General features: G+C 67.3%; 49 protein-coding genes and 2 tRNA genes. 30 read left to right on the forward strand and 21 right to left on the reverse strand.

Features of this window, described 5'->3' with window-relative positions:
* Positions 1-94: 94 nt before the first annotated feature.
* From motA to MTBUT4_RS18200, 6 genes are all read left to right on the forward strand, one after another.
* A complete protein-coding gene (gene motA, locus MTBUT4_RS18175) occupies positions 95-955 on the forward strand; it encodes a flagellar motor stator protein MotA (RefSeq protein WP_173981128.1) in 861 nt (286 codons plus the stop codon).
* Positions 956-972: 17 nt separating this feature from the next.
* A complete protein-coding gene (locus MTBUT4_RS18180; protein WP_173981129.1) occupies positions 973-1,914 on the forward strand; it encodes a flagellar motor protein MotB in 942 nt (313 codons plus the stop codon).
* 57 nt (positions 1,915-1,971) lie between these two features.
* Positions 1,972-2,496: an RDD family protein gene (locus MTBUT4_RS18185; protein ID WP_173981130.1), complete on the forward strand. Its 525-nt coding sequence runs from the start codon at positions 1,972-1,974 to the stop codon at positions 2,494-2,496.
* 100 nt (positions 2,497-2,596) lie between these two features.
* The gene (locus MTBUT4_RS18190; RefSeq protein WP_173981131.1) at positions 2,597-3,349 is read left to right on the forward strand and encodes an arginyltransferase; all 753 of its coding nucleotides are present in this window, start codon (positions 2,597-2,599) and stop codon (positions 3,347-3,349) included.
* Positions 3,350-3,444: 95 nt separating this feature from the next.
* The gene (locus MTBUT4_RS18195; protein WP_173981132.1) at positions 3,445-4,008 is read left to right on the forward strand and encodes a TRAP transporter small permease subunit; all 564 of its coding nucleotides are present in this window, start codon (positions 3,445-3,447) and stop codon (positions 4,006-4,008) included.
* Positions 4,005-5,525: a TRAP transporter large permease subunit gene (locus MTBUT4_RS18200; protein WP_173981133.1), complete on the forward strand. Its 1,521-nt coding sequence runs from the start codon at positions 4,005-4,007 to the stop codon at positions 5,523-5,525. Before MTBUT4_RS18195 ends, MTBUT4_RS18200 begins: the two co-directional genes overlap by 4 nt.
* A 57-nt stretch (positions 5,526-5,582) precedes the next feature.
* On the opposite strand, the gene MTBUT4_RS18205 is transcribed toward MTBUT4_RS18200, so the two are convergent.
* From MTBUT4_RS18205 to rpoZ, 11 genes are all read right to left on the reverse strand, one after another.
* On the reverse strand, positions 5,583-6,671 hold the full coding sequence (locus MTBUT4_RS18205) for a TRAP transporter substrate-binding protein (RefSeq protein ID WP_173981134.1): 1,089 nt from the start codon (positions 6,669-6,671) through the stop codon (positions 5,583-5,585).
* Positions 6,672-6,752: 81 nt separating this feature from the next.
* A complete protein-coding gene (gene parC, locus MTBUT4_RS18210) occupies positions 6,753-8,975 on the reverse strand; it encodes a DNA topoisomerase IV subunit A (RefSeq protein WP_173981135.1) in 2,223 nt (740 codons plus the stop codon).
* A 32-nt stretch (positions 8,976-9,007) separates the two neighbouring features.
* Entirely contained in the window at positions 9,008-9,721 is a 714-nt protein-coding gene (gene recO, locus MTBUT4_RS18215) for a DNA repair protein RecO (RefSeq protein ID WP_173981136.1), read from the reverse strand.
* On the reverse strand, positions 9,721-9,930 hold the full coding sequence (locus tag MTBUT4_RS18220) for a hypothetical protein (RefSeq protein WP_173981137.1): 210 nt from the start codon (positions 9,928-9,930) through the stop codon (positions 9,721-9,723). Before MTBUT4_RS18220 ends, recO begins: the two co-directional genes overlap by 1 nt.
* A 10-nt stretch (positions 9,931-9,940) precedes the next feature.
* Entirely contained in the window at positions 9,941-10,852 is a 912-nt protein-coding gene (era, locus tag MTBUT4_RS18225) for a GTPase Era (RefSeq protein ID WP_173981138.1), read from the reverse strand.
* Positions 10,849-11,532 (reverse strand): ribonuclease III, encoded by a 684-nt coding sequence (rnc, locus tag MTBUT4_RS18230; protein WP_173981139.1) that lies wholly within the window; start codon positions 11,530-11,532, stop codon positions 10,849-10,851. Before rnc ends, era begins: the two co-directional genes overlap by 4 nt.
* A gap of 3 nt (positions 11,533-11,535) precedes the next feature.
* Positions 11,536-12,279: a signal peptidase I gene (gene lepB / locus MTBUT4_RS18235; protein WP_173981140.1), complete on the reverse strand. Its 744-nt coding sequence runs from the start codon at positions 12,277-12,279 to the stop codon at positions 11,536-11,538.
* 94 nt (positions 12,280-12,373) lie between these two features.
* Entirely contained in the window at positions 12,374-12,790 is a 417-nt protein-coding gene (acpS, locus tag MTBUT4_RS18240) for a holo-ACP synthase (protein ID WP_173981141.1), read from the reverse strand.
* The gene (locus MTBUT4_RS18245) at positions 12,787-13,560 is read right to left on the reverse strand and encodes a pyridoxine 5'-phosphate synthase (RefSeq protein ID WP_173981142.1); all 774 of its coding nucleotides are present in this window, start codon (positions 13,558-13,560) and stop codon (positions 12,787-12,789) included. The genes acpS and MTBUT4_RS18245 overlap by 4 nt, the downstream gene beginning before the upstream one ends.
* Positions 13,561-13,577: 17 nt before the next feature.
* The gene (locus tag MTBUT4_RS18250; RefSeq protein WP_173981143.1) at positions 13,578-15,722 is read right to left on the reverse strand and encodes a bifunctional (p)ppGpp synthetase/guanosine-3',5'-bis(diphosphate) 3'-pyrophosphohydrolase; all 2,145 of its coding nucleotides are present in this window, start codon (positions 15,720-15,722) and stop codon (positions 13,578-13,580) included.
* A 106-nt stretch (positions 15,723-15,828) separates the two neighbouring features.
* A complete protein-coding gene (gene rpoZ / locus MTBUT4_RS18255) occupies positions 15,829-16,233 on the reverse strand; it encodes a DNA-directed RNA polymerase subunit omega (RefSeq protein WP_173981144.1) in 405 nt (134 codons plus the stop codon).
* A 190-nt stretch (positions 16,234-16,423) separates the two neighbouring features.
* Here rpoZ and MTBUT4_RS18260 point away from each other — a divergent pair, with 190 nt between their 5' ends.
* From MTBUT4_RS18260 to MTBUT4_RS18275, 4 genes are all read left to right on the forward strand, one after another.
* Complete coding sequence (locus MTBUT4_RS18260) at positions 16,424-16,987, forward strand: NYN domain-containing protein (RefSeq protein ID WP_173981145.1); 564 nt, start codon at positions 16,424-16,426, stop codon at positions 16,985-16,987.
* A gap of 50 nt (positions 16,988-17,037) precedes the next feature.
* Entirely contained in the window at positions 17,038-17,640 is a 603-nt protein-coding gene (locus tag MTBUT4_RS18265; RefSeq protein WP_173981185.1) for a uracil-DNA glycosylase, read from the forward strand.
* Between the two features lie 172 nt (positions 17,641-17,812).
* Positions 17,813-18,229: a bacteriohemerythrin gene (locus MTBUT4_RS18270; protein WP_173981146.1), complete on the forward strand. Its 417-nt coding sequence runs from the start codon at positions 17,813-17,815 to the stop codon at positions 18,227-18,229.
* Positions 18,230-18,302: 73 nt separating this feature from the next.
* On the forward strand, positions 18,303-18,653 hold the full coding sequence (locus MTBUT4_RS18275) for a TIGR02300 family protein (protein WP_173981147.1): 351 nt from the start codon (positions 18,303-18,305) through the stop codon (positions 18,651-18,653).
* A gap of 2 nt (positions 18,654-18,655) precedes the next feature.
* Here the strand turns inward: MTBUT4_RS18275 and MTBUT4_RS18280 are convergent, their stop codons facing one another.
* From MTBUT4_RS18280 to MTBUT4_RS18295, 4 genes are all read right to left on the reverse strand, one after another.
* The gene (locus tag MTBUT4_RS18280; protein ID WP_173981148.1) at positions 18,656-21,319 is read right to left on the reverse strand and encodes a valine--tRNA ligase; all 2,664 of its coding nucleotides are present in this window, start codon (positions 21,317-21,319) and stop codon (positions 18,656-18,658) included.
* Between the two features lie 96 nt (positions 21,320-21,415).
* Complete coding sequence (locus tag MTBUT4_RS18285; RefSeq protein ID WP_254434928.1) at positions 21,416-22,123, reverse strand: DUF2497 domain-containing protein; 708 nt, start codon at positions 22,121-22,123, stop codon at positions 21,416-21,418.
* 136 nt (positions 22,124-22,259) lie between these two features.
* Positions 22,260-23,606: a TolC family outer membrane protein gene (locus MTBUT4_RS18290; protein WP_254434929.1), complete on the reverse strand. Its 1,347-nt coding sequence runs from the start codon at positions 23,604-23,606 to the stop codon at positions 22,260-22,262.
* A 330-nt stretch (positions 23,607-23,936) separates the two neighbouring features.
* Positions 23,937-24,590 (reverse strand): protein-L-isoaspartate O-methyltransferase, encoded by a 654-nt coding sequence (locus MTBUT4_RS18295; protein ID WP_173981150.1) that lies wholly within the window; start codon positions 24,588-24,590, stop codon positions 23,937-23,939.
* Between the two features lie 202 nt (positions 24,591-24,792).
* Here MTBUT4_RS18295 and MTBUT4_RS18300 point away from each other — a divergent pair.
* The 8 genes from MTBUT4_RS18300 (at position 24,793) to MTBUT4_RS18335 (ending at position 33,004) form a co-directional block, all read left to right on the forward strand.
* A tRNA-Cys gene (locus tag MTBUT4_RS18300) sits at positions 24,793-24,866 on the forward strand.
* A gap of 74 nt (positions 24,867-24,940) precedes the next feature.
* Positions 24,941-25,015, forward strand: a tRNA-Asn gene (locus MTBUT4_RS18305).
* 153 nt (positions 25,016-25,168) lie between these two features.
* Positions 25,169-26,812: a PAS domain S-box protein gene (locus MTBUT4_RS18310; RefSeq protein WP_173981151.1), complete on the forward strand. Its 1,644-nt coding sequence runs from the start codon at positions 25,169-25,171 to the stop codon at positions 26,810-26,812.
* Between the two features lie 146 nt (positions 26,813-26,958).
* A complete protein-coding gene (locus MTBUT4_RS18315; protein ID WP_173981152.1) occupies positions 26,959-27,525 on the forward strand; it encodes a 2-oxoacid:acceptor oxidoreductase family protein in 567 nt (188 codons plus the stop codon).
* Positions 27,518-28,684 carry a pyruvate ferredoxin oxidoreductase gene (locus MTBUT4_RS18320; protein ID WP_173981153.1) on the forward strand — a complete coding sequence of 389 codons (1,167 nt, stop codon included), beginning with the start codon at positions 27,518-27,520 and terminating at the stop codon, positions 28,682-28,684. Before MTBUT4_RS18315 ends, MTBUT4_RS18320 begins: the two co-directional genes overlap by 8 nt.
* Positions 28,685-28,696: 12 nt before the next feature.
* Positions 28,697-29,677 carry a thiamine pyrophosphate-dependent enzyme gene (locus MTBUT4_RS18325; RefSeq protein WP_173981154.1) on the forward strand — a complete coding sequence of 327 codons (981 nt, stop codon included), beginning with the start codon at positions 28,697-28,699 and terminating at the stop codon, positions 29,675-29,677.
* 16 nt (positions 29,678-29,693) lie between these two features.
* On the forward strand, positions 29,694-31,397 hold the full coding sequence (locus MTBUT4_RS18330) for an FAD-dependent oxidoreductase (RefSeq protein WP_173981155.1): 1,704 nt from the start codon (positions 29,694-29,696) through the stop codon (positions 31,395-31,397).
* On the forward strand, positions 31,364-33,004 hold the full coding sequence (locus MTBUT4_RS18335) for a tetratricopeptide repeat-containing serine protease family protein (protein WP_173981156.1): 1,641 nt from the start codon (positions 31,364-31,366) through the stop codon (positions 33,002-33,004). The genes MTBUT4_RS18330 and MTBUT4_RS18335 overlap by 34 nt, the downstream gene beginning before the upstream one ends.
* Positions 33,005-33,171: 167 nt before the next feature.
* Here the strand turns inward: MTBUT4_RS18335 and MTBUT4_RS18340 are convergent, their stop codons facing one another.
* The 3 genes from MTBUT4_RS18340 to MTBUT4_RS18350 all read right to left on the reverse strand — a co-directional run bounded on the left by MTBUT4_RS18340 (position 33,172) and on the right by MTBUT4_RS18350 (position 35,254).
* Positions 33,172-33,621 carry a hypothetical protein gene (locus tag MTBUT4_RS18340; protein WP_173981157.1) on the reverse strand — a complete coding sequence of 150 codons (450 nt, stop codon included), beginning with the start codon at positions 33,619-33,621 and terminating at the stop codon, positions 33,172-33,174.
* A gap of 92 nt (positions 33,622-33,713) precedes the next feature.
* A complete protein-coding gene (locus MTBUT4_RS18345) occupies positions 33,714-33,965 on the reverse strand; it encodes a hypothetical protein (RefSeq protein WP_173981158.1) in 252 nt (83 codons plus the stop codon).
* A 74-nt stretch (positions 33,966-34,039) separates the two neighbouring features.
* On the reverse strand, positions 34,040-35,254 hold the full coding sequence (locus MTBUT4_RS18350) for an NnrS family protein (protein WP_173981159.1): 1,215 nt from the start codon (positions 35,252-35,254) through the stop codon (positions 34,040-34,042).
* Between the two features lie 218 nt (positions 35,255-35,472).
* Between MTBUT4_RS18350 and nifB the strand changes: the two genes are divergently transcribed.
* The 7 genes from nifB to MTBUT4_RS18385 all read left to right on the forward strand — a co-directional run bounded on the left by nifB (position 35,473) and on the right by MTBUT4_RS18385 (position 39,399).
* Positions 35,473-36,951 carry a nitrogenase cofactor biosynthesis protein NifB gene (nifB, locus tag MTBUT4_RS18355; protein ID WP_173981160.1) on the forward strand — a complete coding sequence of 493 codons (1,479 nt, stop codon included), beginning with the start codon at positions 35,473-35,475 and terminating at the stop codon, positions 36,949-36,951.
* The gene (locus MTBUT4_RS18360) at positions 36,906-37,157 is read left to right on the forward strand and encodes a 4Fe-4S dicluster domain-containing protein (protein ID WP_173981161.1); all 252 of its coding nucleotides are present in this window, start codon (positions 36,906-36,908) and stop codon (positions 37,155-37,157) included. Before nifB ends, MTBUT4_RS18360 begins: the two co-directional genes overlap by 46 nt.
* A gap of 5 nt (positions 37,158-37,162) precedes the next feature.
* The gene (locus MTBUT4_RS18365) at positions 37,163-37,432 is read left to right on the forward strand and encodes a nitrogen fixation protein NifZ (protein WP_173981162.1); all 270 of its coding nucleotides are present in this window, start codon (positions 37,163-37,165) and stop codon (positions 37,430-37,432) included.
* Positions 37,429-37,641: a putative nitrogen fixation protein NifT gene (gene nifT, locus MTBUT4_RS18370; protein WP_173981163.1), complete on the forward strand. Its 213-nt coding sequence runs from the start codon at positions 37,429-37,431 to the stop codon at positions 37,639-37,641. Before MTBUT4_RS18365 ends, nifT begins: the two co-directional genes overlap by 4 nt.
* Positions 37,642-37,645: 4 nt before the next feature.
* Positions 37,646-38,494: an SIR2 family protein gene (locus tag MTBUT4_RS18375; protein WP_173981164.1), complete on the forward strand. Its 849-nt coding sequence runs from the start codon at positions 37,646-37,648 to the stop codon at positions 38,492-38,494.
* Between the two features lie 38 nt (positions 38,495-38,532).
* Entirely contained in the window at positions 38,533-38,913 is a 381-nt protein-coding gene (locus tag MTBUT4_RS18380) for a 2Fe-2S iron-sulfur cluster-binding protein (protein WP_173981165.1), read from the forward strand.
* 81 nt (positions 38,914-38,994) lie between these two features.
* On the forward strand, positions 38,995-39,399 hold the full coding sequence (locus tag MTBUT4_RS18385; RefSeq protein WP_173981166.1) for an ArsC/Spx/MgsR family protein: 405 nt from the start codon (positions 38,995-38,997) through the stop codon (positions 39,397-39,399).
* Positions 39,400-39,470: 71 nt separating this feature from the next.
* On the opposite strand, the gene draG is transcribed toward MTBUT4_RS18385, so the two are convergent.
* Positions 39,471-40,364 (reverse strand): ADP-ribosyl-[dinitrogen reductase] hydrolase, encoded by an 894-nt coding sequence (draG, locus tag MTBUT4_RS18390; protein ID WP_173981167.1) that lies wholly within the window; start codon positions 40,362-40,364, stop codon positions 39,471-39,473.
* A gap of 11 nt (positions 40,365-40,375) precedes the next feature.
* Positions 40,376-41,209 carry an NAD(+)--dinitrogen-reductase ADP-D-ribosyltransferase gene (locus tag MTBUT4_RS18395; protein WP_173981168.1) on the reverse strand — a complete coding sequence of 278 codons (834 nt, stop codon included), beginning with the start codon at positions 41,207-41,209 and terminating at the stop codon, positions 40,376-40,378.
* Between the two features lie 288 nt (positions 41,210-41,497).
* Between MTBUT4_RS18395 and nifH the strand changes: the two genes are divergently transcribed.
* The 3 genes from nifH (at position 41,498) to nifK (ending at position 45,552) form a co-directional block, all read left to right on the forward strand.
* Positions 41,498-42,385, forward strand: coding sequence for a nitrogenase iron protein (gene nifH, locus MTBUT4_RS18400; RefSeq protein WP_173981169.1), 888 nt, complete (start codon positions 41,498-41,500; stop codon positions 42,383-42,385).
* Between the two features lie 101 nt (positions 42,386-42,486).
* Positions 42,487-43,941, forward strand: a complete 1,455-nt coding sequence (gene nifD, locus MTBUT4_RS18405) for a nitrogenase molybdenum-iron protein alpha chain (RefSeq protein ID WP_173981170.1) — start codon at positions 42,487-42,489, stop codon at positions 43,939-43,941.
* A 78-nt stretch (positions 43,942-44,019) separates the two neighbouring features.
* Entirely contained in the window at positions 44,020-45,552 is a 1,533-nt protein-coding gene (gene nifK, locus MTBUT4_RS18410; protein ID WP_173981171.1) for a nitrogenase molybdenum-iron protein subunit beta, read from the forward strand.
* Positions 45,553-45,711: 159 nt separating this feature from the next.
* Here nifK and MTBUT4_RS18415 read toward each other — a convergent pair whose 3' ends face one another.
* A complete protein-coding gene (locus tag MTBUT4_RS18415; RefSeq protein ID WP_173981172.1) occupies positions 45,712-46,083 on the reverse strand; it encodes a hypothetical protein in 372 nt (123 codons plus the stop codon).
* Between the two features lie 406 nt (positions 46,084-46,489).
* Here MTBUT4_RS18415 and MTBUT4_RS18420 point away from each other — a divergent pair, with 406 nt between their 5' ends.
* Entirely contained in the window at positions 46,490-48,253 is a 1,764-nt protein-coding gene (locus tag MTBUT4_RS18420; RefSeq protein ID WP_371738132.1) for a PHA/PHB synthase family protein, read from the forward strand.
* Positions 48,254-48,319: 66 nt separating this feature from the next.
* Positions 48,320-48,589: a flagellar motor switch protein FliN gene (gene fliN / locus MTBUT4_RS18425; protein WP_173981174.1), complete on the forward strand. Its 270-nt coding sequence runs from the start codon at positions 48,320-48,322 to the stop codon at positions 48,587-48,589.
* Positions 48,590-49,337 lie beyond the last annotated feature (748 nt).

The following is a 49,337-nucleotide window of genomic DNA, read 5'->3' on the forward strand; positions in this document are numbered from 1 at the left end:
GAGTTGACTCGCGACAGCCGCGGCAAATTATAGCATTCTCCGGAACGATCTGCTGGTCATGCCGTCCGAAGCGGGACCGCAACAGGGGAAGTGAATGTTCGCGATCATCGGTATCGTGGTGACCATCGCCAGCGTTATCGGCGGCTATGCCGCGGCGGGCGGCCACCTCGACGTTCTCTGGCAGCCATTCGAGTTCATCATCATTTTCGGTGCCGCCATCGGATCGCTCCTGCTGGGCAACCCGAAATCCACCATCACCGGCATCGGCAAGAATTTCGCCGTCATCTTCAAGGGGCCGCACCACAAGAAGGACAGCTACATCGAGATGCTGTCCATGCTCTACTCGGTGTTCAAGCTGGCCAAGACCAAGGGCGACCTGGCCCTGGAAAGCCACGTGGAAAAGCCCGATGAGAGCCCGCTATTCGCCAAGTTCCCCGGTTTCAGCCACGACCACCATTCGCGCACCTTCCTGTGCGACTATCTGAGGCTGCTGACCCTGGGCACCTCGAACGCCCACGAGCTGGAATCCATCATCGACGGCGAAATGGAAGCCCACCACAAGGTGTATCACGAGATCAGCCACGCGGTCAGCCTGATGGCCGACGCCATGCCCGCCCTGGGCATCGTTGCCGCGGTGCTGGGTGTGATCCACACCATGGGCTCGATCACCGAGCCGCCGGAGGTGCTGGGCCACCTGATCGGCGCGGCGCTGGTCGGCACCTTCTCGGGCGTGCTGTTCTCGTACGCATTCTTCGCGCCGTTCGCGCGCAACATGCAGATGGTGTTCGACTCGGACCACTATTACTTCATGGCCATGAAGGCCGGCCTGCTGGCCCACATGCAGGGCTACGCGCCGCAGGTCTCGGTGGAGTTCGCCCGCAAGATCCTGCCCGACGAGTTGCGGCCGACCTTCCAGGAACTGGAAGAGACGGTCACCAACCTGCCGCCGGATTGATGAAGGCCCCCTAGGCCATGGCCGGCGAAGGTCAGCAGATCATCATCAAACGAGTGAAGAAGATTTCGGGCGGCGCTCACGGCGGCGCCTGGAAGGTGGCCTACGCCGACTTCGTCACCGCCATGATGGCCTTCTTCCTGCTGCTGTGGCTGCTGAACGCGGTGACCGAGGAGCAGCTGACCGGCATCTCCAACTACTTCGCCCCCTCCATGGCCTCCAAGAGCCAATCCGGCGCCGGCGCCATTCTCGGCGGCCAGGTCATCGGCGAGGGCGCCCAGCAATCCAACACCAGCTCGCCCAGCCTGGTGCAGCACCTGCCGCCGGCTTCCATCGGCCCCGGCGGCGAGGACCTCACCTCGGCCAATACCGAACCGATGGAGGGCATGGGCGAGCAGGAGTTCAAGGAAAAGCTGGCCGAGCGCGAGCAGGAGAAGTTCGACAAGGCCCAGACTATGCTTGAACAGGCCATGAAGGGCATTCCGGAACTCAAGCAGTTCCAGGGCTCCATGCTGGTGGACAACACCCCCGAGGGGCTGCGCATCCAGATCACCGACCAGGAAGGCCTGGCCATGTTTCCGTCGGGCAGTTCCGCCATGTTCGGGCATACCCGCTCCCTGCTGGACCTGGTCAGCCGCATCGTCAACCAGATGCCCAACAAGATCTCCATTTCCGGCCACACCGACGGCATTCCGTTCCGCGATCCCTCGGGCTACACCAACTGGGAGCTGTCGGCGGACCGGGCGCTGGCCTCGCGCCGGGCCCTTGTCGCCTCGGGCGTGCCCGAGGAGCGCATCGACCGCATCGTCGGGCGCGCCGCCACCGATCCGCTGGTGGTCGATGACCCCAAGGCGCCGCGCAACCGCCGCCTCAGCATCATCCTGCTGCGCGAGAACGACCTGTCGCCGCCGCCCGAGGCCTCGGCGGGACAACTGGCCCCGGCCGGCGGGAAGAAGAACTGACCGTTCCATCTTCCGGCGGCGCACCTATATGGGTTTGAGCCGCAAAGGACTGATGCCATGACCGATTCCCGCGCCGTCGTGACCGTAGCCGCGCCCGCCCCCGACTGGACAGATGCCTGGGGCCACCCGGAATACTACCGAGGCGTCACGCTGCGGCGCATCTTCGCCTATCTGGTCGACATCGTCGTGGTCAGCGTCCTGGCCGCCTTGGTCTGGACCGCCTTCCTGATTCTCGGGCTGCTCAGCCTGGGATTGCTGTTTCCGCTGCAGGCGCTGGCGGTGGCGCTGGTGCCGCTGGCCTACCATTCCCTGCTCATCGCCTCGCCCGCCGCGGCGACTATTGGCATGCGTCTGTTCAGGCTCCGGGTCCGCAGCCTGGCACCCGAGGTTGACGGCGGCAGTGGACGGCCGACCATTTTCCAGGCAATCATTCAGACGGTGGCCTTTTACGGATCGATCGCGCTGACCGCTTCGGCCATCCTGGTGGTGGCCTTGTTCAACGCCCGCCGGCGGACGCTGCATGATTGGCTGGCGGGCACGGTGGTGGTGAACGATCCGGAGGACGGCCCCCGGACGGCCTGAACCGAAGGGGCACGGGTCCCTCTCCCGTTCGGGACCGGTGGTCCCGCCGTTGGACGGCCACCATATCAGGGGACTGTGCGGGACAGCAAAGACGGACGCGATGGATCACATTCCCCTCAAACGGCCGCATTTCTTCTTCACCACGGCCCCCCTGCCCTGTCCGTACATCGCCGGCCGGCTCGAGCGCAAGATCGTCACCGAGCTGAACGGCCCCGACGCCGACGTCCTGCACGAGGCGCTGTCGCGCGCCGGATTCCGCCGCAGCCATTCCATCGCCTACACCCCGGCCTGCCCGGGCTGCAGCGCCTGCATCCCGGTGCGCATCGTGGTCGGCGAGTTCGGCCCCGACCGCACCATGCGCCGGGTATCGCGCGCCAATGCCGACCTGACGGCGAAGAAGGTCCCTGCCCGCGCCACCGCCGAGCAGTACCGCCTGTTCTCGCGCTATCAGGAGGCCCGCCATACCGGCGGCGACATGGCGCTGATGGGGTTCTACGACTACCGGTCCATGGTCGAGGACAGCCCCATCGACACCTATCTGGTCGAATACCGCCGCCCCGACAACGCCCTGGCCGCCGTCTGCCTGGCCGACCGCATGTCGGACGGATTTTCCGCCGTCTACAGTTTCTTCGATCCCGACCTGTCCGACCGCTCGCTCGGCACCTACGTGGTGCTGTGGCTGATCGGCGACGCGCTCGCCGCCAATCTGCCCTACGTCTATCTGGGCTATTGGATTCGCGAAAGCCGCAAGATGTCCTACAAGGCCCGGTTCAAACCGCTCGAGGCCTTCGGCCCCAACGGCTGGCGGGTGCTCGAGGACGATGGTTCCGCCCCCCCGGCTCCGTTGCGTTGACAATTCCCCCCACCGCTGGCCTCGCGTTCGCTGCCGTGGCATAGTCGCCTGTCCGGTTGGTGAAACAAGAACGCCGGCAACGGGAGGAACGGGTGATGACGCTGCTCTTGGGCGTGAGCGGCATGATCGACCGTATGAATGCGGCGATCGGCCGGCTGGTCTATTGGCTGGTGCTGATCATGGTGGTGGTCAGCTCGGCCAACGCCATGATGCGCTATCTGTTCAACATCAGCTCCAACGCCTGGCTCGAGATCCAGTGGTACCTGTTTTCCGCCGTGTTCCTGCTGTGCGCGGGCTACACCCATCTCCGGAACGAGCATATCCGGATCGACGTCGTCACCGGGCGCTTCTCGCGCCGGGTCCAGACCTGGATCGACATCATCGGCGGCGTCTTCTTCCTGCTGCCGATGGCGCTGATCCTGACCGTGCTGTCCTGGCCTCTGGCGGTCGAGGCCTTCCATAACGGCGAGATGTCGTCCGATCCCGGCGGATTGATCCGCTGGCCGGTCAAGGTGTTGATTCCCTTAGGCTTCACGCTGCTGGCCCTGCAGGGCCTGTCCGAGACCATCAAGCGGGCCGCCTTCCTGCTGGGCCGAGGCCCGGACCCGGGGGTGAAGCACGGCGGCGCCCATGCTCCGGCGGTCGGGGGCCAGACATGACCGCCTTCCTGATCGCCAACATGGCACCGCTGATGTTCGGCGCCCTGGTCGTGTTCCTCCTGTTCGGCTATCCGGTCGCCTTCGCCCTGGCCGCCAACGGGCTGGCCTTCGGCCTGCTCGGCATCGAACTGGGGCTGTTCACCCCCGATCTGCTGCAGGCGCTGCCCGAGCGGGTGTTCGGCATCATGCGCAACGACACCCTGCTGGCCATTCCGTTCTTCACCTTCATGGGCCTGATCCTCGAACGCAGCGGCATGGCCGAGGACCTGCTCGACACCATCGGTCAATTGTTCGGGCCCTTGCGCGGCGGCCTGGCCTATGCCGTGGTCTTCGTCGGCGCGCTGCTGGCGGCGACCACCGGCGTGGTGGCCGCCAGCGTGATCTCCATGGGTCTGATCTCGCTGCCCATCATGCTGCGCTACGGCTATGACCGCCGGCTCGCCACCGGCGTGATCGCCGCCTCGGGCACCCTGGCCCAGATCATCCCGCCCTCGCTGGTGCTGATCATCATGGCCGACCAGCTCGGCCGCTCGGTGGGCGACATGTACGAGGGGGCGATGATTCCCGGCCTGGTGCTGACCTCCCTCTATGCCCTTTACGTCGTCGCCACCACCATCTTCAATCCCAAGGCCGCCCCCGCTTTGCCGCCCGAGGCGCGGACCCTGCACGGCTCGGCCCTGCTGCTCCGTGTCCTGGTCTCGCTGGTGCCGCCGCTGGTGCTGATCTTCCTGGTGCTGGGAACCATCTTCCTCGGCGTCGCCACCCCGACCGAGGGCGGCGCCATGGGGGCGACCGGCGCGTTGATCCTGGCGTTGGCCAAGCGCAAGCTGAGCTTCCCCCTGCTGCGCCAGGCCATGGACGTGACCGCCAAGTTGTCGTCGTTCGTGCTGTTCATCCTGATCGGATCGACGGTGTTCGGCCTGGTGTTCCGCGGCGTCGACGGCGATTTGTGGGTCGAGCACCTGCTGACCGGGCTGCCGGGCGGTCAGCTGGGCTTCCTGATCGTCGTCAACATCATGGTGTTCCTGCTCGCCTTCTTCCTCGACTTCTTCGAGCTGGCGTTCATCGTCGTGCCGCTGCTGGCGCCGGTGGCCGAAAAGCTGGGCATCGACCTGGTCTGGTTCGGCATCCTGCTGGGCGTCAACATGCAGACCTCGTTCATGCATCCGCCGTTCGGCTTCGCGCTGTTCTATCTGCGCAGCGTCGCCGCCACCGAGGATTACGACGACAAGGTCACCGGCCAGCGCATCAAGGGGATCACCACCGGGCAGATCTACTGGGGCGCGGTCCCGTTCGTGGTGATCCAGGTGATCATGGTGGCGCTGGTCATCACCTTCCCCGGCATGGTCGGCAGCGGCACCGCCAAGCTTGAGGCCAACGGGATCGAGATGGAGGTCGAGATGCCGGACTACGGCAACGCGGCTGATGACGAGGATGTCACTCCGCCATCCGACGATCCGCCCGAAGCACCCGAATCCGGCCCGTCCTTGCAGGACCAGCTCAAGGGCGGCCGCTGAACACGACAAGGCCCGCATCCGGTGCTGCCGGATGCGGGCCGTCGCCGAAGCTTGCCGCTATTTCTTGAGCGGGTTGTTGAGGCTGAAGGCGTCGAAATTGAATTCGGCGACCTTCCACCACAGCTGGATATCCTCGCGGAACGCCTTCCACGGCCGGTAGACCTTGGAGAACTTCGGGTTCTCGGCCGCGGTGTCCTCGTACAGCTTGAAGGCGGCGGTCTGGGCCGCCAGCATCACGTCCTTGGGGAAAGGCCGGAGCTGGGTGCCGGCGCCGACCAGACGCTTGATGGCGCCGATGTTCAGCACGTCGTACTTGGCCTGCATGTCCAGGTTGGCCTCGGCACAGGCGGTCTCGAAGGCGCTCTGGTAGAGCTTCGGCAGCTTGTTCCAGTGGTCGAGGTTGACGTAGGAGGTGATGGTGGTGCCACCCTCCCAGAACGCCGGATAGTAGTAGTTCTTGGCCACCTTGTAGAAGCCCAGCTTCTCGTCGTCATAGGGGCCGACCCACTCGGTGGCGTCGATGGTGCCCTTCTCCAGCGCCGGATAGATATCGCCGCCGGCCAATTGCTGCGGCACCGCGCCCAGGGCCCGCATGACCTCGCCGCCGATGCCGGCGATGCGCATCTTGAGCCCCTGCAGGTCCTTGATGGACTTGATCTCCTTGCGGAACCAGCCGCCCATCTGCGCGCCGGTGTTGCCCGACGGGAAATTGATGATGTTGTAGCCGGCGAAGAACTCCCGCATCAGCGCCATGCCGCCGCCGTGATACAGCCAGGCGTTCTGCTGGCGCGAGGTCAGGCCGAACGGCACGCCGGTCTCGAAGGCGAAGGTGCGGTCCTTGCCGACGTAGTAGTAGCTGGCGCTGGCACCGCATTCGACGGTGCCGGCCTGAACCGCGTCCAGCACCTGCAGGCCGGGAACGATCTCGCCGGCGGCGAACACCCGGATCTGGAACTTGTTGTCGGTGAGCTCGGCGACCCGCCGCGCCACCAGCTCACCCGAGCCGTAGATGGTGTCGAGGCTCTTGGGAAAGCTCGACGCCATGCGCCACTTGATTTCGGGGCTGGTCTGGGCGATGGCCGGGGCGGCCACCGCGCTGGAAGCAAGGCCGACACCGGCGGCCTTCAGGAACGAACGCCTTTCCATGCACTTCCTCCATCACGGTTCATTGTTGACCAAACCATTTGGGGTTGATGGTGCACCAAAGCGAGTGGTCCGACCAGGGGTTTATGTAAACTTGTTGCTGCGCGGGAAACCGGTGGGCGGCAGTCGCCCGAACGAGGCCCGCTTGCCCAGCCAGGGGGTGAGGTCCGGCTCGGTGCGGGTGCGCTCGCCCATCTTCCACGACAGGCCCTCGGCCAGGGTGAACAGCTTGATGTCGGCCATGCCGCCGTCGCGGTACTTCTGCAGCATCACCCCCCGACCGCGGGTCATGACCGGTATCTCCTCGGTCATGAACACCAGCAGCTTGCGGTTGGCGCCGATGACCGCCGCCGCGTCGCCCTCCACCGGCACGCAGAACCGCGCCGCCTCGCCGTCGCCCAGGTTGAGCACCATCTTGCCGGCCTTGGTCTGGGCCAGCACCTCGGTCTCCTCGACGATGAAGCCGCGGCCGCCATCCGAGGCCACCAGCAGCCGCCGGCCGGGCTTGTGGACCAGGACGGTGGCGATGTCGGCGTCGTTGGCGAGGTCGATCATCAGGCGCAGCGGCTCGCCGAAGCCGCGCCCCGACGGCAGCTTGTCGCCGCCGATGGTGTAGAACCGGCCGTCGGTGGCGAAGAACAGCAGCTTGTCGGTGGTCTCGGCCTTCAGGGCCAGCTTCAGGCCGTCGCCCTCCTTGAACTTGATGGCGTCGAACTGGTCGACATGGCCCTTCATCGCCCGCACCCAGCCCTTTTCCGACAGGATCAGGGTGATGGGCTCGCGCTCGACGAAGGCCTCGATGGGGACCACCACCGCCGACGGCGCCTCGCCCAGCTCGGTGCGGCGGTCGCCCAGCGCGGTGCCGGGGCCGAAGGCCTTGCGGATGTCGGCGACCTGGCCGGCGATGGCGGCCCAGCACTTACCCTCGTCGGCCAGCAGGGCGCGCAAATCCCCCTGCTCCGCCGACAGCTTGCCGTGCTCGGTGCGGATTTCCAGCTCCTCCAGCCGGTGCAGCGAGCGCAGGCGCATGTTGAGGATGGCGTCGGCCTGAATCTCGGTCAGCGAGAAAGCGGCGATCAACTCGGCCTTGGGCTGGTCGCCGAAGCGGATGATGCGGATGACGGTATCGAGGTCGGCATAGACCTTGAGGTAGCCGTCCAGCACCTCCAGCCGCCTGGCGATCTTGTCGAGCCGGTGGTTGGTGCGGCGCTGCAGCACCTCCAGGCGATGGTCGAGGAAGGCGCGCAGCACCTCCTTCAGGTTCATCACCCGGGGCACCGCGTCCCGGTCCAGCACGTTCATGTTGAGACCGAACCGGGTCTCCAGGTCGGTCTGGCGGAACAGTTGCTCCATCAGGTGCTCGGCCTCGACGCTGCGGTTCCTCGGCTCCAGCACGATGCGCACGTCCTCGGCCGATTCGTCGCGGATGTCGGCCAGCAGCGGCAGCTTCTTCTCGCCCAGCAGCTCGGCGATCTTCTCGATCACCTTGGATTTCTGCACCTGATAGGGAATTTCGGTGACCACGATCTGGTAGAGGCCGTGCGACAGCTTCTCCACGCTCCACCGGGCCCGCAGGCGGAACGAGCCGCGCCCGGTGCGGTAGGCCTCGGCCACCGCCGCGCGGGTCTCGACCAGCACGCCGCCGGTGGGGAAGTCGGGGCCGGGCATGCGGGCGATGAGGTCGTCGATGGCGCAGTCGGGTTGCCGGATGAGGTGGGCCAGCGCGTCGCAGATCTCGCCCACATTGTGGGGCGGAATGCTGGTGGCCATGCCCACCGCGATGCCGGCGGAACCGTTGGCGAGCAGGTTGGGAAAGGCCGCCGGCATCACCACCGGCTCGTCCTCGGAGCCGTCATAGGTGGGGCGGAAATCGGCCGCGTCCTCGTCCAGGCCGTCCATCAGGGCGGCGGCGACGGCGGTCAGCTTGGCCTCGGTGTATCGCATGGCGGCGGCGTTGTCGCCGTCGATATTGCCGAAATTGCCCTGGCCCTCGACCAGCGGATAGCGCACCGCGAATTCCTGGGCCAGGCGCACCAGCGCGTCGTAGACCGACTGGTCGCCGTGGGGATGGTACTTGCCGATGACGTCGCCGACCACGCGGGCGCACTTCTTGAAGCCGCCCTCGGGGTCCAGCTTCAGCTGCCGCATGGCGAACAGCAGGCGGCGATGCACCGGCTTCAGCCCGTCGCGCACGTCGGGCAGCGAGCGCGACACGATGGTCGACATGGCATAGGCGAGGTAGCGTTCGCCCAGCGCCTCGGTCAGCGAGGTTTCGCGGATATCGCCCGCATTGGCAGGTTCGGTCATGGGACTCCCCGAGTGGTCCTAGATATAGTAGCTCACCCGCGCAACCGGTCAATCAGTCGCGAACGTGCCGCCGGCATCGCCACCCGGTGCGGCGCCAGCACATGACGGTCGAGGAAGTACCCGGTGAGCGCCAGGCCGTCCAGGATGTCGCCGCCGCTGCCCTCGCCACCCTCGACCAGGAAGGCTGGCAGCGGCAGCAGCCGGTCGCGGTAGGGTTCCGCCGCCGCCCGCGACACCGCGCGGCCGGTCTTGGGGCTGACATAACCGAGGTCGATGGTGGCGCCGGTGGCGGCGCAGGCGGTCAGGTCCAGGCCATAGCCGAGGTCGCGCAGCAGCGCCAGCTCCCAATGCACGTAGACGCTGGGCCAGGCCTCGCTCTTCATCGCCTCCAGCAGGGCGACCAGGGCGGCGAAGGCGGCCGGATGCGGCTCGCGCTCGGGCAGCACCGCCTCGCACAGGGCGCAGGCCGAGGCCACCGCCGCCAGCCGCCCGGCATGGTCGAGGATGCCGGCGGCGTGGGCCTGGGCCATCTCGACCCGGTAGCTGCCCAGCTGCTCGGCCAGGCGGCCCCGCCACCACGCCTTGACGTGGTTGCCGGGCTGCAGCACGCCGCGATTGGCCTTGCCGGATCCGCCGTGGACCAGGCCGGGATGGCGGCCGTGCGCGCGGGTCAGCAGGCTGGCCACCGCCCCGTTCTCGCCGTGGCGGCGGACGGCCAGGACGATTCCTTCGTCCGCCCATTCCACTAGAGGAAGCTCCAGAACACCAGGATGATGCCCAGCGCCGCCAGGGCGATGCCGGTGCCGGCGATGCCCACCGCCCAGCGTTCGATGGGTGGCGTCACGTCGAAGGCCTGCTCGCCCAGCGCCCCCTTGCGCAGCCGGTGCTGCAGCACGGCGACCATCAGGATGGCGCCGACCCAGATCAGGACCACTCCGATGTCGCGATGGTCCATGGCGGCTGTCCTAGGCGTCGAAGTTCAAGCCCATGTCGCTGAAATGCTGGCGCCGTTCGGCCCAGTCCTCCTTCACCTTGACGTGCAGGAACAGATGGACGCGGCGCTCCAGCAGCGCTTCCAGCTCTTCGCGGGCGGCGGCGCCGATGGCCTTGATGCGGCTGCCGCCCTTGCCCACCACGATGGCCTTCTGGCTGTCGCGCTGGATGTAGATGATCTGGTCGATGCGGGCGGAACCGTCCTCGCGTTCCTGCCATTGCTCGGTCTCGACGGCAAGGGAATAGGGCAGTTCGTCATGCAACTGGATGAACGCCTTCTCGCGGGTGATCTCGGCCGCCAGCAGGCGCTGCGGCAGATCGGAGACCTCGTCCTCGGGAAACATCCAGGGGCCGGCCGGGACCCGCTGCGCGAACACCTGCGCCAGGTCGGCCAATCCGTCTCCGCTCAGGGCCGAGACCATGAAGACGTCGGTGAAGATGCCCTCGGCGGTGAGGTCGGCGGCCAGCTTGAGCAGCTTGTCCTTGCGCACCGCATCGACCTTGTTCAGCACCAGGATGGCTTCGCGTCCGGCCTGCTTCAGGCGGTCGAGAATGGCCTGGACGTCGTCGTCGCGGCCCTTCAGGGCATCGACCACCAGGCAGACCATCTCGGCATCGGCGGCGCCGTCCCAGGCCGCCGCCACCATGGCGCGGTCGAGCCGGCGCCTGGGCTGGAAGATGCCGGGGGTATCGACCAGGATGATCTGGGCCGGGCCGGCCATGACGATGCCGAGCACGCGGAAGCGCGTGGTCTGGACCTTGGGCGAGACGATGGACACCTTGGTCCCGACCAGGCCGTTGACCAGGGTCGACTTGCCGGCATTGGGGGCGCCGACGACGGCAACGTAGCCGCAGCGCTTGTCGCTATCCGCCACCCCGGTCATGTCGTCACCCTCTCCAGCAACGCGGCTGCCGCCGCCTGTTCCGCCACCCGCTTGGACGGCCCGCTCCCGGTGGCGTCGCCCACCCCTTCCACGAACACCGAAACCAGGAACCTGGGTTCGTGGGGCGGTCCCTCGGTGCCCAAGGTGGTGTAGGCCGGCAGAGGCCGGCCCCGCCCCTGCGCCCATTCCTGCAACGCGGTCTTGGCGTCCTTGGGCGGCGAGGCGGCCTCTTCCATCAGCGGGGTCCAGGCGCGCCGCACCAGCAACGCCGCAGCGTCGAAGCCGCCATCGGCGAACAGGGCGCCGATCACCGCTTCGCAGGCATCGGCCAGCGTCCCCGGATTGGTCCGCCCGCCGGCCTCGTCCTCTCCCCTGGACAGGTCGAGATGGTCGCCGATGCCCAGGTCCTCGGCCACCCGCGCCAGAGTCTCGCGCCGCACCAGGGCGGCATGGCGACGCGCCAGCGCACCTTCGGGCTCGGACGGGAAGCGCAGGAACAGCATCTCGGCGACCGCCAGACCCAACACCCGGTCGCCCAGGAATTCCAGGCGCTCGTAAGGGGGGGCGCGACGCGGCGACCGGCCTTGCGCCAGCGAGGGATGGGCCAGCGCCTGCTCGAGCAGCTCCGGCCGGACGAAACGATGCCCCAGACGTTCGGCGAGGTCGCCGGCTCGCGCCATCGCTCAGTCGATCCCGTCGAAAAGGCGCCCGTAGCGGATGGCCCACGGCCACTTCCACGGCTCCCACAGGGCGGCGCTGCCGTCGCCCGAGAAGAAGATCACCTCGGCCCGGCCGACCAGGTTCTCGGCCGGGACGTATCCGACTTCGTCGAGGAAGCGGGAATCGGCGGAATTGTCGCGGTTGTCGCCCATCATGAAGTAGTGTCCCGGCGGAACCACGTATTCCATGGTGTTGTCGGCGATGCCGTTGTCGCCGGCATATTCGATGATGCGGTGCTTGCGCCCGCCGGGCAGGGTCTCGACGTATTGCGGCGCGCGCATGATGTTGCCCTCGCGGGTCAGCTCGACGAAATCCTCGATGCGGTCGCGCCTCACCGGCTCGCCGTTGATGTGCAGGACGCCGCCGACCACCTGGATGCGGTCGCCCGGCAGGCCGACCACGCGCTTGATGTAGTCGATCTTGTCCTCGGGCGGCTTCTTGAAGACGATGACGTCGCCGCGCTCCGGACTCTTCTCCAGCACCCGTTCGCCCGACGGACCCAGGCTGAACGGGGTGGAATGGCGCGAATAGCCGTAGGCATACTTGGAAACGAACAGATAGTCGCCGATCAGCAGGGTCGGGATCATCGACCCGGACGGAATGTTGAACGGCTCGAACGCCACCGTGCGCACCACGCCGGCGATGAGCATGGCGTAGAGGACCGTCTTGATGGTTTCCCAGCTGCCGCCGGACTTTCTACTGGACATGAACGAAGTCGCCTAACTATTTGATTCACAATAAATCAACGCCACAATACCCGACCCTGGGTCGGGGCGAGCAAACCAGCCTGGGCGGCACCTGTCAAGCGCCACCCTGGCCGGGCAGGGCGGAAATCACCACCACCGCTTCGGCCAGCGGGTATTCGTCGGTCATGGTCAGGTCGATGCGGACCGTCATGCCCGGCGGCGTGATGGCAGCCAGCCGTTCGGCGGCGCCGCCGGTCAGATGCAGCGCCGGTTGGCCCGAGGCCAGGTTGACCACACCGATGTCCTTGAGGAACACCCCGTCGCGGAAGCCGGTGCCCAGCGCCTTGGCGCAAGCCTCCTTGGCGGCGAAGCGCTTGGCGTAGGTCGAGGCCCGCAGGGACTCCGCCCGCCGCTCGGCCTTGGCCCGCTCGCGATCGGTGAACACCCGGTCAAGGAACCGCGGGCCGAACCGCTCCAGGGTCTTCTCGATGCGGCGGATGTCGCACAGGTCGTTGCCGAGCCCCAGGATCACGCCTCGGCCCCCTGGCCGGCGCCCTGGCGGGCCCCTCCTGGGCGGGATTCGTCCATCAGGGCGCGCATGCGGCGGATGGCGGCGTCGAAGCCGATGAAGATGGCTTCGCCGACCAGGAAATGGCCGATGTTCAGCTCGACGATGGTGGCGATGGCGGCGATGGGCTTGACGGTGTCGAAGGTCAGGCCGTGGCCGGCGTGGCACTCCAGCCCGATCGCCTCGGCATGGGCGGCCGCCGCCTGGATGCGGGCGAATTCGCGGTCGCGGGCTTCGCCCTCGTGGTCGCAATAGGCGCCGGTATGCAGTTCCACCACCGGGGCGCCGATGGCCTTCGCCGCATCCAACTGGCGGGGGTCGGCCTCGATGAACATGGACACCCGCACCCCGGCCTCGACCAGGCGGCCGACGATGGGGCGCAGCGCCTCCAGATTGCCGGCGACGTCCAGCCCGCCCTCGGTGGTCCGCTCCTCGCGCCGCTCCGGCACGATGCAGGCGGCGTGGGGGCGGTGGCGCAGCGCGATGGCCAGCATCTCCTCGGTGGCGGCCATCTCCAGGTTGAGCGGCAGCGGGATCTCGTTGGCCAGGCGCTCGATGTCGCGGTCGGCGATGTGGCGCCGGTCCTCGCGCAGATGGGCGGTGATGCCGTCGGCCCCGGCCGCCGCCGCCAGGTGGGCGGCGCGCACCGGGTCGGGATGGCGACCGCCGCGGGCGTTGCGGATGGTGGCGACGTGGTCGATGTTCACGCCGAGGCGGAGGGGGCGGAAGGTCATGGCGTGAGTCGTCCCGATCAGTTGCGCGCGCGTTCGACCGAGTTGATGGAGGGCGTGGCCCTCAGCGCGGCGATGATGTTGGTCAGGTGCTTGACGTCGCGCACCTCGATGTCGATCAGCATCTCGAAGAACTCGGTGGTGCGGTTGGTGATCTTGAGGTTGGAGATGTTGCCGACGTTCTTGGCGATCACCGTGGTCACCGTCGACAGGGTGCCGGGCTCGTTGTTGACCACCAGGTCGATGCGCCCGGTATGGGCCTTGCCCTCGGCCTCGTCCCACGAGATGTCGAGCCAGCGCTCGGGCGTCTCGGCGTATTGCTCCAGATTCTCGCAATCGATGGTGTGGACGGTCACCCCCTTGCCGGTGGTGACGATGCCGACGATGCGGTCACCCGGCAGCGGATGGCAGCAACCGGCGAAATGCACCGCCATGCCGGGGATCAGCCCCTTGATGGGAATGGCACCGCCGGCCTGGTCCTTGCGCTCGGGCTTGGGCTTGCGGCCCAGCGGCACCACATTGTCGGCGCGCTGGGTCTTGAGTTCGGGGAAGACGGTGGACACCACCTCGCGGGCGGTCAGGGTCCCCTCGCCCACCTCGGCGATGAGGTCGTCGACGCTGGGCTGCTTGAAGATCTTCAGCACGCCCTCCAGCGACTTCTCGGCGAAGTCGTAGCCTTCCTGGCGGAAGGCGCGGACCAGGATGGCGCGGCCGAGATCGACGTACTGGGCGCGCTGCTGGGTGCGGACGAAGCGGCGGATGCGGGCGCGGGCCTTGCCGGTGACGACGAAGCGTTCCCAGGTGGGGTTCGGCGTCTGCGCCCGCGAGGTGATGATCTCGACCTGGTCGCCGTTGCCCAGGCGCGAGCGCAGCGGCATGATGCGGCCGTTGATCTTGGCGCCGACGCAGGTGTCGCCGACCTCGGAATGAACGGCATAGGCGAAGTCCACCGGCGTCGCGCCGGACGGCAGGGCGATCAGATCGCCCTTGGGCGTGAAGCAGAACACCTGGTCCTGGAACATCTCGAGCTTGGTGTGCTCGAGGAATTCCTCGGGGTTGGAGGCATGTTCCAGGATGTCGAGGAGTTCGCGCAGCCAGCGGTACTGGCGGCCGTCGGTGAGGCGCCCGCCGCCCTGCTTGTACTTCCAGTGGGCGGCGACGCCCAGTTCCGAGACCTCGTGCATCTCCTGGGTGCGGATCTGCACTTCGATGCGGTGGCGCTCGGGGCCGAACACCCCGGTATGGAGCGAGCGGTAGCCGTTGGGCTTGGGCGTCGAGATGTAGTCCTTGAACCGGTTCGGCACCATGGGATAGCGGGAATGCACCACGCCCAGCGCTCGGTAGCAGTCCTCGACGCTGTCGACCACGACGCGGAAGGCCATGATGTCGGACAATTGCTCGAAACCGACATTGCGCCGCTGCATCTTCAGCCAGATCGAATAAGGCGTCTTCTCCCGGCCCGAGACGGTGGCGCTCACCCCCGCCTCTTCCAGCGTGCGCCGCAGTTCGTCGAGGATGCGCCCGATCAGGTCGCCGCCCTGCTCGCGCAGGAAATTGAGCCGGGCGATGATGGAGGCCCTGGCGTCACCGTGCAGTTCGGTGAAGGCCAGGTCCTCCAGTTCGATCTTCATCTCCTGCATGCCGATGCGTTCGGCCAGCGGAGCGTAGATCTCCATGGTTTCCAGGGCGATGCGGCGGCGCTTCTCGGGATTGCCGATGTAGTGCAGCGTGCGCATGTTGTGGACGCGGTCGGCCAGCTTCACCAGCAGGACCCGGATGTCCTCGCTCATGGCCAGCACCAGCTTGCGCAGGTTCTCGGCCTGCTTGGCATGGTCCGACTGCAGCTCGATGCGCGACAGCTTGGTCACCCCGTCCACCAGCCGGCCGATCTCGGCCCCGAACAGGCGGTCGATGTCCTCCTGGGTGGCGGGGGTGTCCTCGATGGTGTCGTGCAGCAGCGCGGTGATGATCGAGGCCGAATCCAGCCGGTAGCGGGTCAGGATGCCGGCGACTTCGATGGGATGGGAGAAATAGGGGTCGCCCGAGGCCCGCTTCTGGGAGCCGTGCATCTTCATGGCGAAGACGTAGGCGCGGTTGATGGCGTCCTCGTCCGCGGCCGGATCGTAGGACTTCACACGTTCGACGAGTTCGAACTGGCGCATCATGGCCGCGCCTCCTTGGCCACCGGCGCGGCCGGCGCTGAATGGGGCGGCATGTGCGAGGCGTTCGCCATCACCTGAAAGGCGTTCGCCATCGCCGCCCCCGGCAACGTCACTCGATGTCGCCGTCCGGCAGGTCGCCGGCCATGGCGTCGGGATCGAAATCGACGCCGTCCTCGGACACGGTGAGGCCGTCCTCGATCGCCTCCTCCTCCGTCGCCATGGTCTCGAAGCCGAGGTCGCGTTCGGGCATGAACGCCTCCATCTCGTCCTCTTCCGGCTCGTCCACTTCGACGTGCTTCTGCAGGCTCTGGACCAGCTCGTTGCGCAGGTGGTCGATGCCGACCGTCTCCTCGGCGATCTCGCGCAGCGCCACCACCGGGTTCTTGTCGTTGTCGCGCTCGACGGTCAGCCGGCCGCCGGACGAGATGTCGCGGGCGCGCTGGGCCGCCATCAGTACCAGCTCGAACCGGTTGGGAACCTTCAATACGCAATCTTCGACGGTAACGCGAGCCATGGAACGTCCTTTGCCAATACGCGACCAGGAAAAAGAGTCCAGCTTATATAGCGGCCACGGGGCCGAACGCAAGCTTGCCGAAGCCCCGGCGCCCTTGCGGCAAACCGGCATAGGCCCTACCTTCAGGAGCGTTCGGCGGCCGCCTCGGCCGCATCATTCATTCAGTTCAAGTTCATAGATGGGAACCACCATGCAATTTTACGACACTGAAAGAGTCGGCCTGTTCATCGACGGGTCCAACCTGTATGCGGCCGCCCGGGCGCTGGGCTTCGACATTGATTACAAGCGTCTGCTGCAGCTGTTCGCCGCCAAGGGACGGCTGGTTCGCGCGTTCTACTACACCGCCCTGATGGAGGATCAGGAATACTCGCCGATCCGCCCGCTGGTCGACTGGCTCGATTACAACGGCTACACCATGGTCACCAAGCCGACCAAGGAGTTCACCGACGCCATGGGTCGGCGCAAGATCAAGGGCAACATGGACATCGAGCTGGCCATCGACGTCATGGAGATGGCGCAGCATCTCGACCATGTGGTCCTGTTTTCCGGCGACGGCGACTTCCGCCGCCTGGTCGAGGCGGTGCAGCGCAAGGGCGTGCGGGTGTCGGTGGTGTCGACCATCCGCTCGCAGCCGCCCATGGTCGCCGACGAGTTGCGGCGCCAGTGCGATACCTTCATCGAGTTGCTTGATCTCGAACCTCTGATCGCCCGCGCGGTGCCCAACCGCGAGGACCGGGGGTTCGAGCCGCAGTGACGCCGCCGGTTCCCGACCGCGACTGCCCCCTGTGCCCGCGCCTGGCGGACATGCGGCGGGCCAGCCGTGCCGACCATCCCGACTGGTTCAACGCGCCGGTGCCCTCGTTCGGATCGCTGGAGGCGCGCCTGCTGTGCGTCGGGCTGGCGCCCGGCCTCAGGGGCGCCAACCGCACCGGCCGGCCGTTCACCGGCGACTTTGCCGGTGACCTGCTCTACTCGACCCTGGCGGCCTTCGGCCTGGCCGAGGGACGCTACGGCGCCAGCGCCGAAGACGGCTTCCGCCTGGTCGATGTGCGAATCAGCAACGCGGTACGCTGCGTGCCGCCCGGCAACAAGCCGCTGCCCGCCGAATTCACCGCGTGCCGGCCCTTTCTCGCCGCCGAGATCGCCGCCATGGCGAAGCTCAGGGGCGTGCTGGCCATCGGCCGCGACGCCCATCAGGCGGTGCTGTCCACCCTGGGCCTGCGCAAGTCCGCCTACCCGTTCGGCCACGGCCTGCTGCACCACCTGCCCGGCGGACTGGTCCTGGCCGACAGCTACCATTGCTCGCGCTACAACACCAATACCGGGCGCCTCACCGAGGCCATGTTCCACGCTGCCGTCGGCGGCCTGCTCGGTGCCGTGGGAACGCCCCACCCGCAGCCCTGGTAGCTGCACTGCACAATAACCCCCGGATTTTGTTTGAGAATTCGTGTTATTTTTGTTACCGTACCACCTTCGTCAGGGGGGCGGCCCGGGGGGTTAACCCGATCTTGGCAGGCGATTGGCAGTGTAGGCCCCGGCGAAGGCTGAGCAGCGCCGGATTCGTGGAAGGGCGGAGACGATGAGTCAGTTGGAGTGGAGTGACGAGTTCAAGCTTGGCCTGCCGGCCATCGATGCCGACCACCGGGACCTGTTGGAGCTGTGCAACGAGTTCCTGGCCGCGGCCCAGACCGGAAGCGCCATCTCCCAGTTGGCTGCCATCCTCGACCGCCTGGTGTTGCGCACCCGCGCCCACTTCGTCGCCGAGGAGCGCCTGCTCGACCGCCACGGCTATCCCGGCCTGGCCATGCACAAGGCCGAGCATGACCGTCTGCTGGCCCAGGCCGACAACCTGAAGGTGCGCTTCTCCGATCCGGCCGAGGGTCAGGACACCCACCGCTTGACCGGCGAGGCCGCCGACTTCCTGCGCTTCTGGCTGTTCGACCACATCCGCACCAACGACCGCCCCTACCAGCCCTTCATCCGGCGCCTGGTATAGACCCGGAAGCGGGGCTGGCGCCAAGGCACCGGACCATCCACATCCACCCAGTCACAGGGATGGAGAGGATGCCGTGCCGCAAGCCAATCGAGGGACCAAGCGCCATTGCGCCGCCTGCAGTGCCGCCTATTACGACCTCGGCCGCGACCCGCCGGTGTGCCCGAAATGCCAGGCCGAATTCGTTCCGGCGCCGCGGCAGATGATGCGGCCACCCCGCGGTCATTCCCGCGCCGTCCCGGTGATGCGCCCCACCCCCGACAGCGAAACCGTTTTCGCCGAGGATGAGGCCGTGACGCCAGGCGAGGACGAGGACGAGCATGACGGCGCCGTCCTGGGCGGCGAGGACGAAGACCAGGACGAGGCCGGGGACGACGCCGGGGACGAGGACGAGGAGACCGTGGTCGATGGCGAATCCCGGGACTGACTTCAGGCCCCGGACAGCCGCTGCAGCGCCTCCGTCAGCCTGGCCTTCGCCGCGGCCCATTCCTCGCGGCGCTCGCGGTTCTCCTCGACCACTTCCGGCGCGGCCTTGGCGACGAAATCGGGATTGGCAAACTTGCGGTCGACCTTGGCGATCTCGCCCTCGACGCGGGCGATCTCCTTCTCCAGCCGGGCACGCTCCTTGTCGAGGTCGACAATGCCGGCCAGCGGCATCAGCAGCGTTGCCTCGTCGATCACGATCTGCGCCGCCCCGTCCTGCAGCACCTCGGCCATCTTGTTGCTGTCCGGGCGGGTGTCGAATTCGGCCAGGCGGGCCAGGCGCAGGATCAGGTCGCGGTGGGTGGTGGCCCAGCCGACGCGCTCTTCCGCCAGGCCGCTGGCCAGCACGGCCAGTTGTGCCGCGGGCGGAACGTTCATTTCCGAGCGCACGCCGCGAATGGTCGACACCACCCGCACCACCCAATCCATCTCGGACTCGGCTGCGGCATCGTGCAGCCCAGGCAGGCTCGGCCAGGGCCGGCGCATCAGGGCGCCGTCACGGGGGGCGGTCTGCGTCCACAATTCCTCGGTGATGAACGGCATGAACGGGTGCAGCACATGCAGGATCATGTCCAGCGCCCACGCCGCGGTCGCCCGGGTCTCGGCCTTGGCCCCCTCGTCCGCCCCCTGCAGGATGGGCTTGGCGAATTCCAGGTACCAGTCGCAGAAGGTTCCCCACACGAACTGATAGGCGGCGCCGGCCGCCGCGTCGAAGCGGTAGCCCTCCAGCGCCTGCGCCACCTTGTCGGCGACCTCGGCGGTCTTGCCGGCGATCCAGCGGTTGACCGTCTCCGTGACCGTTCCGGGGTCGAATCCGGCCACCGGGTGGCATTCGTTCATCTGGCAGAAGCGGGCGGCGTTCCACAGCTTGGTGGCGAAGTTGCGGTGGCCCTCGACCCGGCTTTCCGCCAGCTTGAGGTCGCGGCCCTGGGCGGCCATGGCCGCCAGGGTGAAGCGCAACGCGTCGCAGCCGTATTTGTCGATGATGTCCAGCGGGTCGATGATGTTGCCCTTGGACTTGGACATCTTCTGGCCCTTCTCGTCGCGGACCAGGGCGTGGATGTAGATGTCGCGGAACGGCACGTCGCCCATGAAATGCAGGCCCATCATCATCATCCGGGCGACCCAGAAGAAGATGATGTCGAAGCCGGTGACCAGCACGTCGGTGGGATAGTAGCGGGCCAGGTCCGGCGTCTGCTCCGGCCAGCCCAGGGTCGAGAACGGCCACAACGCCGACGAGAACCAGGTGTCGAGCACATCCTGGTCGCGGGTCAGGTCCACCGCCTTGCCGTAATGGGCGGCGGCGGCGGTAGCGGCGGCCTCCTCGGTCAGTTCGACGAAGATATGCCCGTCGGGGCCGTACCACGCCGGCACCTGGTGGCCCCACCAGATCTGGCGCGAGATGCACCACGGCTGGATGTTGCGCATCCACTCGTAGTAGGTGTTCTCCCAGTGCTTGGGGACAAAGCGGGTCTTGCCGGTCTCCACCGCCGCGATGGCGGGCTTGGCCAGGGTGACGGCATCGACGAACCACTGGTCGGTCAGCCACGGCTCGATGACGACGCCGGAACGATCGCCGTAGGGCACCATGTGAACGTGGTTGACGATCTGGTCCAGCAGGCCCAGCGCCTCCATCTCGGCCACCACCTGCTTGCGCGCGTCGTAGCGGTCGAGGCCGCGATAGGCCTCGGGCACGGCATCGTTGAGGCGGGCATCGCGGTCCAGGATGTTGATCATCTCCAGGCCGTGCCGCTTGCCCACCTCGAAGTCGTTGAAATCGTGGGCGGGGGTGATCTTGACCGCGCCGGTGCCCTTGGTCGGGTCGGAATACTCGTCGGCGACGATGGGGATCAGGCGGCCGACGATGGGCAGGCGCACCATCTTCCCCACCAGATGGGTGTAGCGCTCGTCCTCGGGGTGCACCGCCACGGCGGTGTCGCCCAACATGGTCTCGGGCCGGGTGGTGGCGACGGTGATGAAGGTGTCGTCCACCCCATCGACCGGATACTTGAAGTGCCACATGTGGCCCTTCACCTCGCGCTGCTCCACCTCAAGGTCGGAGATGGCGGTGTGCAGCTTGGGGTCCCAGTTGACCAGCCGCTTGTCGCGATAGATCAGACCCTGCTTGTAGAGATCGACGAAGACCTTGCGCACCGCGGCGCTCAGGCCCTCATCCATGGTGAAGCGCTCGCGCGCCCAGTCCGGCGAGGCGCCCAGGCGGCGGAGCTGGCGGGTGATGGTGCCGCCCGATTCGGCCTTCCATTCCCACACCCGTTCGATGAAGCGCTGGCGCCCCAGGTCATGGCGGCTGAGCTTCTGAGCCTCCAGCTGGCGCTCGACCACCATCTGGGTGGCGATGCCGGCATGGTCGGTGCCGGGCTGCCACAAGGCGTCGCGGCCGTTCATGCGGTTGAAACGGATCAGCACGTCCTGCAGCGTGAAGGTCAGCGCATGGCCCATGTGCAGGCTGCCGGTCACGTTCGGCGGCGGCATCATGATGGTGTAGGGCGGCTGCCCGCGGGCGGGATCGGCGGCAAAGGCGCCGGAGCCTTCCCAGGCCTGGTAGTGGGTCGGCTCGACCTCGGACGGGCGGTAGGTCTTGTCCAGCATGGCGGGGCGTTCCGGAACTCGCTGATGAATCACAGGGCTGAAACGGAAGACGGCCCGGGAAGGCCCGAGCCGTCTGGACCGTCAAGGGCGCGGAGATTAAAGGTTCTCGGCCCGGTTTACCATCTTCTCGATTTCCTTCTTGACGATCCGCTCGATCATGTAGGGAAGGTTCTCGTCGAGCCATTCCTTGAGGATCGGCTTCAACAGCTCCCGCACCATGGCTTCCAGCGTGATGCCGCCATTGCCCAGGCCGATGGAGCGCTGGCGCACGATCTCGCGGGCGAGGTCGGACAGCAGCGAGGTGCTGCGGTGCGCCGCGTTGTCGGAAATCAGCGCATCCTCATCGACCCGGCGCGGTGCCGGCCGGCGCGGGGCCGGCATCACCGGTTCGGGCTCGTATTCCCCGAGATCGGGCTTGAAGGCGTTGATGTCGAAGGCCGGCTCGTCCTCGTCGAGGACCATGTCCTCGGTCAGTTCGAGGACATCGTCCTCGGGCTCGGGCATGACGAACGGTTCGGGCTCGGGCTCCGGCTCGAAGACCGGTTCGGGCTCGGGCTCGGGCTCGAACACCGGCTCCGGGACCGGTTCCGGCGCCGCGTCGGCGAACATCGCGTCGATGTCGTCCTGGGGCAGAGGCTCGGGTTCAGGCTCGGGTTCGAACACCGGAACGGGTTCGGGTTCGGGGGCCGGCTCCACCACCGGATCCGCGCTCTTCTCCTCAGCCTCGTCCTCCGAAAGAATTCGGCGGATCGAGGCGAGGATGTCCTCCATCGAGGGTTCTTGCTGGGCCTTGTCGTCGCTCATGATCCGACTGTCCGTGGTCCCCCTGGGTCCGAATCGCGGCCATCATGCCGTACGAACCAATACAAATCATTAAAATCTTACGCGTTCTTCCGGGACTTTCCGGGATCGCGCCGATATCCGGCGCGCCCGAACGCGGTCATTCCTCGTATTTCACGTCGACGCCGGTGCCGATCCACTTATCGCGCACGTCCTCGTAATGCCGGGTCGGGTCGTAGATTTCGACCGGCAGAGTCAATGCTTCGGCGGTCATCTGGCCCAGCGCGGACTTCAAGGTGAAGGCGGCGACCATTTCATCGCGCTGCGCCCGAACCAGGTTGACGCGGGCATTGAACAGTTCCTGTTCGGCATCCAACACGTCGAGCACGGTGCGCGAGCCGACCTTGGCCTCTTCCTCGACACCGGCCAGGGCGAGCTCGGACGCCCGGATCTGGCTTTCGATGGAGCGGATGCGGGCCCGGGCGGCGTGCAGGTCCTCCCACCCCTGGGTGGCGTCCTCGAGGGCGTCGCGACGGGCCTGGTCGGCCTCGATCTTGCGCCGGCCGTAGGTATGCTTCTGCGCCCGCACGCGGGAATAGACATCACCCCCCTCGTACAGCGGCACGCTGACGCTGACGGTGGCTTCCAGGGTCTCGGATTCGCTACCCTGCGACGTCGCCGACAGATTGCGTCCCCACTCGCCATTGAGATTGACGGTGGGAAGCAGCTCGCCGGCGATGGTGTCGATGCCGTCCTTGGCCGACTGTGCGGTCCAGTCGGCGAAAATGACCGACGGGTTCTTGGCCAGGGTGACTTCCTTGACCTCGTCGAAGCTGCCCGGCACTGCGGCGGCCGATTTCGGCGCCTGCGGCGATTCGGGGGCGCGGCCGACCACGGTAATGTAGCGGGCGCGGGAATTCTGCAGAATGCCCTCGGCGGAGACGCGATCGGCGGTGGCCCCGGACAGACGGGCATCGGCCTGGCTGACGTCGGTGCGGGTGATCTCGCCGACGCGGAAGCGCTCCTGCGCCGCCTCGAGCTGGCGACGCAGCACCTGCTCGTTGTTGATGTTCAGTTGAAGCACCGTCTCGTCGCGGGCGACATCCAGGAAAGCGGTGGCGGCATTGAGCAGCACGGTCTGCTCGCGCACCTGCAGGTCGGCACGGTTGGCCAGCACGTCCGCCTCGGCGGCACGGGTGGCGGCCACGGTGCGGCCGCCGCGATACAGCGGCTGCGAGATGGTCAGAGTATTGCTTCGCGAGGTGCGCCCCTGCTCCCGACCCTGGGCCGAGGCCGAGGTATTGGCGTTGGTCTCGTAGCGCCCGCGACCGTATTCGCCGGTGAAGGTGACGGTGGGCCGCCAGTTGGACAGGGCCTGGGGCACGCCTTCGTCGGTCGCCTTCAACTGGGCCCGCCGCGCCAGCAGCGACGGGTTGGTGGTGTAGGCGGAAACCAGCACGTCCTCAAGGGTCTCGGCCCGCGCCGTCCCTGCCATCGCGACGCTCATTCCGATCAATGCCACACCGGCCAACAAATACGCCTTTTTCATTTCGCACCTTTCAGCAATCGCGGGCCGCACGGACTCATCCGACCGAAAGACTCTCCGGGAACAATAACTTCCCTGAACGAAAGATCAAGAAATATTCCTCAATATCCTGCCCGGAATGGCGGATACCGTTGCGAATTGGCAACAGCCTTATGGATAGCGCGAGTCATAGGCTCCGTGCGGGGTTGAAAAAATGAGGGCCGCGCGTTTGCCGCAGCGGCCCTCAATCAGGTTATTTACGAAGTCTTAACCGATCCGCCCGGACTGGGTACGTCATTGGTAAAACATTCGTTAAAATATGAACCCGGGCTTCGGCCGGAAGCCCGGCAGCAGCGGAGTGGCGCCGTCGAACACCACCGTCCGGCCGAACGTATCGCCCACCCGGGTTACCACGGTTCCCTTGCCGACCCCTTCCCGGTGGCTGACCACCGCCCCCAGCCGCCCCCCCTCGGCCAGTTGCCGGCAAAGATTGGGCGAAACCTCGCCGATGCCGCCGGCAAACAGGATCACCTGGTAGGGCGCCTGGGCGGGATAGCCCTGGTCCAGCGGTCCTTGGACCACCGCCGCATTGTCGACCTTGAGCTCGCCCAGGGCGTTGCCGGCCCGGGTCGCCCACTCGCCGTCGCATTCCAGGGACACCACGGTCTGCGCCAGGCGTGCCGTCACCGCCGTGACGTACCCGGTGGCGTCGCCGATGCAAAGCACCACGTCGGTGGGCGCGATCTCCACCGCGGCCACCAGCCGGGCCAGCACCAGCGGTTCGATCAGGAAGCGGCCGCCGCCGAGTTCCAGGTCCTCGTCGAGATAGGCGAAACTGCGCATCGCCTTGGGCAGGAAATGCTCGCGGGGAATTTCCGACAGAGCGCGGACGAGGCCGGGATCGAGGATCCGGTTCGTCCGGATCTGGCTTTCCACCATGTTGGCGCGGGCACGGGCGTAGTCCATCTGACGGCTCCCTCTGAATTCGTTGGCGGCCGGCATTTTCCGAGGCGGACGCAAACGCCTTATAACCCCAGGGCGGCACCGACTCAATGGCGCCCCCCGCGTGGTCCCGCAGCCGCGCAACATCGTCTTGACCGCGCCAGGCAAGCCGCGTATAAGCACGGTCCTCACGTCGGCCGCCGGCCGGGGCCGAGGGGCTGAAGTGGGCCGGGTGGCAGAGTGGTGATGCAGCGGACTGCAAATCCGCGTACGTCGGTTCAATTCCGGCCCCGGCCTCCAGCCACCGCACCCGAATGCCCGCGCCCGCGCGTGAGAACGCTTTCCATTCGGGTACGCGCTCCGTCGCGTCCTGATCCGGAGTAGCTCAGCGGTAGAGCAGCCGGCTGTTAACCGGCTGGTCGGGGGTTCGAATCCCTCCTCCGGAGCCAATGAGAATGGGGCGAAGTCCTTGCGACTTCGCCCCTTTTTCGCTTTTTTCCGGGCCTACTCACGTGGCGAAGACCGTCCGGTCATTGTGAATACGCCATGTTTCGTTCCCCCCATGGGCATCCCATCTTCGTTGCGACCCCGCAGGAGATGCCATGGCGGCTTATGTTCCCTACCTCGTCACCGCACTTACCGCCGCCCTGATCGGTCTGGCGGCCGGGCATTTCGGCGGCCGGTTCGATGCGGCACGGCGCCTGAGGCTGAGCGAGGAACGCACCCGCGCCATTCTCGGGGCCGCCGTGGACGGCATCATCACCATCGACGCGGGGGGCGCCATCCGCATGGTCAATCCGGCAGCGGAACGGATTTTCGGCTACCGGGCCGACGACTTGATCGGCCGGAACGTCTCGTTGCTGATGCCCTCGCCCGACCGCGAGCGCCACGACGGGTATATCGACAACTTCTGCCGCACCGGCGACGCCAAGGTCATCGGCATCGGTCGTGAGGTCCGCGGCCTGCGGCGCGACGGCACGGTCTTCCCCCTCGACCTCGCGGTGGGTGAAGGGCGTGTCGGCGGCGAGCGCGTCTTCTGCGGCATCGTCCGCGACATCACCGAGCGCAAGCGCCAGGAGGACGAGCTTCGGCACGCCTGCGAAACGGCCCGCGCGGCGAGCGCCGAGGCCGAACGCGCGAACGCCGCCAAGGCCAAGTTCCTTGCCGCCGCCAGCCACGATCTGCGCCAGCCGGTGCAGGCCATCCAGTTCTTCGCCTCGGTCCTGGCCGACAAGCTGCACGGCCAGGCAGCCCGCTCGGTGGCCGACGGCCTGACGCGATCGATCGACGGATTGACGGCGCTGCTCGATTCCATCCTTGACGTGTCGCGTCTGGATGCCGGCCTGGTGGCGCCAAAGAAGATCGATTTCTGTGTCGGCGCGGTCCTCGACCGGCTGCGCACCGACTTTGCCGCCGCTTCCCGCGACAAGGGGCTGAAACTGTGCGTCGTTCCGGCTTCGGCGGTGGTGCGCAGCGACCCGGCGCTGTTGTCGCGGATGCTGCAGAACCTGGTCGGCAACGCCCTCCGCTACACGTCGCGCGGGCGCATCCTGGTGGGCTGCCGGCGCCAGGGCGGCGCGCTGCGCATCGAGGTCTGGGACACCGGTATCGGCATCGCGCCGGACCGCACCCGCGAAATCTTCCAGGACTTCGTCCAGCTCGGGAATCCAGAACGCGACAGCGCCCGCGGCCTGGGCCTTGGCCTGGCGGTGGTCGATCGCCTTGCCCGCCTGCTGGGTCACGAGGTGGCGGTGGCGTCGACTCCGGGCCAGGGCTCGTGCTTCACCGTGCGGGTGCCGTACGTCGCCGCCGGACGGCAGGCGGCGCCGGAGGGGGCGCGCAGGGCCGGCGCCCCCAGCGGCATCATCGTGCTGATCGACGACGAACCGGCGGTGCTGACCGGACTTACCCTGGTGTTGCAGGGCTGGGGCTATCAGGTGGTGGCGGCGGGCTCCGAGGCCGAGGCGCTGGCCAAGCTGACCGCCCTGCCCGGCCAGCCCAGCATCATCGTCGCCGATTACCGCCTGCGCGAGGGCCGTACCGGCGCCGAGGCGGTGGCCCGCATCCGCGATCTCTACCGCACCGTCATTCCCAGCATCATCATCACCGGCGACACCGCGCCCGAACGCCTGCGCGAGGCGCAGGCCAGCGGCCTGGCCATCCTTCACAAGCCGGTGCAGCCGCCAGTACTGCGGGCGGTGCTGCAGGAGGCCCTGGCGCCGGCGAACCAGGCGACCCTGCACTAAGCCCACCCCGACGGGCGGCACCGCGGCCCCCCGCCCCATTAAGATTGCGCAATGAACCGGAATTCGGCCATTGCCGCCTAGCCAGCGGCCGGCCCCAGGCGTATCCTCCCTGGCACAAGGATGGATCACTCATCCGGAGGACCGCCATGATCGAAGTCCGGATCCACGGACGCGGCGGCCAGGGAAACGTCGTTGCTGCCTATCTACTGGCCACGGCAGCCTTCGAGACCGGCCGTCATTGTCAAGCCTTTCCCAGTTTCGGCGCCGAGCGCCGCGGCGCCCCTGTGACCGCGTTCGTGCGCATCGCCGATGTCCCCATCCGCCGCCGCTGCCAGGTGGCGGAGCCGGCCTTCCTGGTGGTGCAGGATTCCGGGCTGCTGCACATCCCGGCCACCGTCGACGGCTTGAAGCCGGGCGGCGGTGTGCTGGTCAATTCGCCGCTCAGTTCCGCGGACCTGTCGGCCGAATGCGGCCGGCCGACCATCGCCCTGCCGGCCACCGCCCTGGCCAGGGACATCATCGGCAAGCCGATGCCCAACGTCGCCTTGCTGGCCGCCTTCCTGACGCTTACCGGCATCCTGCCCACCGAGGCGCTGGCCAAGGCGCTGGCGCACCGGTTCAAGGGCGACATGCTGGAACGCAACACCAAGCTGATCGAGGCGGCGGCGGCGCTGGTCCCCGCCGGCGCCTGGCGGGAGACGGCCCATGCTTGAAGCCCTGGAAGGATCGCAGGCGATCGCGCGCGCCGTTGCGCTGTGCCGCCCCGGCGTGGTGGCGGCCTACCCCATCACGCCGCAGACCCACATCGTCGAGAACCTCTCCAAGCTGGTCGCCGACGGCCGGCTGGAGACTGAGCTGGTGAGCGTGGAAAGCGAGTTCTCCGCCGCCTCGGTGGCGCTCGGGGCCTCGGCCGCCGGGTCGCGTGCCTATACCGCCTCGTCGTCGCAGGGCATCCTGCTGATGGCCGAGGTGCTGTTCAACATCTCAGGCATGCGCCTGCCGGTGGTGCTGACCTGCGCCAACCGGGCCCTGGGCGCCCCCATCAACATCTGGAACGACCACGCCGATTCCATGGCGGTGCGCGATTGCGGCTGGATCCAGCTGCACTGCGCCAACAACCAGGAAGCGGTGGACACTTCGATCCAGGCCTTCCGCATCGCCGAAGCGACCGAGTTGCCGGTGATGGTCTGCGTCGACGGCTTCGTGCTGACCCACACCCTGGAAACGCTGGAGATGCCGGACCAGAAGCTGGTGGATGCATACCTGCCGCCGTTCCGCTTCAGCCGCATGCTCGACCCCAAGCACCCGCTGTCGCTGGGCACCCTGGTGGGGCCGGAATACTTCGCCGAGACCCGCCAGGCCCACCACCGGGCGCTGCTCGATTCGGTCGGCGCCATCCTTGAGGCCGACCGGGCCTGGCAGGCCGCCACCGGGCGGTCCTGCGGCGGGCTGCTGACCGTCGAAGGGCCCGAGGATGCCCGCATCGGCGTGCTCGCCATGGGCTCGCTGGTCTCGACCTTCGAGGAGGCCATGGAGGTGCTGCCCGGGCGCAAGAAGGCCAAGCTGATCAAGCTGCGCGCCTTCCGCCCCTTCCCGGACGAGGCGCTGCGCCACGTCTGCGAGGGGCTGACCGACCTGGTGGTGGTGGACCGGGCGATCTCCACCGGCTTCGGCGGCGTCCTCGGCGGCGAGGTGCGTTCGGCGCTGCTGGAAATGAAGAAGGCGCCGAAGGTCCACAACGTCGCCCTCGGCCTCGGCGGCCGCGACGTGCCCATGGAGATGTGGCCCCGCCTGCTGGCGGTGCCCAAGGAGGTGGAGGGCTTCCGCATCCTCGACCTCGACCCGGCCAAGCTGGAACCGGCCGACCTTTAGGGAGACCTCGCCATGACCGAGCCTGCGTCGCTTCGCTCCCGCCAGCCCCGCTTCCGCGGCCTCGAGGCCGGCCATCGCGCCTGCCAGGGCTGCGGCGAGGCGCTGGCCGCCCGTCTGGTCACCGAATCGGCCGGCCCCGACGTCATCCTGACCAACGCCACCGGCTGCCTCGAGGTGTTCACCACCCCGTGGCCGCAATCGGCGTGGCGGGTGCCGTGGCTGCATTCCCTGTTCGAGAACTCGGCTGCCATCGCCTCGGGGGTCGAGGCGGCGCTGAAGGCCCAGGGCCGGCGCACCAAGGTGATCGCCATGGGCGGCGACGGCGGCACCTTCGACATCGGCTTCCAGGCCCTGTCCGGCATGCTCGAGCGCATGCACAACGTGCTCTATGTCTGCTACGACAATGAAGCCTACATGAATACCGGCATCCAGCGGTCGAGCTCGACCCCGCATGCGGCCATGACCACCACCTCGCCGCCGGGCAAGAACCGCATGGGCAAGCGGCACATGAAGAAGGACCTGCTGTCCATCATCGCCGCCCACCACGTCCCCTATGCCGCCAGCGCCTCGGTGGCCTATCCCCAGGACCTGCGGCGCAAGGTGCGCCGGGCCATGGAGATCGAGGGGCCGACCTTCCTGCTGGTGCACAGCCCCTGCCCGCTCGGCTGGGGCCACGACGGCACCCTGAGCATCGAGATCGCCCGCCTGGGGGTGCAGACCGGCCTGTTCCCGCTGATCGAGCTTGAACGCGGCGAGGTCGCCTCGGTCATGCCCATCCGCAACCCGGTGCCGGTGGTGGAATACCTCAAGCGCCAGGGCCGCTTCCGCCACCTGTTCTCGGACGGCGACCATCGGGCGCGCGAGGAGCGCGAGCACCTGCAGGCGCTGGCCGACTACAATATCGAGCGCTACGGCCTGAAGGGCGACGGCGACGACCCGCTCGACACCGACGGCGCCGACACCGTGCGCCGCGGCGGCCCGGCGCGGACCTGAAGCGAGGGAGGAGAGCATGCCTGTCACCATGACCCGCGGCGCCTTCGCCCTTCCCGGCACGTCGCTTGCCTTCAAGACCGGAACCTGGCGCAACACCAGGCCGATCCACACCCATGCCGCCGCCCCCTGCCACGGCGCCTGCCCGGCCGGCGAGGACCAGCAGGAATGGCTGGCCCGCCTGCAGGAGGGCCGCCCGCGCGAGGCGTGGGAAGCCCTTGTCGCCATGAACCCGATGCCGGCGGTGACCGGCCGGGTCTGCCCGCATCCGTGCGAAAGCGCCTGCAACCGCGGCCAGTACGATTCCCCCATCGCCATCCACGGCATCGAGCGCTGGCTGGGCGACGAGGCGATCCGCCACAACTGGGCCTATCCGCTGCTCGACGTCCCCGTGCGCTCGCAGCGGGTCGCCGTGGTCGGCGCCGGCCCCGCCGGCCTGTCGGCCGCCTATCACCTGCTCCGGCGCCGCTACAACGTGGTGCTGTTCGATGCCATGCCCGAGGCGGGCGGCCTGCTGCGCTCGGCCATCCCGCCGACCCGCCTGCCGCGCGACGTGGTGGACAAGGAGCTGGGCCGCATCCTGGCGCTGGGGATCGAATTCCGGCCGCGCACCGCCTTGGGCCGCGACGTCTCGCTGGACCAGCTGCGGTCGGAGTTCGACGCCGTGTTCCTGGGCGTCGGCGCCGGCAAGAGCCGCCACTGGGACGTGGACGGCGCCGTTCCCGCCGACCTGCACGAGGGTCTGGGAATGCTGAAGGAATGGCTGGTGGTGGGCGCCCTGCCCACCCCCAACGCGGTGGTCATCCACGGCGGCGGCAACACCGCCGTCGATCTGGCCCGGGTGATGCGCCGCGCCGGCGTCAAGGACGTGCACGTGGTCACCGCCTCGGGCCTGCCCGGCCCCGACACCGAGCCCGACGACGTGCTGAACGTGGTCCCGCGCGAGCTGGAGCAGGCCGTCGAGGAAGGCGTGGTCTTCCACCCCCACCGCACCATCAACCGCCTGATCATGCGCGGCTCGAAGGTGGTCGGCGTCGAGATGGTGCGCCTGAAGAAGCTGCCCGACGGCCGCGGCCGCAAGAGCCGCGTCTCGTTCGAGGGCACCGAGACGGTGCTGCACGTGGACATGGTGGTGCCGGCCATCGGCGAGGTGGTCGATCCCACCGGCATGGAATCGGTGCTGCATGGCAAGGACTACATCAAGACCGACCGCTTCGGCCGCATCGACGGCCAGGCCGGGCTGTTCGCCGGCGGCGACGCCCGCGACTGGCTGAAGGGCCTGACCGGGGGCACCGTCAGCGCCGCCATCGGTGACGGCCGCCGCGCCGCCGAGGCCATCGACGCCCTGCTGTCGGGGCGCGAGGCCGTCGAGCCGGTGCGCCCGCCCATCCGCTACGACCGCCTGAACCTGGCCTATTACGAAAACCGTCCGCGCATCCCCCTGCCCACCCTCGAGCTGGAGAAGCGCAACGATACCGACGAGATCGAGGGCGGTCCCAGCGGCGCCCAGGCGCTGGCCGAAGCCAACCGCTGCTTCTCGTGCGGCAATTGTCTGGCCTGCGACAATTGCTGGACCCTTTGTCCGGATAATGCCGTGGTGAAGACGACGGAGCTTGCCTCGGACGGCAGCCATTACGTATTTGATTACGACTACTGCAAAGGCTGCGGTCTGTGTGCAAAGGAGTGCCCGTGCGGCTATATCGACATGGTTCCCGACGAGTAATCCCGGCCGCGGCCTTCGCCGCCCTGCTGCTGGCGGCGGCGCCGGTCCTGGCGGGGGTGGCCGAAGGGGAAACCGCCTTCGCCCGCCGCGACTGGGCGACCGCGCTGAAGGAGCTGCAGCCCCACGCCGAATCCGGCCATGTCGGCGCCATGTCGCGGGTCGGCCACATCTACCTGAACGGCTTCGGCGTGCCGGCCGACCCGGCCAAGGCGCTGCCGCTGCTCACCCAGGCGGCCGAAAAGGGCGACGCGCTGGCCCAGAACACCCTGGGCGGGCTTTATTTCCAGGGCCGTGGCGTGGCCAAGGACATGGACCGCGCCCTGCTGTGGATCAGCCGCGCCGCCGACCAGAACCAGCCCAACGCGCTGAACAATCTGGGCCAGTTCCACTACCTCGGCACCGGCCTGCCCAAGGACGAGGCCAAGGGCCTGACCTATCTGCGCCGCGCCGCCGATCTCGGCATCTCGGCCGCCATGGAAACCATCGGCATCGCCCACTGGCACGGGCGCGGCGTGCCCCAGGACCGCGCCACCGCGGTGACTTGGCTGAAGAAGGCGGCCGAACGCGGCCACATGGTGTCGCAGAACCTTTACGGCGCCGCCCTGTGGAACGGCGACGGCACCGCCCGCAACCCGGGCGAGGCGGTGAAGTGGTTCGAGCGCTCCGGCATGCAGGGTGACGCCCCCTCGCTGTTCAATGCCGGCGTCGCCCATTTCAGCGGCACCGGAGTGCCCAAGGATGCCGAAAAGGCCTATGTCCACCTGGTCCTCGCCGAGCGCCTGGCCAAGCCGAACCAGAAGCAGCAATTCGCCGACTACCGCGACAAGATTCGCGCCACCCTTTCGCCCGAGCAGGAACAGCGGGCCATGAAGCAGGTGGCGGCGTGGAAGCCGGTCAAGGGCACCCCGGTGGAGGCGGGCGCCGAACCCGCCGCGGCGGCCGGACCGGCGGCACCGCAGCCCGCCCCGCCGCGGCCGAAGAACGGCGCCGGGTCCGGCTTCGTCGTCGCCCGCGATGGCACCGTGCTGACCAATTCCCATGTGGTGCAGTCGTGCCGCAACATCCGCGTCGTGGTCGAGGGCGGCACCTCGCAGGCCGCCTCGGTGATCGCCCGCGACGCCGCGACCGACCTGGCCGCCCTCAAGACCTCGCTGGTTCCGGCCGAGGTGGCGCGATTCCGCGAGGACAAGCCCCTGCGCTCGGGTGACAGCGTGGTCGCCGTCGGCTATCCCCTGTCCAGCCTGCTGTCGCGCGAGCCCAACGTCACCGCCGGCGTGATCAGCGCCATGGCCGGCGTGCGCGGCGACGTGCGGCACTACCAGCTCACTGCCCCCATCCAGCGCGGCAATTCCGGCGGCCCGGTGGCCGATATGAGCGGCAACGTGATCGGTGTCGTGGTATCGACCCTGAACGCCCAGAGCGTCGCCGAGAAGACCGGCGCCATTCCGCAGAACGTCAACTTCGCCATCAAGGCCCAATTGGCGCGCAAGTTCCTGAGCGACAACGGTATCCCGTTCCAGACCGCGCCCTCGACGGCGACGCTGTCCCCCGCCGATGTCGGCGACCTGATCCGCAAGGTGACCGTCTTCGTGGAATGCGAGGGGTAGGCACCATTGCGCTGACTTGGCCGGAGCTTCGTCTCATTCGGGCCTCATCCTGAGGAGGCCGCGCCAGCGGCCGTCTCGAAGGATCAGGCCCGCCGCACCCTTCGAGACGAGCGCTGCGCGCTCTCCTCAGGATGAGGCTACTGTTACGCAGTAGCGTGTATGGAGCTTTACCTGGCGTTCAGCCGCAGATCGACGTCGCCGCTGCGGCTGGTCGCCCGCAGCGGGCGCGGGCGGTCGGGGGCGAGGTCGTACTTGACGTCCTCGGCATAGGCCCTGCCGGCCGAGCGGCTTTCATCCACCAGGGCGCCCAGCACCGCGATGCCGCCGGTGGCCATCATGAACGCGGTATTGCCCCAGATCCAGCCGTCGGCGGTGGCGTCGAGGGTGTAGGAAGTACGGCGGAACCCGGCGGCGCTGCAGGTCACCGTGACCGGTGCCGCCGCGGTGGGGATGGTCAGCGTGGCCGGGGTGCGCACCGAAGCGGCATAGCCGTCATACCCCTTCAGGTCGCATTGGGCATTGTCGGGGCTGGTGCGGATCTGCACCTCGGATTCGGTCGAGCCGATCACCGACGCGCAAGCCGAGAGGCCGGCCGTCGCCGCGAGCCCAAAAGCCATCGCCAGCCAGCGTCCGGCCATTTCCCCCTGCCCCTCCGAAGATAGTCGGCAACTATCCCAAAGGGGGCCGGCCGCTGGCAAGCAATAAGAACTCACATCACCGCGACGGCGGCCCCCGCCACCGCTTCCGGCACCGGGTCGTAGGCGACCACCCAGTAGCCGCCGGACTTGTGCCAGCGCGCGGTCAGGTAGTCCGACGTCGCCTCGCGGTCGCCGCCGATGTGGACCAGGGCCGCCTCCAGCGCCTCCTCGGCACTGTCGGCCACCTTGTCGAGAACTTCGGTGATGCGGAACGGGCGGCTGGCCGTTCCCGGCAGGGTGGTCTGAATGACGACGAGAGGCATGGTCCGACAAAGCTCCCCGGCTGAACGTTGACGGCCCCCTTGGTAACGGCCCCGCCTTGCCGCCAGGTTAATCCTCAGCCCGGCCGCCCATCAGCGCGCGGCCGTGTCACGATCGGGACGTACACCACGGCGAACAGGACCCAGCCCAGCGCCCACAGGCCACCGCCGGCATGGGTGAGAGCCGTCGTCGCCGCCTCGGCGAAGCCGGCGGCCACCCGCAGCAGGGCGCCGAGGCTGACCAGGACGTAGGCCGCAACCGTCCACCGCGACACCACCAGCATCCGCCCGGAATGGCCCAGCGCCGCCCGGCTCATGACGCCGATGATCATGGTGGCGATGGAGCCGGCGGTCAGCGCGTGGAGGGCGGCGGTCTCGGGTACCGCCGCGGTGAAGCTCGAGGCCCCCAGCAGGGCCAGCCCGGCCACCAGCCACAGATAGCCCAGATGCAGCACCCACAGGATGGGATTGGACAGGGTCCGCCAGCCGCGCCAGCGCGCCAGCCGCAGCAGATGGATCGCGGCGGCGGCCAGCAGCACCGCTCCGGCCGCCGCCGAGCCCGGCAGCAGCGCCGCCAGCACCGTCGCCGCCGCCACCGACCCCACCGCGCTCCCCTTCTCGATCCAGCCGATGCCGATGATCTCGCGCGCATCGCCCTGCATCCGCAACCAGGTCTGGGTGAAGGCGGGAACGACGCGGCCGCCGACCAGGGCGATCATCACCAGCACCACCGCGATGCCCAGGCGGATCGCCGCCAGCCCGTCGCCCGCCCCGAGGACGAAGTCGATGTGCACGGCGGCGTTGGACAGGAAGAACAGCGCCAGGATGACCAGGAACACCATGTTGCGCGGCTTGCCGGCGCGGACCAGCGGACCGCCGACCAGAACCCCCAGCAGCGGCAGATACGCCAGGTCCGCCGCCGCCACCAGCCAGGGCGGCAGATGTCCGGCCAGGACGAAGGCCAGCCGGCCGGCCAGCCACAGGGCCGACAGCAGCATCAGCGGCCGCCCCGCCACCGGCGCCGAGCCGGTCCAGTTGGGCACCGCCGTCAGCAGGAAGCCGCCCACCGCCGCCCCGGCGAAACCGAACACCATCTCGTGGCCGTGCCACAGCATGGCGGCGAAGGGCAGGCCCAGATCGACGCCGCCGGAATGAACCGCCAGCCACAGCGGCAGCATCAGCGCGCCATGCAGGGCGGCGGCCAGGAACAGCGGCCGGAAGCCGGCGGCGAAGAAGGCGGGTCCGGCGGCAGCGCCGCCGCCTTTGGGCTCGTTCAGGGGAATGGTCGCCATCGTCATCCTCGCATGGGTTGCCGGCGCCACAGTGGAAGGGCAGCCGGATGGCGACCTTGATGGCAATCAAGGCTTGTCGCAACTGCGACAGGGCGTCGGACTCCCGACAGCGCCGCGCCGCCATGCTTTCGCGCAAACCCTAGGCGATCCGCCATTTCCCTGTCTTGGCACGCGCCTTGCTGAACCCAGGTCAGTCGATTGTGACGCGGAGGCCGCAGATGAGCAGCAACGTCATCCCCCTCAGCAGCATCCGGGCCAAGGCCCAGATGGCCGAGGCCGCGCCCAAGCCAGCCGGCGGCTGCAGCGCCTCGTCCTGCGGCAGCTCGAAGGGAGCCGGCGACATGCCGGCCCACATCTGGGAGAAGATCAAGGACCATCCCTGCTACAGCGAGGAGGCCCACCACTACTTCGCCCGCATGCACGTGGCCGTGGCCCCCGCCTGCAACATCCAGTGCAACTACTGCAACCGCAAGTACGATTGCGCCAACGAATCCCGTCCCGGCGTCACCAGCGAACGCCTGACCCCCGAGCAGGCGGCGCTGAAGGTGGCGGCGGTGGCGGCGCGGGTGCCGCAGCTGTCGGTGCTGGGCATCGCCGGCCCCGGTGATTCCATGTTCGACTGGAAGAAGACCTTCGAGACCTTCCGCGCCGTCGAGAAGCGGCTGCCGGACCTCAAGTTCTGCGTCTCCACCAACGGGCTGTCGCTGCCCGACCAGGTCGAACGGCTGGCCCAGCACAACATCGACCACGTCACCATCACCATCAACATGGTCGATCCCGAGGTCGGCACCGGCATCTATCCGTGGATCTATTTCAACGGGCGGCGCTACACCGGCCTCGACGCCTCGAAGATCCTGCACGAGCGCCAGATGGAAGGGCTCGAGGGGCTGACCGCCAAGGGCATCCTGGTCAAGGTCAACTCGGTGATGATCCCGGGCGTCAACGACCAGCACCTGATCGCCGTCAACGAGGCGATCAAGGCCCGCGGCGCCTTCCTGCACAACGTCATGCCGCTGATCTCGGCGCCCGAGCACGGCACCTGGTTCGGCCTCAACGGCCAGCGCGGGCCCAAGCCCATGGAGCTGAAGGAGCTGCAGGACAAGCTGGCCGGCGGCGCCAACCTGATGCGCCATTGCCGCCAGTGCCGCGCCGATGCGGTGGGCATGCTGGGCGAGGATTTGTCGCAGGACTTCACCATGGACAAGATCGACGCCGACGCCGCCTACGACCCGGAAGCGCGCCGGCTCTACCGCGAGGTGGTCGAGCGCGAGCGCGCCGATCATCGCCAGGCCGCCGAGGCGGCCGAGGCCGAACTGTCGGCCGCCGCCCCCGCCCCGGCCCAGCTGGTCGCGGTCTGCACCAAGGGCGGCGGGCGCATCAACCAGCATTTCGGCCACGCCACCGAGTTCCAGATCTACGAGGTGGATCGGGACGGCGTGCGCTTCGTCGGCCACCGCAAGGTGGAAAACTACTGCAAGGGCGGCTACGGCGACGACGACGCCCTGGAAGACAGCGTGATTCCGGCGCTGGAGGGCATCGCGGCGGTGTTCGTGTCCAAGATCGGCTCGTGCCCCAAGCGTGACCTTGCCAAGGCCGGCATCGCCGCCATCGACGCCTACCCCTTCGAATACATCGAAACCGCCGTCGCCGGTTGGTTCGCCGAGGCCTTCGGCGCCGAGCGGCGCGACCTCGCCTGACACAAGGAGCAACTGCCATGGCCATGCAAATCGACGCTTCCACCTGCACCGCTTGCGGCGCCTGCGAATTCGAGTGCCCGACCGCCTCGATCTCCATGAAGGGCGACATCTACATCATCAAGGCCAGCTCGTGCACCGAGTGCGACGGCGATCCGGCCAAGTGCGTCGCTGTGTGCCCGGTCGACGACTGCATCACCCAGGTGTGACCGCCATGAACCAGGAAGCCGCCAGCGAACTCTACGAGGACCCGGCCTTCGAGCCCGGCGACAAGGTCCGGGCCGTCCGCGCCGTGCGCAACGACGGCACCTATCCCGGGGTTGCGGTGGGCGGCTTCCTGATCGAGGGCGGCGACGTCGGCTACGTCAAGTCGGTCGGCACCTACCTCAACCGCTTCTACGTCTACGCCATCGACTTCGTCGATCGCGGTGTCCTGGTCGGCATGCGCCGCCATGAACTCGAACTGCTGGAGGCCGCGCCATGAAGGTGATGCTGCGAAAAGTCGCCGATTACTACGAGATCTATGTTCCCAAGAAGGACCTCGAGGAACGGATCGTCGAGATGGAAGGCGATTCGCCCTGGGGCGGCATCATCAAGATCTCCAACGGCTGGACGTTCCAGATGCCGGACATGCCGGCCGATACGCCGCTGCCCATCACCGTCGATGCCCGCAAGCTGGGCGGCGAGGATTAGGGCCATGTCCGCCCCCACCCTTGCCGAGATCGCCGCGAAAGTGGCGGCGGGCGACCTCATCCCCTATCTCGGACCCGAGGTGCTGACCCTCGGCGCCGAGGAGCCGCCGGTGCCGACCGGCGCCAGGGCGCTGGCCCACCTGCTGTCGGCGCGCTCGGCGGTGCCGGGGCGCATCCGCAACAATCTGTGGCACGCCGCCCAGTACATCGAAAGCTTCAAGCACCGGGTCACCGTCGATCGGCTGATGGCCGACATCTTCAAGCCGGTGCCGGCGCCCAACCACCTGCACCGCTGGCTGGCCTCGCTGCCCCACTGCCCGCTGATCGTCGACACCTGGTACGACGGCGCCATGCGCGCCGCCCTGGCCGAGCGCTCGGATTGGGGGTCGATCCACGGTGCCTCCAAGGCCCGCCGCACCCACGACGTGCCCTGGACCCGCGCCTTCGACCCCGCCGGCACCGAATGCGAGGTGGCCGCCGCCACCGCGTGGACCACCCTGCTGTACAAGCCCCACGGGGCGGCCCAGCCCGATGGCGACGTGCTGGTGTCGGATTCCGACTATGTCGAGGTGCTGACCGAGATCGACATCCAGACGCCCATCCCCGATACCGTTCGGGAGCGGCGGACTGGGCGCGGCTTCCTGTTCCTGGGATGCCGCTTCTACGACCAGATCCTGCGCACCTTCGCCCGCTCGATCATGCGGCGTTCGGGGGGATCGCACTTCGCGGTGGTGCCCGATGACCTGACGCCCAACGAAGCCAAGTTCCTCGCCAGCGAGGGAATCACCCCGCTCGTCATGCCCCTGCCCGAGGCCTGCCTCGCGCTGACCGGGACGACGGCGGAAGCAGCCTGACCAACGACCAGACCAAGAAGAGAGGGGGTTTTTCCACCATGGCCAACATCACCTTCAGCGGGCCTGCCCTGCCCAAGGACATCACCGTCTATGCGGTGGCCGACACCGGCACCCTGCTGGCCCTCGCCAAGAAGCACGAGGTGCCGATTCCGTTCCAGTGCCAGGACGGCGAGTGCGGCTCCTGCCTGATCAAGGTGACCCATCTCGGCACCAACAAGCCCAAGGCCATCACGCTGACCGAGAAGGAAAAGCTGACCTTGTCGGTGAACGGCAAGCTGACCAAGGAGATCCTGCAAAAGGTCGAGAATGACGACCTGCCGCCGCCCTACCGGCTGGCCTGCCAGTACCTGGTGCAGGACGAGGACATCCTGGTGGAATTCACCGGCGAGCCCGGCGTCGAGATCGATCTGCGGCGATAAGGTGGCGGAAGCGACCGCAGATCGACGAAGGGGCGCCCCATCTTTGGATGGGCGCCCCTTCCACTTTCACGGGAGAGCTTGATGGCACTGGTGATCTTCTACGAAAAGCCCGGCTGCGGCGGCAATGCCCGCCAGAAAAAGGCCATGGAGGAGTCCGGCCACCAGGTGGTGGCCTGCGACCTGCTGTCGGAACCCTGGACCGCCGACAGCCTGATGGCGTTCCTGGACCCGCTGCCCCCCGCCCAATGGTTCAACCGCGCCCACCCCCGCATCAAGGCCGGCGAGGTGCAACCCGAGACTTTCACCGCCGAGGCCGCCCTCGCCCTGCTGCTGGCCGAGCCGCTGTTCATCCGCCGGCCGCTGCTGCAGGTTGGCGATGCCCGCCGGGTCGGCTGGGACGAGGCGGCGGTCGAGGCCTGGATCGGGCTGAAGGGGGCCGATGTCGGCGAGGGCTGTCCGAAAAACGACGGCCACACCTGCCCTTAGAGCCGGATGCTATCAGGTTGAATCGCGAGGCGATCCAACCTGATAGCTGAATCCGCCTCTAAATCAATAAATTAGAGGGTCTTCAAGCTCTCGGCCAAGGCCAGCAGGCCGCACACCTGCTCACCGATTTCCTTGCTCACCTTTTTGTCGAGCTTCTTCAGCCAAGCATCTGGAATCTCTTGGACTCCATAGAGGCTGCCGGCCAACATCCCGGCCAGGGCGCCGGTGGTGTCGGCGTCGCCGCCCTGGTTCACCGTGTCGATCACGCAGGTCCGGTACGAATCGGTGATGAAGAAGAAGTGCATCACCGTCTGGACGGTATCGACGATATAGGCCGAGCACTGGCCGCGATACGGTTCGAACTTGAACGAGCGGTGCTTTTCCACCAGCGCCTTGGCGATCTCGCGGGCGCCCTTGACGCCCTCGCCCAGGACCAGCGCGTGCACCATGCGGCCGAAGGCCAGGGTGGCGTCGTCCGACAGCGGGTGATGGTGGGTGATGCGGGCCTGGGCCAGTGCCCATTCCTCGAACAGGTCGGGACGCCACACCGTCGCCAGGGCGACCGGCAGGATGCGCATGGCGGCGCCGTTGCCGGCATCGCCGTCGCAGAACAGGCCCTGGGTGGTGCCGTGGGTGATGTAGCGGCGGATGCCGCGGCGGCAGGTGTTGCCCACGTCCAGCGGCCCGCCCTTCAGCCAGGCGGCGAATTCATCGCAGATGTCGTTGAGGTCGAAGCCGCCGCTGCGCACCAGCGAGCGGCCGATGGCCAGCGACATCTCGGTGTCGTCGGTGACCTGCCCGGGGGCCAGGTGCAGCCAGCCGCCGCCGATCATCTTGCGGTGCTGGCCGTATTTTCCTTCGATCTCGCGCTTGGTCATGAACTCGACGGTGGCGCCCAGCGCATCGCCGACGGCCAGCCCCAGAAAGGCCCCCAGCGTGCGTTCCTCGACAGTCGGTCCGGTCATGCTCAGCCCTTTCAGAAATAGCTGGCGGTCACGCGGTAGTCGCCGCCGACCACCAGGTACTCGCCCTCGCCCTTCAGGGGATGGATGGGCAACAGGGTGTTGAAGAAGACGATCTTCACCGTCGGCACCTCGGCGGTGACGATGGTGTCGCCGAAGCAGTCGGCAACCTCGCGATCCGATGAAAACGAGGCCAGGTTGTTGATGCGCATCACCACGCTCTTCTTGTCGATGCGCTGGACGATCTGGTGCTCGTCGAAGGAATTGGTGCCGCGGAACAGCGTCAGGTGGCTGGCGCCCGGCGCGGCGAAGCGCGCCAGCGCCCATTGGCAGAATTCGTACACCATGTCGAGCTGGGTATAGATGGAGTTGTTGTGGAAGCGGCTCGACATCTTCTCTTCCACGTAGGCCGCCCAGTCCGAGTTGCCGAGGCGGTCCAGCACCGCCTTGTGGTAGGTGGGAAACAGGCCGAAGCGGCTTTCCACCCAGCCCTTCAGCACCGCCCCCTCGGGCCCGTTGGAATCGTAGCCCCACCCTTTGAGCAGGCGCAGGAACGACGACCGGTAGCGACGCCGCGTCACCCCCTTCTCGGCGGCGGCGGCACGCTCCTTTTCCATCTGCTCGGGATCGATGCCGAACATGGCCATCATGTACTTGTAGAAGGCGTCGCCGGCCTCATCCAGGCTTTCGGCCTGGGACAGCATCTCGAACAGATTGCGGTTCATCTCGCGCGCGCCCGAGATGTGCAGTTCGACGGGGTAGTCGTTGAAGCAGGCGCTGCCCAACAGATCGGTGGGCAGGCCCACCAGATTGGTGGAATGGCCGAAACGCCGTTGTGACTGCGACACGCCCGCTATCCCCCTGCGTAATGCCCTGGCATATATGCAAGAAGCATGCCCCAAGGAAGAGGGCCTGGACGCCCGCTAATCCCCTTGTTCTGTGTGGGTTCGGACAGATTGTCGGATTCCCAACAGCCGCCCAAAGTTTGGGCACGTGCCCGCACTCCCATGCCAACCTATTGTTTTGCCTGGATTTGCACGCTGCACACGCGATTGGCACGGCAGTTGCGTGGGGTGGGCCGTGGTGGAGGCCCGGCCTTCGCCGAAAATTTCGGAAGGCAAGAAAGGAACGCACACATGGCTCGGCAAATCGCTTTCTACGGCAAGGGCGGCATCGGCAAGTCGACGACCTCCCAGAACACCCTCGCCGCCCTGGTCGAGATGGACCAGAAGATCCTGATCGTCGGCTGCGACCCCAAGGCCGACTCGACCCGCCTGATCCTCAACACCAAGATGCAGGACACCGTGCTGCATCTGGCCGCCAAGGCCGGCTCGGTCGAGGACCTCGAGCTCGAGGACGTGATGAAGATCGGCTACAAGGGCATCATGTGCACCGAGGCCGGCGGCCCCGAGCCGGGTGTCGGCTGCGCCGGCCGCGGCGTCATCACCGCCATCAACTTCCTGGAAGAGAACGGTGCCTATGACGGCATCGACTACGTCTCCTACGACGTGCTGGGCGACGTGGTGTGCGGCGGCTTCGCCATGCCCATCCGCGAGAACAAGGCCCAGGAAATCTACATCGTCATGTCGGGCGAGATGATGGCGCTCTATGCCGCCAACAACATCTCCAAGGGCATTCTGAAGTATGCCGGTTCCGGCGGCGTCCGCCTGGGCGGCCTGATCTGCAACGAGCGCCAGACCGACCGCGAGCTGGATCTGGCCGAGAGCCTGGCCAAGCGCCTCAACACCCAGCTGATCCACTTCGTGCCGCGCGACAACGTCGTCCAGCACGCCGAGCTGCGCCGTCAGACGGTGATCCAGTACAACCCGGACTGCCAGCAGGCCCAGGAGTACCGCTCGCTCGCCACCAAGATCCATGCCAATGGCGGCAAGGGCACCATCCCGACCCCGATCACCATGGAGGAGCTCGAGGACATGCTGCTCGAGTTCGGCATCATGAAGACCGACGAGCAGGCCCTGGCCGAGCTCGAGGCCAAGGAAAAGTCGCTCTGCAGCGCCGGCTGAGACACCGGTAGCCAAGGGGCAAGCCTTCCGCCCGCCGCCGGCCGCTCGCCGGCCGGCGGAACCGGGCGGGACCGGACGAGTTCTAGACAAGGAGATGGGGCATGAGCCTCGAGACCAATGACGCTGCCTTCCACGAGGCCCTCATCAAGGAGGTCCTGGAGCAGTATCCCGAAAAGTCGCAGAAGAAGCGCGCCCGCCACCTGAGTGTCATCAAGACCGACGAGGCGGCCGGGTCGTCCTCCTGTGGCGTGAAGTCCAACATCAAGTCGGTTCCCGGCGTCATGACCATCCGCGGCTGCGCCTATGCCGGCTCGAAGGGCGTGGTGTGGGGTCCGGTCAAGGACATGCTCCATATCAGCCACGGCCCGGTCGGCTGCGGCCACTACTCCTGGTCCCAGCGCCGCAACTACTTCACCGGCACCGTCGGCATCGACAGCTTCGTCACCATGCAGGTGACCTCTGATTTCCAGGAACGCGACATCGTCTTCGGCGGCGACAAGAACCTGGAAAAGATGATCGACGAGCTGGACGGCCTGTTCCCGCTGAACAACGGCATCTCGATCCAGTCGGAATGCCCGATCGGCCTGATCGGCGACGACATCGAGGCGGTGGCCAAGAAGAAGGCCAAGGACATCGGCAAGACCGTGGTCCCCGTCCGCTGCGAAGGCTTCCGCGGCGTCTCCCAGTCGCTGGGCCACCACATCGCCAACGACGCCATCCGGGACTGGGTCTTCGACAAGACCAAGCCCGAGTGGGAGACCGGCCCCTACGACGTCAACCTGATCGCCGACTACAACATCGGCGGCGATGCCTGGCCGAGCCGCAAGCTGCTGGAAGAGATGGGCCTCAGGGTCATCGGTTCCTGGTCCGGCGACGCCACCCTGGCCGAGATGGAGCGCGCCCCGAAGGCCAAGCTCAATCTCATCCACTGCTACCGCTCGATGAACTACATCTGCCGCCACATGGAAGAGAAGTATTCCATTCCGTGGGTGGAGTACAACTTCTTCGGGCCGACCCAGATCGCCGAATCCCTGCGCAAGATCGCCGCGCAGTTCGACGACAAGATCAAGGAAGGCGCCGAGAAGGTCATCGCCAAGTACCAGCCCCTGGTCGATGCCGTGGTCGCCAAGTACAAGCCCCGGCTGGAAGGCAAGAAGGTCATGCTGTACGTGGGCGGCCTGCGCCCCCGTCACGTCGCCACCGCCTATGACGACCTGGGTATGAACATCGTCGGCTCCGGCTATGAATTCGGCCACAACGACGACTACCAGCGCACCACCCATTACCTCAAGGACGGCACGCTGATCTACGACGACGTCACCGGCTACGAGCTGGAGAAGTTCATCGAGAAGATCCGCCCCGACCTGGTGGGATCCGGCATCAAGGAGAAGTACGCCACCCAGAAGATGGGCGTGCCCTTCCGCCAGATGCACTCGTGGGACTATTCCGGCCCCTATCATGGCTATGACGGCTTCGCCATCTTCGCCCGTGACATGGACATGGCCGTGAACAGCCCCGTGTGGAGCAAGTTCAAGGCTCCCTGGAAGGCCGCGTAAAGCCTATTTCGGATCATTTTCCCTCCCCGCGTGTCGCCCAAAAATCGGGGGCGCGGGGAGGATTTAAGGAGAACTGCCATGCCGCAGAGCGCCGACAACGTCAAGGACCACATTTCCTTGTTCAAGGAGCCCGAGTACCAGGAGCTCTTTGCCAACAAGAAGGCCAATTTCGAGTGCCGTCCCTCCGACGAGGCGGTCGCCGCCCAGGCCGATTACACCAAGACCTGGGAATACCGCGAGAAGAACTTCGCCCGTGAGGCGACCACCATCAACCCGGCCAAGGCCTGCCAGCCGCTGGGTGCGGTCTTCGCCGCCGCCGGCTTCGAGGAGACCCTGCCCTACGTGCACGGCTCCCAGGGCTGCGTCGCCTACTTCCGCTCGCACCTCGCCCGCCACTTCAAGGAAGCGGTCGCCTGCGTGTCGGATTCCATGACCGAAGACGCGGCGGTGTTCGGCGGCCTCAACAACATCGTCGAAGGCCTGCAGAACGCCTACTCGCTCTACAAGCCCAAGATGATCGCCGTCTCCACCACCTGCATGGCGGAAGTCATCGGCGACGACCTGTCGGCCTTCATCGCCGGCGCCAAGGAGAAGGGCTCGGTTCCGGCCGACTTCCCGGTTCCCTTCGCCCACACCCCCTCGTTCGTCGGCAGCCACACCACCGGCTACGACAACCAGATCAAGGGCATCCTGCAGTACTTCTGGGACCGCGAGAGCGGTGAGCTGAAGGGCACGCCGGGCACCAAGCTCAACGTCCTGCCGGGCTTCGACGGCTATGCGGTCGCCAACAACCGCGAGATCAAGCGCTACCTGGACGCCATGGGCGTGGAATACACCTTCATCGGCGACGTGTCGGACGTGTTCGACACCCCCTCGGACGGCACCTACCGCATGTATGACGGCGGCACCAAGCTGGACGACGTGCGCGCCGCCATCAACGCCAAGGGCACCATCAGCCTGCAGGAATTCTGCTCGCAGAAGACCCTTGAATACGTCGCGGGCAAGGGTCAGACCGTTGCCGCCCTCAACTACCCCATGGGCATCGGCGGCACCGACTCCTTCCTGATGAAGGTCGCCGAGCTGAGCGGCAAGGCGATCCCCGAAAGCATCGAGAAGGAGCGCGGCCGCCTGGTCGATGCCATCACCGACAGCCAGGCCTGGCTGCACGGCAAGAAGTTCGCCGTCTTCGGCGATCCCGACTTCGTGCTGGGCATGACCGCCTTCCTGCTGGAGATGGGCTGCGAGCCGACCCACGTGCTGTGCACCAACGCCGGTAAGGAATGGGAAGCCAAGGCCAAGGAACTGCTGGCCTCGTCGCCCTTCGGCGCCTCGGGCCAGGTGTGGGCCGGCAAGGATCTGTGGCACATGCGCTCGCTGCTGTTCACCGAGCCGGCCGACTACCTGATCGGCAATTCCATGGGCAAGTACCTCGAGAAGGATTGCGGCATCCCGCTGATCCGCCTGACCTTCCCGATCTTCGACCGGCACCACCACCACCGCTTCCCCACCCTGGGCTACCAGGGGGCGCTGCGCGTGCTCACCGAGATCCTGGACCGCATCTTCGAGACCACCGACGATGCCTCCGACATCTCCTTCGACCTGACCCGCTGACCGTCGGGGCGATCAGGTCAACACTGGCCCCGGGGCGGAAACGCCCCGGGGTTTTTTTTCATCCTGGATTGTTGGGGACCGGACGGCGCGGCGGCGTCGCCGATCGGCAACAAAAAAGCCGGGCTGAACCCGGCGGCGGCGGAAGACGGGAGGCGGAGTTCAGTACAGGTAGTTCAGCACGCTGCCCGGGCGAACGGTGCCGGGAGTGGTGATGCGCATGTTGTTCTCGTACGTGCCGACGCCGCGCATGACCATGTCGAGGAAGGCACCGCCGCCCGAGGAGGCGCTCTGCCCATCATCGACCTCGTCCACCCTGAAGCCGTTGGTGGCGCGGATGATGAAGGGCGTGGCCTTCTGCTCGGGCTCGCGGCGTTCCGAGAAGTCGAAACTCCGCTCCTCGTCGTAGCGGAACAGACGGTTGTCGTTGATTCCGATCTGCGGCGAGAAGCCGGCTTCCTCCAGGGCCCCCACATTCACCGAGGCGACGTTGCGCCCGCCCGAGGCCGGACGCGCGGTGGCTGCCGCGGTCATTCCTGGGGTCGCTAACGCCGACACTCTGTTGGTGTTCAGGGCCATGGTTCTCTCGGACTCTGGGTGTCGTGGATACTCGACACCTACTTTATGCCATGGTCAGAATACTCCTTCGCGTCCGTCAAATCCACCTGAATCGCCCGCCACGGCGGAATCCGCGCCGTCGCGAAGATGTCATCTCGCACCTGCAAAATGACCGTACCGTCAGGGGCTTGGCCTCGCTTATACTGCCCGCGCGAGTAGGTCACCTCGAAGGGGATTGGGAATGAACGAAATCCGCACCCCGCGCCGCCCCCGGCCCAAGGCCGCCGCAGCCCCGGAAACCGCGCCGCCGCCGCATCGGCTGCCCGAGCCCGACGAAGTCAACGCCCACGCCGCCCCGCGCCACCCCAAGCCGATCCACCCGATGGTGGCGCTGCCGCCGGCCGGCGACGGCTTCCGCCCGCCCTTCCCCATCTTCACCGAAAGCACCGACCGCCTGATGCACGCCTTCCAGGGCCGCTTCACCATGGCGCTGTCGCCGGCCTCGCTGTTGCTGGCCTACCTCGACTGGGCGGTGCATCTGGCCAATTCCCCCGGCAAGCTGGGCGAGATGGCCCAGAACGCCGCCGCCAAGGCGCTGCCGCTGGCCCGCTACACGGTCGATTCCATGCTGGGCCGCTCCGACCCCGACCCCTTCGTGCCGCTGGCCCAGGATTCCCGCTTCTCCAGCCCGGAATGGCAGAAGTTCCCCTACAACGTCCTCAGCCAGGGTTTCCTCTATACCGAGCAGTGGTGGCACTACGCCACCACCAACGTCCGCGGCGTCGGCAAGCATCGCCAGCAGGTGGTCGAGTTCGCCGCCCGCCAGTTGCTCGACATGCTGTCGCCGGCCAACTTCCCATTCCTCAACCCCGACGTGCTCAAGGCCACCGTCGAGCAGAACGGCGACAATCTGGTGCGCGGGGTGAAGAACCTGTCCGACGATCTCATGCGCACCTGGACCGGGCGCGACTACGCCCCCGACGAGCGCTACCAGGTCGGCAAGGGCGTCGCCTGCACCCCGGGCAAGGTGGTGTTCCGCAACAAGCTGATCGAGCTGATCCAGTACGCGCCCGCCACCGACAAGGTCCACGCCGAGCCGATCCTGATCGTGCCGGCATGGATCATGAAGTACTACATCCTCGATCTGTCGCCGCACAATTCCATGATCCGCTGGCTGGTCGGGCAGGGCCACACCGTCTTCGTCATCTCGTGGAAGAATCCGGGCGCCGAGGACCGCGACATGGGCATGGCCGATTACCGCCGGCTGGGGGTGATGGCCGCCATCGACGCCATCAACGCCGTCGTCCCCCACAAGAAGATCCACGGCGTCGGCTATTGCCTGGGCGGCACGCTGCTGTCGGTGGCGGCCTCGGCCATGGCGCGGGACGGCGACAACCGGCTGGCCTCCATGACCCTGCTGGCGGCCCAGACCGATTTCGAGGATGCCGGCGAGATCATGCTGTTCATCGACGAAAGCCAGGTCACCTACCTGGAGGACGTCATGTGGGACATGGGCTATCTCGACACCAAGCAGATGGCCGGCGCCTTCCAGATGCTGCGCTCCAACGACCTGGTGTGGTCGCGCATGGTCCGCCACTATTTCCTGGGCGAGAGCGAGCATTCCAACGATCTGATGGCGTGGAACTCGGACGCCACCCGCATGCCCTACAAGATGCACACCGAGTATCTGCGCCGGCTGTTCCTCAACAACATGCTGGCCAAGGGCCGCTATACCGTCGAGGGCCGCCCCATCGCGCTGACCGACATCCGCGTTCCCATCTGCGCCGTGGGCACCACCAAGGACCACGTGGCGCCGTGGAAGTCGGTCTACAAGATCGGCATCCTGACCGACACCGAGGTCACCTTCATCCTGTGCAACGGCGGCCACAACGCCGGCATCGTCTCGGAGCCCGGACATCGGGGACGCTCGTACCAGATCGCCACCCGCGCCGATGCCGACAAGTACGTGGATCCCGACACCTGGGCGGCGGTGACGCCCAGGCAGGAGGGCTCGTGGTGGGAGCCGTGGCGGGAATGGCTGGTCAAGCATTCCTCGGGCACCACCGCGCCGCCCGCCCTGGGCGCGCCCGAGCGCGGCTACCCGCCCCTGGCCGAGGCGCCGGGCTATTACGTGCTGATGGCGTAACGCCGCCTTAACCATTTCCCGCCCCTAATGGCGAATCAGTCAATCGAGGTCGGGGAGCGGTATACCATGGGCGACGATTCGATGGTCGGCAGCCGCCAGTCCGAGGCGGTCTACGACGTCTCGGTGGAGTGCTACGCCGTTCTCGGCACCGCCAACCTGCCCATCGCGCAGCTCCTCAAGCTGGGCCGCGGCGCCGTGGTGGAGCTGGACCGCAAGGTCAACGATCCGGTCGATCTCTACGTCAACCGCAAGCGCATCGCCAAGGCCGAGGTGGTGGTGGTCGAGGACCACCTGGCGGTCACCGTCACCGAAGTGCTGAAGCGCGCGGCGGATTGAGACCAACGGCCGGAATTCATCCATGGGAACACGGATGACACGGATTCCGGCTTCGCCGGACGCCGATGAACACGAATTTCAAACCTTTGGCGCGCAAGACGCGTTTCCCCCCCATCCGTGACATCCGTGTGCCCGCGGAGCGGGTGTCCGTGTCCATCCGTGTTGCTGGCCTCGGTGACAGCCGCGCGCCGCGCATGGCGTTCAGGACTCCGCTCCCGGAATTCACCGGGCGCCTTGCGGACCCACGTGGATACGCGGGTCAAGCCCACGGCTGTCCGGTTTAATTTTCGGATTGCCTTCTGGAGCCCTTGGTGACGGCTGCGTCCAGGGTGACGCTGGCCGAAGTAGACAGGATTATCCTCGCCCGCTTGCGGGAGAGGGAGGGGCCCGTCGCGACAGCGACGGGAGGGAGAGGGTGCGCGCCGCGAGGTGCGCTTCGCGACAGCGAAAGCGCTGGTTTCTCCAGGTCTTGGGCGCGCCGACGCGCGCCGCCCTCACCCCGGCTCGCTGGCGCTCGCCCCCCTCTCCCGCAAGCGGGCGAGGGGGGCAATTGCCAGCCGAAATTTAAACCGGACAGCCGTGGATCAAGTCCGGGCATGACGGCAATGGGTATGAGGACGCCAAACAGGCGTTTTCCACAGGCTGCTGATCCCCCCTACTCCTTGCCCGGCTTCAGCGCCTTCGGCGCCCAGGCCTTGACCGCAACCGGCCGGCCGGTCTGCGAGCGCATCACCCTGGGCCGCGCCAC

This window comes from Magnetospirillum sp. UT-4, assembly GCF_902729435.1.
In the GTDB taxonomy this organism is placed as follows: domain Bacteria; phylum Pseudomonadota; class Alphaproteobacteria; order Rhodospirillales; family Magnetospirillaceae; genus Magnetospirillum.

Excerpts from the sequence above, each read along its gene's own strand:
- motA (WP_173981128.1), top strand. The coding sequence starts at position 95 with ATGTTCGCGATCATCGGTATCGTGGTGACCATCGCCAGCGTTATCGGC.
- MTBUT4_RS18180 (WP_173981129.1), top strand. The coding sequence starts at position 973 with ATGGCCGGCGAAGGTCAGCAGATCATCATCAAACGAGTGAAGAAGATT.
- MTBUT4_RS18185 (WP_173981130.1), top strand. The coding sequence starts at position 1,972 with ATGACCGATTCCCGCGCCGTCGTGACCGTAGCCGCGCCCGCCCCCGAC.
- MTBUT4_RS18190 (WP_173981131.1), top strand. The coding sequence starts at position 2,597 with ATGGATCACATTCCCCTCAAACGGCCGCATTTCTTCTTCACCACGGCC.
- MTBUT4_RS18195 (WP_173981132.1), top strand. The coding sequence starts at position 3,445 with ATGACGCTGCTCTTGGGCGTGAGCGGCATGATCGACCGTATGAATGCG.
- MTBUT4_RS18200 (WP_173981133.1), top strand. The coding sequence starts at position 4,005 with ATGACCGCCTTCCTGATCGCCAACATGGCACCGCTGATGTTCGGCGCC.
- MTBUT4_RS18205 (WP_173981134.1), bottom strand. The coding sequence starts at position 6,671 with ATGGAAAGGCGTTCGTTCCTGAAGGCCGCCGGTGTCGGCCTTGCTTCC.
- parC (WP_173981135.1), bottom strand. The coding sequence starts at position 8,975 with ATGACCGAACCTGCCAATGCGGGCGATATCCGCGAAACCTCGCTGACC.
- MTBUT4_RS18220 (WP_173981137.1), bottom strand. The coding sequence starts at position 9,930 with ATGGACCATCGCGACATCGGAGTGGTCCTGATCTGGGTCGGCGCCATC.
- era (WP_173981138.1), bottom strand. The coding sequence starts at position 10,852 with ATGACCGGGGTGGCGGATAGCGACAAGCGCTGCGGCTACGTTGCCGTC.
- rnc (WP_173981139.1), bottom strand. The coding sequence starts at position 11,532 with ATGGCGCGAGCCGGCGACCTCGCCGAACGTCTGGGGCATCGTTTCGTC.
- lepB (WP_173981140.1), bottom strand. The coding sequence starts at position 12,279 with ATGTCCAGTAGAAAGTCCGGCGGCAGCTGGGAAACCATCAAGACGGTC.
- MTBUT4_RS18245 (WP_173981142.1), bottom strand. The coding sequence starts at position 13,560 with ATGACCTTCCGCCCCCTCCGCCTCGGCGTGAACATCGACCACGTCGCC.
- MTBUT4_RS18250 (WP_173981143.1), bottom strand. The coding sequence starts at position 15,722 with ATGATGCGCCAGTTCGAACTCGTCGAACGTGTGAAGTCCTACGATCCG.
- rpoZ (WP_173981144.1), bottom strand. The coding sequence starts at position 16,233 with ATGGCTCGCGTTACCGTCGAAGATTGCGTATTGAAGGTTCCCAACCGG.
- MTBUT4_RS18260 (WP_173981145.1), top strand. The coding sequence starts at position 16,424 with ATGCAATTTTACGACACTGAAAGAGTCGGCCTGTTCATCGACGGGTCC.
- MTBUT4_RS18265 (WP_173981185.1), top strand. The coding sequence starts at position 17,038 with ATGCGGCGGGCCAGCCGTGCCGACCATCCCGACTGGTTCAACGCGCCG.
- MTBUT4_RS18270 (WP_173981146.1), top strand. The coding sequence starts at position 17,813 with ATGAGTCAGTTGGAGTGGAGTGACGAGTTCAAGCTTGGCCTGCCGGCC.
- MTBUT4_RS18280 (WP_173981148.1), bottom strand. The coding sequence starts at position 21,319 with ATGCTGGACAAGACCTACCGCCCGTCCGAGGTCGAGCCGACCCACTAC.
- MTBUT4_RS18285 (WP_254434928.1), bottom strand. The coding sequence starts at position 22,123 with ATGAGCGACGACAAGGCCCAGCAAGAACCCTCGATGGAGGACATCCTC.
- MTBUT4_RS18290 (WP_254434929.1), bottom strand. The coding sequence starts at position 23,606 with ATGAGCGTCGCGATGGCAGGGACGGCGCGGGCCGAGACCCTTGAGGAC.
- MTBUT4_RS18295 (WP_173981150.1), bottom strand. The coding sequence starts at position 24,590 with ATGGACTACGCCCGTGCCCGCGCCAACATGGTGGAAAGCCAGATCCGG.
- MTBUT4_RS18310 (WP_173981151.1), top strand. The coding sequence starts at position 25,169 with ATGGCGGCTTATGTTCCCTACCTCGTCACCGCACTTACCGCCGCCCTG.
- MTBUT4_RS18315 (WP_173981152.1), top strand. The coding sequence starts at position 26,959 with ATGATCGAAGTCCGGATCCACGGACGCGGCGGCCAGGGAAACGTCGTT.
- MTBUT4_RS18320 (WP_173981153.1), top strand. The coding sequence starts at position 27,518 with ATGCTTGAAGCCCTGGAAGGATCGCAGGCGATCGCGCGCGCCGTTGCG.
- MTBUT4_RS18325 (WP_173981154.1), top strand. The coding sequence starts at position 28,697 with ATGACCGAGCCTGCGTCGCTTCGCTCCCGCCAGCCCCGCTTCCGCGGC.
- MTBUT4_RS18330 (WP_173981155.1), top strand. The coding sequence starts at position 29,694 with ATGCCTGTCACCATGACCCGCGGCGCCTTCGCCCTTCCCGGCACGTCG.
- MTBUT4_RS18340 (WP_173981157.1), bottom strand. The coding sequence starts at position 33,621 with ATGGCTTTTGGGCTCGCGGCGACGGCCGGCCTCTCGGCTTGCGCGTCG.
- MTBUT4_RS18345 (WP_173981158.1), bottom strand. The coding sequence starts at position 33,965 with ATGCCTCTCGTCGTCATTCAGACCACCCTGCCGGGAACGGCCAGCCGC.
- MTBUT4_RS18350 (WP_173981159.1), bottom strand. The coding sequence starts at position 35,254 with ATGGCGACCATTCCCCTGAACGAGCCCAAAGGCGGCGGCGCTGCCGCC.
- nifB (WP_173981160.1), top strand. The coding sequence starts at position 35,473 with ATGAGCAGCAACGTCATCCCCCTCAGCAGCATCCGGGCCAAGGCCCAG.
- MTBUT4_RS18365 (WP_173981162.1), top strand. The coding sequence starts at position 37,163 with ATGAACCAGGAAGCCGCCAGCGAACTCTACGAGGACCCGGCCTTCGAG.
- nifT (WP_173981163.1), top strand. The coding sequence starts at position 37,429 with ATGAAGGTGATGCTGCGAAAAGTCGCCGATTACTACGAGATCTATGTT.
- MTBUT4_RS18375 (WP_173981164.1), top strand. The coding sequence starts at position 37,646 with ATGTCCGCCCCCACCCTTGCCGAGATCGCCGCGAAAGTGGCGGCGGGC.
- MTBUT4_RS18380 (WP_173981165.1), top strand. The coding sequence starts at position 38,533 with ATGGCCAACATCACCTTCAGCGGGCCTGCCCTGCCCAAGGACATCACC.
- MTBUT4_RS18385 (WP_173981166.1), top strand. The coding sequence starts at position 38,995 with ATGGCACTGGTGATCTTCTACGAAAAGCCCGGCTGCGGCGGCAATGCC.
- draG (WP_173981167.1), bottom strand. The coding sequence starts at position 40,364 with ATGACCGGACCGACTGTCGAGGAACGCACGCTGGGGGCCTTTCTGGGG.
- nifH (WP_173981169.1), top strand. The coding sequence starts at position 41,498 with ATGGCTCGGCAAATCGCTTTCTACGGCAAGGGCGGCATCGGCAAGTCG.
- nifD (WP_173981170.1), top strand. The coding sequence starts at position 42,487 with ATGAGCCTCGAGACCAATGACGCTGCCTTCCACGAGGCCCTCATCAAG.
- nifK (WP_173981171.1), top strand. The coding sequence starts at position 44,020 with ATGCCGCAGAGCGCCGACAACGTCAAGGACCACATTTCCTTGTTCAAG.
- MTBUT4_RS18415 (WP_173981172.1), bottom strand. The coding sequence starts at position 46,083 with ATGACCGCGGCAGCCACCGCGCGTCCGGCCTCGGGCGGGCGCAACGTC.
- MTBUT4_RS18420 (WP_371738132.1), top strand. The coding sequence starts at position 46,490 with ATGGTGGCGCTGCCGCCGGCCGGCGACGGCTTCCGCCCGCCCTTCCCC.
- fliN (WP_173981174.1), top strand. The coding sequence starts at position 48,320 with ATGGGCGACGATTCGATGGTCGGCAGCCGCCAGTCCGAGGCGGTCTAC.